Here is a 55,969-nt window from a genome sequence, read left to right as displayed (position 1 = left end):
GGAAGCAACGGGCGAAGGGATCATGGAGATTGCCGTACCCATGCTGTCGCGCATCGCCAATTTCGATGATTTTGATCCACTGGCCCATGAGCCCGGCGTCCGAGTGATCATGGTGCCGCCGGGCAAACCGATCCCCGCAACTGCATCGCTCATCATCATACCCGGCACCAAGGCGACGATTGCCGATCTGGGGTTCCTGCGCGCGCAGGGATGGGACATTGACATTGCCGCCCATGTTCGGCGCGGTGGGCGGGTGCTGGGTATCTGCGGCGGCTATCAGATGCTGGGCCGCAGCATTGCCGATCCCGGCGGGGTGGAAGGCGCGCCCGAAACAGTGCCAGGACTTGGCCTGCTGCCGGTCGATACAGTGATGCAGGCGAACAAGACCCTGCGTGAAGTGAGTGGCACGAGAATCGCCGACGGCGCGCCATTCCGTGGCTATGAAATCCACGCCGGAGCCACAACCGGCATCGCAGCCGACACATTCCGGCCACTGCTACGCATGGCCGATGGCCGTGATGAAGGCGCAATCAGCGCTGATGGGCGGATATCAGGCTGCTATATCCATGGCCTGTTCAATCTGGCCGCCCAGCGTCGCGGCTGGATTGATGGCGCATCGAACGGCGTCGATCAGGATGCTGCCGTCGATAGTGCGCTGGACGCGCTGGCCTCTTCGCTCGAGCAGCATGTCGCGGTGGACCGCCTGTTTGTCATTGCGCGGCAGGCAGCATGACCGGCCCCGTTTTTCCGCCCCAGTTCGCCGATCAACTCGGCTCGCTGCTGGCATGGCGGCGCGATGTGCGGCATTTTCAGAGACTGCCCTTGCCGGATGGCATGCTGGATCACCTGCTGGACATTGCCAGCCTTGCCCCTTCGGTCGGCAACAGCCAGCCGTGGCGTTTCGTACGGGTGGTGTCAGAGGAAAGACGCAGCGCGATCATCGCCCATGTGGAAGCAGAAGACCGGCAAGCCGCCGCAATCTATGACGATGATGCCCGCGCTGCCTATGATGGCCTGAAACTTCACGGCTTGCGCGAAGCGCCCGAACATCTTGCAGTGTTCTGTCAGACAGATCCTGAAGCAGGTCGCGGGCTCGGCCGCCAGACCATGCCGGAAACGCCCGTCTATTCCGTCATCATGTCGATTCACACGCTATGGCTCGCCGCGCGCGCCATGGGTGTTGGCATGGGCTGGGTATCGATTGTCGATCCGGCAGCGATGAACAGTCTTCTCGATGTGCCCGATGACTGGCGCTTCATCGCCTTGCTCTGCCTTGGTTATCCTGCGCAGGAAAGCGAAACCCCGGAACTGGTCCGCCGCCACTGGCAAGACCGCCTTCCGGCTGACCAGACGAGGTTCATCCGATGACGATCACGCCAGCCCTTGTGCAAAACCGCCTCGATAGCCTTGCCAAGCCGCCCGGCAGTCTGGGCAGACTGGAGGCCTTGGCGGTGGAGCTGGCAGTGGCCCAAGGCACATGCACGCCAGTCACCCGACCGCGTCGACTGGTGCTGTTCGCTGGCGATCATGGCGTCGTGGCGCAAGGGGTGACGCCCTGGCCGCAGGCAGTGACGACAGCGATGGTCGTCACGATCCTTTCGGGCCGCGCCAGCAGCACGGCGCTGGCCGCCGCGCATGGGGTGGACGTGCGCGTGGTCGATGCCGGTATCGCCCAGCCGCCCGCAGGCCCGTTCCCCCCGCATTACCGCGCCGCCCCGGTCGCACCAGGCACGGCTGATTTTGCCACTGGTCCGGCAATGACCCCCGCGCAGTTCGATTCCGCATGGGAGCTTGGCGCGGATGAAGCCATGAGCGCCGTGGCCGCTGGCTTCCGCCTGCTCATCGCCGGAGAAATGGGCATAGGCAACACCACGGCATCGGCCTGCATCACCCATGCCCTGACCGGCGTGGATGCCGATACCGCAACCGGCAGCGGCGCAGGCGCCGATGTGGCAATGCGCGAGCACAAGCGCGCTATCGTGCAGCAGGCCGTCGCCCGGCTGGGCAGCGCACGCGACAAGGCGGCACTGGCGGCGATCGCCGGGTTCGAGATTGTCGCCATGGCGGGCTTCTATGCTGCGGGAGCCGCAGAGGGTGCTGTGCTGTTGCTCGATGGCTATGTCACCACCGCCGCCGCGCTGATCGCCGAAAAGCTCGCACCCGGCACTGCCCGGGCCATGATCGCGGGCCACCGCTCGGCAGAGCCAGGGCATGGTGCCGCTCTGGCCCATCTTGGCCTCACTCCGATACTCGATTGGCAGATGCGGCTTGGGGAAGGCACCGGCGCGCTGACGGCACTGCCCCTGCTCGATAGCGCCGCCGCCCTGCTCTGCGATATCGCCACCCTGACAGAAGTTATGGGGGAATGAGCAGAACTATATTCCTGCCGCTGCTGCTGGCGATCCAGTTCCTGACCCGCTTGCCGGTCAGCGCCGCGATACCGCCACTGGACGCGGCGCAGCTGAAAGCCGGATTGCGTCGCTCTGTCCTGTGGTTTCCTCTCGTAGGCGGGATCGTCGGTTGCATCGGCGCGCTGGTGATGTGGGGCACCGGGATGTTCTGGCCGCGCATCGTTGCGGTGGCGCTGCTGCTGATGATCGAGGCCCGGCTGACCGGCGCTTTCCACGAAGATGCAGTGGCCGATTTCTGCGATGGCTTCGGCGGGGGCATGACTCCAACCCGCATCCGCGAGATCATGAAAGACAGCCGCATCGGCAGCTATGGCGCGCTGGGGTTGATGCTGGCAGTAGGGCTGCGGGCGGCCTTGCTGATCGCGCTTCCGGGGGCACTCCTGATCCCCGCGGCGATTGCTTCGGCTTCGTTTGGCCGCTGGGCGGCTGTCGTGGCGATGGTGATCGTGCCGCCACTCGAACAGGAAGGCAGTCTGGCCAAGGACATCGGTCAGCGCCCCGGGATAGCGACGCTGTGCGGCGCAACCCTGCTGACCTTGCCTTTCCTTGCGTCGCTAGCCCTGCTGGCACCTGTTGCAGTACTGGCAAGCATAGCGGCTGCCCTTGGCTTCCTGTTCTGGTTTCGTCGCTTGCTGATGCGCCACCTTGGTGGCGTGACAGGCGATTGCCTTGGCTTTGTCGTCTATGCGGGCCAGCTCATCCTGTTGCTTTGTGTAGTCGCGCGATGGCCTGCCGCCTGATCCTCGTGCGTCATCCGCCAGTCAACTTGGCCTGGCAAAAACGCTGCTACGGCCAGAGTGACCCTGGCCTGTCCCGCGCAGGACAGGCGATGATCGGGCCGCTGGTCAGTCAGATAGCTGCTCGGAAGCCTGCCGCGATCGTCCACAGCGATCTAGTGCGTACGAGAGCCATTGCCCTGCCGCTGGCGCGCAAGCTGGGGATTGCCGCAATTGCCGAGCCACTCTGGCGCGAACGCGACTTCGGAACGTGGGAAGGACGCTATTGGCAAGCCATCTACCGCCAGACAGGCAATGCCATGGACGGAATGATCGATGCGCCCGACAAATTCCGGCCGGGAGGCGGTGAAACCACGGCCGAATTTGCCAAGCGGATCGAGCAGGCGATGGCCGCGCTGCCCGATGTCCAGTCGATCGCCATCATCGCGCATGGCGGGTCGATAGCCTGCGTCCGGGCGCGGCACGGCGGCGCCCCGCTCAGTCAGCTTGGCGAGCTCATTCCGCCGGCGGGTTCGTACACCATCCTTTAGGCCTACGCTTAGCACTGGTCGACGACAGTTCGGTGAACGCGGGGTGTTAACGAAAGGCCGCAACCGACGCCCCATTCCAGCTGACGGGAGGCTGCTATGTCGGCGCACCTAGGCAGAGATCTACGAGTGTCGCCAACGGCGGGTATCAACCTAAGCTGACATTTCCGGCACCGCGCAGGAACGACCGGCATTGGTCGGTGCCTTCCAATCCAACCATCAAGCCGCGTGGCTGGTAGCTTCGGTGGACGCGTTGCACGCCCAAGATTATCCTTTACCGTCATGTTCCACCTCAAATGCACGAAGAAACTGCTAGATCGGATCAAACCCGAACTCGCTGAGGCCGGACAAAGCGACACTTCGCTGGGAAATTGGTACGCCACTGTCCTGTTCTGGAAGCCTCAAGTCGCTTTGCTGCTTTCTGAGCGCACGCTGCTTCCCGTGCTAATGCCGCTGGCTCCAGCGGCAACGCTTGCTCGACGCTTCCCGGCGCAGCTGGCGCTAGTCCTGAAAGAGCACGGTGCCCCAAGCGAATTCATTGCACAGGAAGTCTGGCGGATGGACAAGGTCCAGTACGCCAAGACGGCGAACCGGAGCGTCGTAGGCATCCTCAATGAGTTCGTTAAGCAGGCCGAATTCTGGCTGGCTGCCTATGCCTATGAGAAGGGTGATGATGACGACCTACTGGCGATATCCGCCAAGCTCGCAGAGACACCGTGTAGCCCGCTGTACAAGGGCCCCGTTTCGCCAGACAAAGCCCTTCATGAACTCGTGAAGGCTGGTGCGCGGGCATGAACGCTCTGGCCGCCAGCTGCGCTCGAAGATCCTACAGCACTCAGCCGGAAGCCCAACTCATGCCGTCAGACGGGATCGGGCGGCAAATCGACGATACGGAAAACAGCCCCTGTTCCAGCATCACGGACGAGGTCAACGCGCTGGCCATCCCAATGATAGTCGAGGTGCCGTCCCTGAAGGGGGTTTGACGCGCAGTCCGGGTAAAAAAGCGCGACGCATTCTCCATCTGGATGCCGGATACTCGGGTAGGCAATCCCGTCCGATCCTGCTGTCCTGAGGGACTGCGCGAACGCCTGAGATGCTGCATAGCTGTCGGGATCGAGCGCCGGAACCGGCTCCCCCGCCTGAGGCCGGAGATCATGCAGGTCTGCATCGACCGTCATGACGATCTCCCGGAACTGCGAGGTCCAACCAGGCGCCTCCTTGGTTCGTGCCATGAAGCGCGCATGGTGGTGGATCGTCTCGAACAGCGCGGTTTCAAAACGGTCCCCAACATAGAGCACGCCGTAACTGCCGCCGGTAAAACGGCTCGGCCGATTTGTGCTGACATGGGTGAATGGCGCCATGAGGTAGGAGGCGCCGTTGCCGCCGACGCGGCGGCCAACCGGAACGAGGTCGAGATTACCAATCGTCGCCATGATGCGAGGATTGGTCTTCTGCTCGGCCGAAATCAGCAGCGGCCAGTCCGCGGGATCGGCGATGTCCTCGAACAGGTCGCTCGGCGGAAAGGCGCTGCGGATGATCCTGACAGCGCCCTTCCACTCAACTCGAGAAACGGGGATTTCTGCTGCTTCGCTCACCAGCCACCGCGCTCAGCGTCGAGGTAGCGACGCACGCGCATGATGTCAGTGAGTTCACCTCCGAGCATCATATCGAGGGCGCTGGAGCCCCCGAACGCATCATTGGCCGCCCTAATCCAGGCATACCCGCGGGTCGCCTCCGAGAAGATGATACGGAGCGCCTTGTGGATCCCCATGAGGTTGGAGAGACGCGCGCGCCCATCGCGCGAAACGCGCCCGGGGCCTTCCGCCTTCCAGCGACGATAGGATCGAACCGGCATGTCGAGCAGGGTTGCCGCCTGCTCGTCGGTCAGTTCCCATTTGCCAAACAGATTGAGGACTGCCCGGAACATGGCAGATGCCTCGTCCTGGGTAATCGGATCGGGCCGGAAGGCGGTAACGGCAGTATCGACGGGTTGCAGAGCCAGCATGGCAGTTCTCCATATGGCATCATATACGGCGAATAATGCCATTTGGCAAGGAACTATGCCGATGATGCCAGTCTGGCAATCACGCTCGCCGCGCCCTCGATCGGCACGAAGAGCCGGGTCTGATAGCGGATGATCTCGGTAAAGCAGCCTTGGACCTTGTACCAGTCGAGCCGAGCAGCACTCCATCCCGTAAGCTCAAGTCGCTGTGAGCCATTGACCAGGTTGCGCTTGACCATAAGCAGCTCGCGGCCCGCGAACTCCATGGCCCTGCCCGTTGCCAGGACGGTCTGGACAATGTCGTCGGCGGAAAGAGTTTGCTCGCGTTCCAGACCCAGCGCTCGGCACAGTTCGGGCACACAATGGGCGGGAACCTCGCGGCCGAGGAGCGAACGGCCATCTGCTGCCGAGATGCGACTGACCCTCACGAAATCCGAAGGAAGCTTGTCCCAGACCGGCAGTAGGAGGCCCGTCGCAAGATAGAGGCGCTCGCGCTTATGGCTGGTCCGCGCTTCCTCAACCTCGGCTGTCCAGGCTTCGCGGAAAGCGTCGACGGAGATGCCCTCCCAGTTGCTCTCAGCCAGCTGATCCTCGGTGATGTAGCTGCGCTTCAGCGGGCGGAGCAATTCGAAGCGGGAAACGCGCGAGCCGTCATCGGCAAGAATGCTGCGGGCGGGCACGAGCAAGGCAACACGACCTGAGCGGGCGTTCCGAACAGGCCGCTGCCGTTGCCCAACGAGGCCGTGGAGCTCCTCGAGCCGCTTCAGGGTAAACGGCTTCACGGCGCGGGCAATTTCCAGTTCCAGCAGATGGGTCGTCGCGCCCGAGGATGGATCGGTGCGCAGTAGCGTGTCCGACAGGACCGTAAAGTCGTCGACCGCGATGGTCTCAAGGCCGAGATCGAGTGTGCCGGCCTGACGGGCGGCATCGATACGCGCCTCGACCAGCCCCATGAACTCGTCAAAGATCGGGTTCTGCAAGGCAATCGGCAACGCGAGGATGCGATTGAGCCAGTGCTGGATCGACGGCAGGTCATCCACCATCGACCCGTCAGGGGCTTCGATCCGGAGGCCTGTCAACTCCTGGAAGCGCCCGAGGCTGACCTCTTCGAGCTTGCCGGTGAACAACAGGCCGAACCAGCGATGGAGCGCCTCCTTGGCATAGATGCTTTCGAGATTGTCAGCCGGATCGAAAAGGTTTTGACCGCCGGTCTGGCGCTGCCCGCGCGTCAAGGCACCGAGGCTGTCCAGGCGCCGCGCAATCGTCGAGATGAACCGGCGTTCGCCGCGCACATCGGTCGTCACCGGTCTGAACAGTGGGGCCGACGCCTGGTTGGTGCGATTGGTCCGGCCAAGCCCCTGGATTGCGGCATCAGCGCGCCAGCCCGGTTCGAGCAGGAAGTGGACACGCCGAGCCTGGTTCTTGGCGGCCAGATCGGCATGGTAGCTGCGTCCGGTTCCTCCGGCGTCGGAAAAGACCAGAATGCGCTTGGCCCCGTCCATGAAGGCCTGGGTTTCAGCCACGTTGGCGCGCGGCGACCGGGATTGGAGTTTCTGACAACCATCGCGGCCGACGATGAGCCGGCGTGTCCGGCCGGTCACTTCCGCCACCTGATCCACGCCGAAGCGTTCGATGATGGCATCAAGCGCGGTCGCGATCGGCGGCAAAGCGCAGAGCTGCTCGATCATCCGGTCGCGCGCGGCGAGTGCTGATCGGCACAGTATCGGCGCACCCTGCTCGTCGCTCTTCGGCTCTGAGCGAGGATTGCCGTTTTCATCGGTGAAGACGGCCATGAGGCGGACAGGAAAGCTCTTGGCGAGATAGTCGATCACATATTCCCGGGGGGACAGATCGATCTCCAGTGCTTCGCGTTCTTCGTCCGAGAGGTCGGCAAGCCGACGATTGAGCATGGCTTCTGCGGTCGAGATCAGCTGGACGACTGCGGCGTTTTCATCGGCAACCACCGCGTCGATGGCTGGTAACAGGCTGGGCAGCTTCATCGACAGGAGCAGCTGCGAGAAGAAGCGCTGCTTGGTTCCTTCGAAGATTGACAGCGCTGCGAACTTGGCGCCCGAGTTGAGCGTCCCGCCAGTTTCGCTATCGACGATCCGCGTGGCCTCCAGCGCTTCGCGCAGGTTGGCGTGGATGATCGCCCAGGCTTCAGCGTAGGCATCATAGACCGCGATCTGATCCTCGCTCAGGCGATGCTCTAGGATCTCGTATTCGACGCCGGCGAAGGACAATGCGCGCGCGGTGTAGAGGCCGAGCGACTTGAGGTCCCGGGCGACCAGCTCCATCGCTGCGATTCCGCCGTCACGAATGTCGGCGACGAACGCCTCGCGACTGGCGAAGGCGGTCTCCGGCCCCCACAGCCCAAGGCGGGTCGCATAGGCCAAATTGTTGACGTCGGACGCGCCGGTTGCCGAAGCGTAAAGCACCCGCGCGCGGGGCAAGAGGTTCTGCAGGCGAACGCCAGCGATACCCTGCTCCGAGCCCTTGACCTTGCCCCGCGAGCCTTCTCCGCCAGCAGCATTGGCCATGGCGTGTGCCTCATCGAACACGATCACGCCGTCGAAGTTGTCGCCCGCCCATGCCAGGATCTGATTGAGGCGGGTTGCATCGTTTCGGCCCGAACGCAGGGTCGGGTAGGTCACGAAGAGAATGCCATCGCGCATGGCGATGGAGGTGCCAAGTTTCCAGGACGCCAGCGGCTGAATGTCGATCGGGAGACCGCCTAGGGCTGCCCAGTCGCGGCGCGCGTCTTCCAGCAGCGCCTCGTTCTTCGAAATCCAGATATGGTGGCGCTCGCCGCGTACCCAGCGATCGAGAATGACGCTCGCGACTTGGCGGCCCTTGCCAGCGCCGGTGCCATCCCCGAGGAAATAGCCTTGCCTGTAGACCTGACCTTCTGCTGACGCCTTGAGCGAACAGCCCTTGTCCTCGGGCTCGAACCGACCGGGAAGATCGCGGGCATGAGCGCTGGCGGCGTAGATCAGGGTCTCTGCTTGGGCAGCAGACAGCAACCCCTTGGCGATAAGCCCGTCGGGCAGCTGCGGCACCGCGTCCGGCTTGGGTGCCGAGATCGACCCCATGGCGACGGACTCGACGAGCGGCGTTGGATGCTCGGCCGCGCCATCGATCACGATCCGGCTGGGGCGATAGGGCAGATAGTGGCCGACCTGTGCCTCAAGCGGCGCAGTGGTTGCGAGCGCCTCGTAGGTCAGCGCGCCGATGGTCATTGACGCAGCTCGAGTGATCGTTCCCGGAGCCGGGATCGGTCTGCGTGACGCGGCTACCAGTCGGAACGGCGAACGAGTTGGAAGGCTCGATTGTTCGGTTGCGGCCTGCCTGCTGTCGCGAGCAGGCAAGGCATCGACAAAATCGACCAGCTGGCGGAAAGCGTTCGTGCGAATAGCGACGGGCTCGTTCACGCCTTCCACCTTGTCGAGAACCAGCAGTCGCGTGGTGATCCCGGTGCCATTCTTGATGAAGGCACGCTCGACCGCGGCATTGAGCCGCAGCGACGCCGGCCCCTTCACTCCGGCCAGAAACCGCGCGCAATCGAACCATTCGGGCATGATCGCGACAAGCCGGCCGCCGGGGGCAAGCCGGTTCCAGGCCGATCGCAGATGCCTCGCCCCGGTGCGGCCATCGTGGCCCCGCTCGATCCCGTGAGAATACGGCGGGTTCACCAGCACGACGCTCGGGATGATGGCCGGATCGAGCAATTCGTCGATCAGCTCGGCATCATGTCCGGTCACGCGGGCAGCCGGGAAAACAGCAGTCAGGCAGTCGCGGCGCAGCGGCGAGATTTCGTTCAAGGCAAGGCGCGTACCGGCTTTGGTCGCCCAGACTGCGAGCATTCCGGTACCGGCCGAAGGTTCGAGCACGAGCTCATCGGGTATCAACCCACAGGCCCGTGCGGCAAGCCAGGCGAGGCGCGGCGGCGTTGCGAATTGCTGCCATTCGATCTGCTCGTCGCTGCGATTGGTCTGGGTCGGAATTCGGTCATCGAGGCAGCAGAAGAACTGATCCGCCTCGTCGATCGGGGTTGAGAGCTGGATCTGATGGAACGCTTGCAGGTGTTGAACCTGTGCCAGCTCTAGAGCTGCGTGGGCGTCACGCACCGACCAACGCCCGAGAGCATCGCTGCCCCCGAAGTGCTGGCTCATGATACGCGTAACGTCGCTGCGTGACAGCGCGCGGCCTGCTGCGAGCTCTGAAGCCATGATCTGGGCCGCAGTCGCAACAGCGGGCGGTGATGGTTCATCGAACGCAAAGGCGAGAGAAGAATTGGACATCGGAACCTCCTGACGAGGTCCTGCGGCGGGCAGGCCTCAATCAGCCTATGGCCCCCTCCCCTCTGCCCAACGGATCAGGTTTACGGGCAAGCCGGGACTTCAGCTCATCATTCCAGTCAAAACCGGGCGAGGCCGGAGCTCGTGAGTGGATGACACGATGAGGCGCAGCGTAAGCCTTCAGCGCTCGCTGTTCCGCGAGAGCGCCTCCGGCATCATTGTCGATGAACAGATGGAGTTCACCCACGCTCTCCGGGATCGCAACAAGGCCGAAGCGCTCGTTCCCGAGCGTTGCCCAGCAAGGGATCCCGAACAGCTGCATTGCTGAGAGGGCGCTCTCGATACCTTCGGCAAGGCCCAGTCGCCCCTGCTGCGCCGGGACAAGCCTGACGGCTCCGCAGCCAAGACTGCCGAGTGCGCGCTTGGGCCGTCCGAAGCCTGCCAATCTGCCGCTCCGCACGTCGAGAAACGTTCGGTGTACCGCGATTATGCCAATGTCGGTTGTGACTGCGGCTAGCATCGCGGGGAGAAATTGGACAGCACCGCGCGGCCCGAGCGGCGTGCGCGTCAGGTAACGGAGTTGATCGGATGCGGGCAGAATACCGCGCTGCGCAAGGTATCGTGCGACCGGGCTGTCGGAGATCGCCGTCGCCGATTGCCACAAGCGCCGCGCATTTGGACTGAAGTCGCCATATCTCTGCCTTTCGATGGTCTCAGCGTCTGAAGCGTTGAAAAGGTCGCGGCTGCGAACGCCCTGGCGATCCAACGCCGCAATGACGTCCTCAGTCAGGCATCCCGCGAAGCAGTGAAACAGGATCGCCTTTCTTCCCAGTGTCACACTCAGTGAGGGAGTTCGGTCGTCATGCGCCGGACAGCAACACATGCCTTTGCCCCGACTCCATATACCCTGAAGGCTTTCGACGATGGTGCGGGCGCGGCGTTCGAGTTGATGAGCTTTGTCTAACGGGGGCATCGACCTACTCCGGTTGAGGTGCCCTCCCCGCGCAGCCTCCGCTCTGCACTCGCGCCAAACCAATTTCCTACATCGTTTGTTCTTTATATGTTCTAACTCGATTCGGCTAGACAAGGATCGAGAAATGACCATCAGAACTCTCTTGATCGCAGGCATCGCGATCACCTCTGCTATCCCCGCCAGTGCCCAGGACATAGCAGCGCCGGCCATGATCGAAGTCCCGGCCAGCCATTCCGAAGGCATCCGGATTGCTGAAACATCGAACGGCTTCCAGCTGGTCGAGCATGGGCTGTGGCGGTTCACCCGGGACGGCCCGGCGTCTGTTCTCACTGTGCCACATAATGGCCGTGTCAACCTGCCATACAAATACGAACCCAAGGCCAAACGTGGCCCGTCCGATTTCAGGCGAGCAAGCTACCTACCCCACATCTATGCGGCGGAAGCGAAGTACTCCTTGCCCGCGGGCCTGCTCGATGCGCTCGTATGGACAGAATCCCGATATAACCCCGTCGCGGTCAGCCCAGCAGGTGCAGCAGGTCTCGGACAGTTGATGCCAGCAACGGCAAAAGAACTCGGGGTCTTCAATCGCTTCGATCCTATGGCCAACATCTTCGGCGCTGCGCGGTATCTCCGGCAGATGCTCGACAGGTTTGGCGTGGTCCACCTGGCGGTAGCGGCCTACAATGCTGGGCCAGGGGCAGTCGAACGTGCAGGTGGCATTCCCCGCAATGGCGAGACGCCGGAATATGTTCGCAATGTGCTTCAAAGTTGGAAGTTCTAGCTTCCACGAAGCCTCTTGCGCGACAGAACTGGAAGCGGAAGCTTAGGTGATGAGATCGCAGCGCCGGTACACTTTCGGCGGAACGGTCAACTGGCGTCAGGCGGCTTTAGCGAGGTCATCGATGCGCGCTTCGCAGGTGCTCTTCACCAAAATCTGCAGCTCTTTCACACGCCCGGCGATCCATGTGAGTTCGTCGGCGGAGATCCGGTATGAAGGTGAATAGCGGGCTTTGACGTAAGCATCTCGCAGGAGGGCGTAGCAGCGCTTTTCGAAGCGCCCGGTACGCGGCCAGACGTCCTTTAGCGAGGGCTCAAGTTCCTCGGCCATGTCGCGCAGACGATTAAGATTGTGGGATTTCGGACTCCAGAGCGTCCGGGTGAGGAAAAGGCAATGGTAAAGTCTCTCGACCGCCTGATGGAAAAGGAACGCAGCTTCCTTCGGCATGCCACTGGCCTGAGCATTTGCGGCTAGATCTTTGAAGTTCGACGCGCTGCTGAACCAGTCATCGAAGTAGTCTCGTGTTTCCTTGAGAGCTTGCTCAGGCGACAACGGCATCGGCTCGACGAAGTGAAAGCCGGGCTCTTCGAACAGGACAATGCCATCCTTGAGAATGTCCATGAAGAAGTAGCGACCGAGCCGCAGCTTGTCGTTCACGTCTTCAAGGCTGTGGTAGATCAGGCTGACCGGTGTACGCAGGACGGTCCCAGCGGAAAGATCGGCAAGCAGCCTGTTCTCGGTCGCCTCCCAGAATTCGGCAATATCCGTGAGATCGTCGTGGTTCACCACGACGAGAAGATCGTAGTCGGAGAAATAGCGTCCCACCGGGTCCTCGACCCAATCACCACGGGCATAGGAGCCGAACAGGACTATCTTGAGCAACTTGCCTGCGCGGAAGCGTGGCTGCGTACGCGTGGAAATTGCTTCGGCAAAGCCCGTGCGCACGGTCTCGACCACATGTGCAAGTTCGCGCCGCTTGCTTTCGGGCAGGTGATCGAGGCCGGAGTTCATGGAATGCAGATTCGACGGTTTTGCTTCTCGTGCCAAGGGCAAAATGAACAAGGCATCAGGAAGGCTAAGATAAGTCACTCGTCGGTAGCAGCGCTACTCTCGGCTGGTAATCCAAGCCGAACAGACGGAGCCCCGGAGATGATCGATCCCAGCAATGACGTCGGGTTATCGCGGCCATCACCGGGCAACGGATAACAAACCTTTCGTCATATCGGGCGTATAGCGCGGCAAAGAATGTGTCGAAGTGCAGCCCGCTCTCATCGCTTGGAAAGCCCGGTACCAACCTTGTCCGGCATTCCTCTTCCATGGCAACCATGGCAAGTGCCGCCGCCTCGCATTGTCCGGCTTGATCCATGAGGTCACGGCGCCGCCCCAAAACCTGCAGGGCATCATGAAACCGCCGCACTGGCGACACCGGCGCCCCATCCTGCGCTAAAGCGGCATTGCCGCCACCTCGCCGCCAGTCCGGTGCGGCACTGTTGTGTGCTGCCGAGTTCTGGTCCGTAGCTCGGTTGCCGCGCAACAGCACCAGATGTCCGATAACCAGTGCCGGATGCACCATGTGGAGATTAGTGCATTCGCCGACAATTTCCTCGAGGCGGTTGCCGAGATTGCGAAAGGCCCCGGTGACGCCCTTGCACGACACCGAAAGCACAGGCCCGATCCGGGCAAGTGAAACCAGAACGTCGACATGCTTGGCTCTGATCCCTCCGAGAACAGTCCCTTCCCCACATCCGCCAAGGGTCGGATCGAAGTAGAGCAGTGGCGGCTTGCGTTTACGACGCTCCACACGAAATGGTGGCCGCGGAATGATATCGTCAGGATCGAAGCCACCTTCCACGACAAGCCGGCACGCCACATACCAGTGCAAGGGAAGTATGTGGCGTTCCGATTGAACGCGCCCGTCGAACTCGGCAAATGCCGCGAGCGCTGTTGCCATGCTGGTCCAGCGGCATGTGTGATCGCCCAATTCGGCCTGGGCGTAGCGCCGTAAAGCTACGGCACTTTGCCGAGCTGGCTTTCGAAACCCGTGAATCCGGCGAGGTCGAGTGCAAACCGGACGAGCGCTCATGTGCTTGTCTCGCTGCTAGCCGAGCTTGTGTATTGTCTGCAATCGAAGCAGCGCACCTTCCTGCAAGGCAAATAACCTTCTGACATATTGATCGAATTTGGCGGTTCACGGTATTGAAGCGGGACTGAACCATGATACAGGTTTGACAGTTTCAACCGGATCGCCTCCGATCCTGAGAAGTTGGATCGCGGTCCACAGGCAGGAGAAAGGGCGCCCTGCTGGAGTCCGGCAAGTAAAACTGCCGGTGGGCGCAATGGTACCTCATGGCGGCTCGGGCGCTTGGGGAACTTCTGGAAGAGATGTCTGACCGGGTGGGTTCGATTATCGAACTCGACGAACTGCTCGGCGAAATATCCAACAGACTTGGCTTCGACTACTATGCTCTCACCCATCATTGTCAGCTTGCGAGCAAGGATGATGGAGCGATCAGGCTGCACAATTACCCGCAGAGCTGGGCAGAAAGCTACGACTCCCATGCGCTGGGCATGGTTGATCCGGTGCATCGGGCCAGCCACGTAACGGCCAAGGGCTTCTCCTGGTCTGACATCGGTCGCCTCATTCCGCTCACGGCCCAAGACCACAGAATGCTTGCTCTTGGTGAAGAGCAGGGCTTGCGTAGTGGCTTTACAGTACCAGCGCATGTGCCGGGCGAAGCGCGCGGATCCTGCTCGTTTGCATGCCGCAATCCGCGAGAAGGTGCCTCGGTTCCGCTCATCGCCCATTGCGCTGGGACATTCGCCTTCGAAACCGCGCGGCGTCTCTGGCTGAAGAGAGGTCATAGCCTTGCCTTGCGCAAACCGGTTCTGACCGATCGCCAGCGCGACTGCGTGCTTCTCATGGCCCAGGGCAAGACTGATCCGGAAATCTCGACAATTCTGGGCATATCGCGCGAAACCGTGACCGAGCATGTTCGCACGGCGTGTCAGCGCTACGGGATATACAAGAGACAATTGCTGATCACCCTGACCCTGTATGACGGAACGCTCACGTTCGGGGATGTCCGGCCCTGGAGATACCCCCATTTCTGGGGGTAGCGAGGACGTCACCGTCGCCTGATCCTTGGCTGACCAGTTCGGTTGAGGAGCAATCCGTCATGTTGAAAGTCACCGCGCCCGGCACAGAGCCGGACGCTGCGCTGCTGCGCGCTATGTTTGCCGCACGAAAGGCAGTCTTCATCGATCTGCTTGGGTGGGACCTTCCGGTCCTTGCTGGGCAATACGAAATGGACCAGTTCGATGATGAGCACGCACGCTACCTGATCCTCAGTGACAACGGCGATCATCTCGCGTCTGCCAGGCTCCTGCCGACTACACGGCAAGGAATCCTGTCGGGCCTTTTCCCGATGCTCAGTGCCGGGCCCGTACCTTGCGCACCCGATACCTTCGAAATCACCCGATTCTGCCTCGACCGGTCACTCAATGCCCGTGAGCGGCGCGACGTCCGCAATGCGCTTGTCCACGCGCTAGCCACCTATGCAATCGACGCCGGGATTTCGCGGTACTGCGCAGTCGCAGGCCTTGGCTGGTTCAGGCAGATCGAACGGTTCGGCTGGAGCTGCCGGGCCCTGGGCGCGCCCATCCGGACAGGGGGGCAGGAGCTGGTCGGCCTTGAAATTGGCATCACTGCCGACACACAGCAGCTGCTCGAAGCGGCCGGGATCCATTGCGGCTACGGTGAAAATCTTGCGCGGGCCATACCCAGCTCCCTGCCCGCCGGGCACAAGGAGTGGCACTGATGGAACCGGCAAACCAGATCGGCATGGCCGTCCGTCAGTTGCAGACTGATGGCTACGCGATCCTGCATGAAGCCCTGCCCGTTTCCGTGATCGAGCAGCTCCATGAGGATCTCCAGGACGACTTTGCATTGACGCCATACGGAACTGGGATGTTCTACGGCGAGCGGACCAAGCGGTTCGGCAGGCTTCTTCGACGGTCCGCTGCCACGCAGTGCCTGGTCCTGCATCCGGTCATTCAGGATGTCGTGAGCCGGATTCTCGGGCCCTGGTGCGACCGCATCCAGCTCAACACGACCCAGGCCATCGCGGTCCATCCCGGCGCCCCTGCGCAGTTGCCCCATCGCGACCAGGACATGTGGCAGGCCGATTTCGGCAAACGCGAATACCTCGTCAATGTCATGTGGCCGCTCACTCCCTTTTCGGAAGAGAACGGAGGCACGCGGATCTGGCCGCAGAGCCATGGCAGCAACGCCCTGACGGCCGTGGCCCAGGACGATTTCATCGCGCCCGAGCTTGTCCCGGGATCAGCCCTGCTTTTCCTCGGCTCGACGCTTCATGGCGCGGGCGCCAACGCGAGTGCACAAGAGCGGCGCGGCATCGTGATCGGCTATTCGCTGGGCTGGCTCAAGCCCTACGAGAACCCGTGGCTCGCCTACCCCCCGGACATTGCCAGGACATTTCCCCCCGAGCTCGCGGCACTTGCAGGTTACGTGCAGCACCGACCGAACCTCGGGAACTTCGAAGGGCAATGTCCTTCGATTCTGCTCGAAGACTACAAGGGCGAGCCCCTGGGAGCGATCGATGCCTTGCGTCCCGACCAGGTGCAGCAGGCCCGTTCTTTTGCGCATGGGAGAAGCGGATGAGCGCCGGCCCCATAGCAGAACGCATCTATGACGCCTTGCGCGCCATGATCCTTTCCCGCGCATTCATGCCGGGTGACAGGCTCGATCCCGCAGTCATCGGCGAACAGCTCTGTGCAAGCGTCACGCCCGTGCGCGAGGCCCTGCATGTGCTGTGCGGCGAGCAGCTTGTCGTGACCCATCGCTCGGGCGGCTTCTTTCTCCCGACGCTCGACGAGCCAAGGCTCAAGGACATGTACGCTTTCAGCAACGAAGTGCTGGGTCTTGCGCTCCGCCTCTGGCGGCCATGGACGATCGTGGACTGGGACCGGATTGCCGAGCGTCGGACGGCTTATGCCGAACGCGTCGCCGATGCATTCGAGGGAGTGGCACGCGCTTCGGTCAACTCCGAGCATGGTCGGGTCATGGCCCTCTTCAACGCACGCCTCCATGCCGTTCGCATGATTGAACCGGCCGTGCTTGACGGCTCCATCGCAGAAGTGCGCGACATCGAATGCGCGCTGGACAGTGGCGACAAGGATCATCTGCGACGGTTGCTGGGCGCCTACCACCGCCGGCGCATTCGCAGCTCTGCCGAGATTCTGCACGCCCTGCACCGCCCGGCGAACCCGTCCGCGCCAACAATCGGCATATAGAATTCGTATAAATTTCAGATCAAACGGCGCCTTCCATAGTCTGATCCTGCCGCAATCACGCGGCGAGGTGAAAAGGAGAAGACCGATGGAACGCACGTTCGATCTCGTCGAGGACGTCGAAGACCTGGGCACCGCCAGCATCGAAACGCTCGGCCCTCCGGGAGACCGGATCGAGTTCGGTGTGCTCGCGCAGCTGCCGGGCCTTGATCGCGACTGATCCACTGGCAGGTGCGCAAGGCCTTACTGGCCCGGCGCACCTGCCTTGTGCTTGTGCGAGGCGGACATGACAGCGCCTGGGTCCTATCTTTCCTCATGCCGGATCGCAGCCGGGGTCGGTGTTGCGCGGATCGGCGACAAGGCAGTCGTGCTCGATGTCCGGCATGATCGCTACACGATGTGGAGCGGGTCTTGCGCATCAGCGTTGCTGGACCTGCGCTGTGGCAAGCCGTGTCCATTGTCTCCGGACGACTGCCGCACACTCGAAAGAAACGGCCTGCTGACGAAGGGAGAACGGGACGCAGGACCCTGGCTCACGGCAACAGATATCCGGACGCCGACTGCCAGCGCAGTGGAAGGTCCCGAAGCCGGTCGGTTACGGCCGCTGCATTTGGTAGCGAGCGTCTGGAGCTGCATCCGCGCCAGAATGGATTTGCGCGCGGCACCGCTCCACCAGGTCCTGATCGACATGCCTGCTGCGTCTCGTGGGCGTACGACACGTGACCTTGTGACCCACGCCCGTGCATTCGACCGGGCGCGACGCTGGGCGCCGGTTCGGCCAAGATGCCTCCCCGACGCGCTGGCCTATGTGCGCATGGCAAGGCGCGAGGGCTTTGCAGTCGATCTTGTCTTCGGGGTAAAACTCCATCCCTTCGAAGCCCATTGCTGGGTGCAATCGGGCAGCCTCGTCCTGACCGATCCGCTGGACAAGGTGCGCCGCTTCGAAGTGATACTGGCACTGTGACCGAAGGGTATCTCATCGCATGCGCCCTCGATGGGCAGCCGGATGAGCGACCAGATTCGCGATCGGCCGAAAATCGAGTTCACCGGCTGCCCGGTCCATGGCGCGCACGAAGGTTCGAAGAGCTGACCATTCATGTCTCGCCATCGACCGAACTGCGGCAAATCGGCAGGACTGTGATCATCGGACAGATCTTCGGCGATCTTGCGGTGTTGCAGCGCGCTGATCTTCATCCCGACCTGCTCGTGGCGCATTGCTGGGGCAACTACCTTGCTCTGCACATGTCCAAGAGCGGGCGTCCATCGTGGTTGCTGCGAGCGCCGCTTGGCCATCTCCCAGTCTACACGGCTGCTGTGGCCGGGAAACTGTGGATCTCCTCGCATGTCCCGGAGCTTGCGGCTGCACGCGCTGCAAGGCCCCAGATCGACTGGTCTTTTGTCGCGAACCATCTTGCTTTCCTGCACCTCAAGACCGCGCAGACCGGCCTTGTCGGCATCGAAGAACTTCTGGGCGGGCAATGTCTTGATCTTTCCGTGGAACCGGCGCGGCGGACAATGGCCTGGTCCCCGGGCATGTTCGTGCGGACAGATATCGAGATCGCGGACTTCGCTGACGCCAGCAGGCGCCTTGCCGACATCATAGACGAGGCTGTCCGGTGCCTGGCAGGCGATGGCGCGGTCCTGCTCGAACTCTCGGGTGGGCTTGATTCCTCGATCATCGCAGCAGCCCTGGCAAGGTGTGAGGGCCAGGGACAAGCGGTCAGCCTTTCGACGGGCTCGGCAGAGAGCGATGAGCGCATCTATGCGCAGGCCGCCGCCGATGCTGCAGGCATCGCACTCACATTGCGCGAAGTCGGAAAATCCAACCTGGTTGGCCCGGCCCGCAGCCGCGAAGCCCGTCCGGGCCTGCCAGCGATCCTCGGCGCTGCCGATGCAGTGCTGTCAGAGGAAGGCACGGCGCAAGCGATCACGGCATTCGTCAGCGGTGCGGGCGGTGATTGCGTTTTCGCAACGCCCAACGCTGCCGGGGCCGCAGCGGATGCCGCCAACAGGTCGGGTTGGGCGGCCAGGACCACCTGGCGCACCATCGAGGCGCTGGCCCGCTATCACAACGCCAGTGTCTGGTCGGTCGCTGGCAGGGCCTGGCAGCTGGCACGAGGCGCAAGCGATCCGGGCAGTTGGCCGCGCGCACGCGGATATCTCGCCGATACCGTGCCCCTCCCCGATGCACCGCCACACCCCTGGCTCGCGGAAACCTGCAGCATGTTGCCCGGAAAGCGGGACCATGTTCATGCCATCCTCGCCAGCCTCGCCCACGTCGACGGTTATCCTCGCCACACCATAGCCCCGACACGGTTTCCGCTGCTCAGCCAGCCCGTCGTCGAGACTGCCTTGCGCATACCAAGCTGGCTCTGGGTCGAGGGCGGGCAGGACCGGGCCGTAGCCCGTGCTGCGTTTGCAAACCGTCTGCCAGACCTGATCCGCGATCGACGCAGCAAAGGAGCACTCGATGGCTATGCCCTGGCTGCGATAGAGCAGCAGGCGGAAGCGCTTATGCCGTTTCTGCTCGATGGCCATCTCGCGCACCAGGGCCTGCTCGATCTGGCCAGAGTGGAGAGCGCGCTACGGGAGAAGGCAAGGCGCGCCGATCCTCGGGCACATCTTCTTGTGCCGCTGATCGACACCGAGGGCTGGCTTCGCGCATGGCTTGGCGACCCTTGAGTTGCTGACCGGCGCAATCGTTCAGCAATGGCGATGGCGGACCGATGAGCGTTCAGGGCTTCATATCCCGCCAGCGTTGCCAGGATGCCGGATCAGCAGGCTTGCTGCCCGCGTCTCCCAGCAGCCAGAACCTGAACCAGTCGAAGTTGCGCAAGTTGGCCGCCAGCTGGTGACGCGGTTGCCACTTGAGGTGCATTTCACCGGGAAAAGCCCAGAGTTCGACTGGTTTCCCGGCGTGCTGCAGCCGCGCAAGGAGCTCGACGTTGGCGCGATACTCCTGTTCGGGCAATTGCATCAGCAAGGGCACCGAGATGCGGTCGGCATTAAAGGAAGGGGATACGCGCCTCCACCCGGCCTGATCCGTATCGGGATCACCCAGGCCCCAGGCCGACTTGAGCATGGCGGGCACGTCGCGCCCCGCGACGGCATTGAACCAGTAGTAGGTTGGCGTCACCATGACGTTGGCTACGGCTGCGACCTTAAGCAACTTTGTGTGCATGGCGAGCCAGGCTGTGACTTCGCCGCCGAAGCTTACCCCGCCCATGCCGACGCGCGAGGCATCGATCCTGCCCTGCCCGGACAGTTCTCCGATGATCGCCGCGATGGCGCTGGCAGCGACCCTGTAGGCTTCGACGTTGTCCCCGCCGCCCGCCAGGCCGGGATCACGATTGATGCACAAGGCCGCGATCCCCGACGCCGCGAGATCGCGTAAGGGATACTCGTCCCCCGTCCCGCCGCGCAGATACCCCTCGCAGGAATAGTAGGTAATGAACAGCGGCACTGGTCCGGCATGGCCCGGCGGTAGAGCCAGATAGCCTGAGAACGTTCGCCCTGCGCCGTCTTGCCAGACCTGCCGGTCGAAGCGGATGACGGGGTTCTCGAGCGGCGCATTGGGCGCCCTGAGGACCTGCTCTCGGCGTGATGCCAGATCAATCGCCACCACGCGTGGTGGCGCGTTGGCCGAAGACGCTACACAGATGAGCCTCCGGGTCGAAGCTGCGCAGGCCTTGCCGTTGTCTCCGCCATTGCGTTCGCCCGAACTCTGGAACACCTCCTCGACCTGCCCACTGGCCGGGTCCCATCTTGCCAGTGTGCTGCCACCGTCGCGATTGCGGGTTTCGAAAATCAGGGCATTGTCCGTGCCAGCCCAGACGACTGAGCGCGCCCGGGCGGCTTTGCATTGCACGGCTTTGCAGCGCGCCAGTTCCTGCCCCTCGGCATTGATCACGGCCAAACGCCACGACAGGCCTTTGGACAGGACAACCGCAATGCCTCTGGCATCGCCCGAGGGCTGGCGCAGGGCGACGTACCAGTCCTGCAATCGTTCGAGCGAGCGCGGGCGGGAGGCGTAATTGCGAGCTTCTTCGGCTGTTGCATCGCGGATTGTCGCGAGGTCTTGTCCAAGCACCTTGAGCCTGGGCTTGCCCGCGGCGATGACGCCGCCTTGCTCGAACCAGGCACCCTGGAGACGTCCGCTGGCCCAGCGGCCATCGATGCGATCGCCACGATACAGCGGCCGTTGCGGGTCGACCGACGCATCGATCCGCGTTCCGCTATCGTACTCGGCCTGCTCGGCTGCCTCGATCGCGGCGCGCTCCGGGCCAAACCCGAGCAACCATGCGTTGCCACCTGCAAGCGAGATCATGTCCCTGACATTGCCAGCCTCGCTGGTAACTTGCGCAGCGCCTGAACCATCGGTCGCTGCCCTCCAGACCTGGACTTGCCCGCCTGCGATCTTGCGGAACAGCACGGTTCTGCCATCGCGCGTCCACTGCGCGCTTGAAGCCAGGGGAAAGCCGTTGAGCCATTCGATTTCGCCAGCATCGGCGATGCGTCTGGCAGGCACTGAACCGTCAGACGGCGCCACCAGCCATGCGACTTCATAGTCATTGCGGTCGACCGAGGCGCGGTACTCGCGCCAGAGGGCAAGCGTGCCATCCGGCGAAATGGACGGGCTGTCGATCCGCGTGATTTCTATGGCGGGCCGGATCCCGGCCCCGTCCGCAGCCTGCGCTGCGAACGGGACCAGGGCGGCCAGGGCAAGCGACAGCGGGGCTGGATGCCATCGCTTCACCATGACTTGGTCACCTGAACTGCGACAAACCGTCCGACCGCGCTTGCCTGCTCGGGATCGAAGCCGGCTGCGCTGAACGGGGTGCGATTGTTTACGTAAGGCGGGTCGCGATCGAACAGGTTGGTGATGCTCAAGGCGAAGCGCGTGCCCGCCATGGCCCCGGCTTCCTCTCCGAACCGTTTGGAAAGCGTAAGGTCGACAGTCGTCCAGCTTGCAACTGACTCGACCGGTGCCACTGCAGTATTGCGATAGCCCGCCATGTGATTGACGAAGGCTGTGGCCCCGAAACCGTCCTGTTCGAACCCGGCGCGCCCGCGCAAACGATAGCGCACCGGGTTGCCGATCGTCCCCAGGGCTTGCGTGCGCGGAGCAGCCGACGTCAACTGCTGCGTCAGGTGAAACAGCCAGCTCCCCGATGCACCAAGTGAAAGCGCACCTCTGGCCGTCTCGTGGCGATAATTGAGATCAAAATCGATCCCGTCGAGATGGTTGCGTGCGAGGTTGGCGTTGCGCGCATCGATCACGTAGCGGATCGAGCCTGCAGCAATGCCGAAGGGATTGCTGAAATCGGGGCTCGCATAGAAGCTTGCCACTTGCGCTGGCGACGGATTGACCGTGATCAGCGGCTCGTAACGCGACCGCTGGGCCAGGAATGTGAAAGCATCGACCGCGGGATTGAAGATGCGATCCTTGTAAGAAATGTCGAAGTACGTGGCGCTCATCGAAAGCCACGGGATCGCAGGCGGTTTGAAGTCAAAACCTGCCGTCCAGGTCCGCGCGCGTTCCGGTCCGATCCCCGGATCATTGCCGAACAAGGCAATGACATTGCTGCTGCCGGAGGGCGAACCGGGGTCTGTAACGGGTATCGGCACGACCTGGCTGAGCCCCGGGCCCTGGCGCACGTCGAAGAAGCCGGGTGCACGAAACGAGGTGCCATACGACCCTCGCAGCGCAAGGCCTTGCACGGGCTCCCACGTCAGTCCGACCTTGGGGTTGGTCGTCGTCCCGAAATCCGAGTAGTGCTCGATGCGTCCTGCCACCGACAGGTCGAACCGATGCACGCCTGCAATGCCCTGCCCAGGACCGACCAGCGGTGCACGAAGTTCGGCAAATCCCGCAATCACATTACGCGCAAGCGGATATCCATTGTCGCCACTCGCGACAGGTACGAGCGTCGTCTCATCCGCGAGGCTGCGCGAGCCGTAGCCCTCCTCGCGATACTCTCCCCCGAATGCCAGCGTCAGCGCTCCCCCTGGAAGCGTCAGGAGCGGCCCGTCGAACTTGAGACCGGCGGTCGTCTGGCGCGCTCGCGCACTTGTCCGCGATGATCCGCGCACATAGTCGATCGTGGCTGCGCTGGTGTAAGAGCCGTCACCGAACAGATTGAAGGCCTTGGCCGGATCGGGATCTGCGAGAGCCTGCGCGAGCCGGGCGCGATTGACGAGATTGTCCCGCAGCAACTCTTCATGCTGGACGCCATGATTGCCGTAAGCCTCGGCCCGCCATGCCCCGAAGCGTGCTTCCAGCGCACCCGCAACCGTCCAGTTGGTGACATGCGAACGATTGACCGTGGCCCCGAGGTCGTCCCGGAAATCATAACCGACGCGGATGGGCTGCCCCGTTCCGATTGGATCGACATAGAACGGGTTGCTCACGGGCACGGTAACCTGCGATCCGAAGACGATGTAACGCTGGTCCGAGCGGCGGTCGGCCGCAAAGCCCTGAAGCCGCATCGTCAGCCACGACGACAGGTCCTGTTCTAGCGCGATAAGCCCTGCGTGACGGCGTGTGCGTGGCAGGATGTCGGTCAGGCGCCGACCGTCGCCAAGATTGCGCACTCCGGCAAGCAGATCGCCTGGCGCAAGTGCCCTGCCATCCTGTCCGGTCGGTATGCCGAAGATAGCGCCGTTGGCTGCAGTTATCGTGCCGGGGTTGGCGAAGGCCTGACGATAGTCAGGGCCCCCAAAGCGGGTAAGGTCCTCTGTTGCGTAATCACGGTCCTGGGCCCCGAGGCGGTCGCGCCGGTAGAACTCGTAAGCCGCCATCAGGCTGCCGCTGTTCCAGCGCAGACCTGCCAGCTGACTTGCCTGGACCTCGCTGAAGCCGTCAGCCATGCCCACCCGAAACGATGTCTCGGCACCTTCATATCCGCGCCGCAAGCGTACGTTGACCACGCCTGCAACAGCATCGGAGCCGTAGATGGCTGACGCACCATCTGCGAGGACTTCGATGCGTTCGATGGCACTGGCCGGTATCAGTGAAATGTCGACGATGGAGCTCGCGGCTCCCAGCGCCAGCCGATTGCCATCGACGAGCGTCAGGGTCGAGGTCGTGCCAAGGCCGCGCAGGTTGATGCTGGCACCCGAACCGATATTGGCATTGGCATTGTTCCGCTGGGTAAAGCCGAGCGTGCCTTCATTGGGGCCTCCGCCGAAGTTCTGCGGAAGGACCGATACCAGGTCCTGCACTGTGGCCCTGCCGCTTTCCTCGATCGCCCTTCGGTCGATCGCGATCACGGCAGCGCCCGCCGGCGCCGAACCGCGAATGCGCGTGCCGGTTACCACGATATCGTCAGCCGTGCTGTCTGCGGATGCCCCACGCCTTGGCGTTGTCAATCCTGCCGAGCGGATCGCGTAGCCTTGGCTCGTCGCGATGCCCTGAAGTCCTGAGCCTTCGAGGATTTTGCCCAGCGCGCCAGCGAGCGTGTAGGTCCCCTGCACTGCAGGAGCGGTGCGGCCCGCCACAAGCTTGTCGTCTGCGACGATGGTTGCGCCGGCCTTGGCGGCAAGATCGTGCAGCGATCGCGCCATGGCCTGCGCCGGCAGGTCCAGCGAAAGGGTATTGGCCTCCTGCGCGCCCGCAGGTGCTGCCGCCACCAGAGGTGCTATCAGCATCGCGATGACCATGGCATGGGTTGATGTTTTGAACGTCATGATTGCCTCCCTCGCGTCCATCTCAGGGGACGCGCATCGGTTGGGACGACGTCGCGCGAAAACACCCGCCAGAATTCTTTTCGGCGGGCATCGTCGCGGACGGCCCGCAGCCGGTCAGCCGGTCACCCCGTGGTTGTGGAGATCATGCCGAGCCGTCAGCGCGCACCGATCCACCGCCTCCTATCCTCTGTCCGGGAAGCGAATGAGGTCTCTTGCATCCAGAAGATGCCGCTGGTCGGACGGCACGCGGATCATTCACTCGGTCCGCGAGGGAGGGCAGGAAGCTTCAGGCCGTGTCGATCACCAGCATGCCGGGGTGCTGCGTCACTTTGATTCCGCCCAGGGCCTCGAGAATGCTCGCAAAGCCTACCGGATCGTCGAGGCGGATGGCACCTGCCAGAGTCCTGTTGGCCAGTGCAGGACTTGCGAGGCGAAGCTGAACAGCATTGCGCGCGTTGAGCAGGCTGACCGCCTCTCCCAGGGATATGCGGTCACCGGTTGTCATTGGAGGTTGTGCAGAAGAGCTTCGCTCGGAGCGATGCTCGGTCCCGGATGGCCCGGCTTCGATCATGTGCGCCCCGCGACCAAGGGTGTGCCGAGCGCCATCGGTGTTCTGCACCTGCACTTGGCCATCTACGACCTCGACGCGCAGACCATTTGCGGCGAGCGCAATATCCACCGTGCCTGCAGCACTGTCGATCCTGGTGCCTGCACTCATGATCTGCATCGCATCCGTGCCGCGCCGGGCCACACGGATGCGAACGCGACCGGCATCAATCGTAACCAGGCGGTTAGCGGGAGTGATGTTGGTTCGTGCCTTGCTTGGCCCGTTGAGTGTCAGGGAGCTTCCATCGACAAGCTGCCATGTCCGTGTTTCACCTGTGGCCGTAGTGTATGTCCTGGCCTCAACGGTGGTTCCAACGCCGATTACCGGGTGGTCCCCTGAAAACCGCATTGTCAGCAATCCCATGCCAAGCAACAGGCACGCGCCGACGGCGCCGAGCTGCGTGCTGCGTTGCAGGTGCAATGGTGCACGGGTCAGCTTGCGCTGCTGGCCAAGGGGGCTCTGATCGAGCGCCAGGCTATCGCGCCACGCGCGCTCGACTTCGGCGTACGCGAGACGATGTCGCAGATCGCTGGCAAGCCAAGTCTGAAAGCCGGGCGCACGCGCTTGACCGGCGTTCTCGTTGCGCGCCAGCCACTCAGCCGCTTCATCGCGGATCTTGCCGGGAATGGGTTGCCTCGTCACCCGCGGTCAATCCTCGACGAGATGCCGCGCCAGGGCCTTGAGCGCCCTGCTCATCTGTTTCTCCACGCCCCGCACGCTCAACCCCGTCTGTTCTGCGATCTCGGCATAGCTATAGCCATCGAGCCGACGGGCAAGGAAGATGTTTCGCGTGAGCGGCTTGAGACGGAAAAGTGCCTGTTCTAGTCGGGCAAGGCGATCGCGCGCTTCGAGTTGTGCCTGCAGATCGCATCCTGGATGAATGTCCTCGAACGGCTCTTGGCTGTAACGGTGCTGGCGCAACTCCTGCCTGATCAGGTCCTTGCGCGCGTTGTCTGCCGCAATCCGCACATAGCCGGAGAGGTTCTCGATCTGACGCTGGCGGCTCGTCATCAGGCGCACGAACACCTGCTGGACGAGATCCTCCGCCAGAATCATTCCGGTCTTGCGAGCAAGCTTGCGCAGCAGCGAGGGGCGGGAGCGGCGGAACTCAGCCTCGATCGCTGCCAGGTCAGGTGGAAGCGCTTCAGCGGTGTTCTGGCCATGGCTGTCATCACCTGCCTGTGCTGCAAGAGGTTTCGTCAATCGCCAAGCCCCAGCTCGCGAGGCATTCCGGTGGTTGGCCGGATCCTGAGAACACGTCTGGAGACATGCGCCTTTGCCTTTGGCCCCGAAGGACTTGGACATGGACAAGGGCGATCCGGCCGTATGCGACGGCAGAAACGGGAAAGCTACCAGAGCAAGGTTCTCAGGCCTCGACGCAGCAAATCTTTGCTACGCCATTGAAAACTATGACAGTGCGGTTTCGATTGCAACGACAAAGCTTCTCTTGAGATGACATTGGATACGGTAGCGTTGCGCCCCACAGCGGTGTCGCCGTTGGACGAAATCGGCTGCAAACTCTTTTGGCAGGGTTAGTGACGGAAGTGCGTGGACGATGTTGTTGACGTTGCCGCAACAACAATCGCTAATTGTCGGAGGGCCGATAGCGTGACGCCCCTTTGTCTCAGCGGTCTTGGCGCAATCTCTCTAACCGAAACCAAGGCCAGATCAGTTGCGACTGTCCATCTGGCTCCTGCGTCTTACATTCCACGCCTAAGCCGGATAGATGCCCACAGAGCGTTCGATTGGTGCACGCGGACACTAGGGTTTGGTTTGCATGGACGTAGTGCGCAAGCGCCCACTCGCGCGCCGGGAGAGTACGGTGACACGACGGCTTAGAGCATCAGGAATTTTGCTAGAGAGTCGTCGTGGCTGGCTATTGAAGACGGACGACGATGCCATCTGGGTCCTAGATCACGAGCACGAACAGGACTTCGCAGCAAATCTTAGGGTGATCGTCGAAGGGCAGATCTTCGGTCTAGATCGCTTGCGCGTTGATTGGATCGGCCCGCAAGAAGAAGTTTCCTGACCTGCAGGCCTACGCGCTAAAAAAACAGCGCTTTAGACAATACGCACCAAACGCCATCCAGGTCGCACATTTGTCACCGAGATGGATATGCGAGCAACTTCGAAGGATGACAAAAATCGTTAATGAGCATTTCTGACCATGCTTCGGCAATCTCTCGTCGCCTGCTCAGATACCCGGCTCGGTTATAGACACTTTCGGAGCCGGACACACCGTCCGGCACATGAGCAAGCATGAGATCGATGACATGTCGATCGGCAGGCGTACCGTTCCTCTCTGCCCATTCGTTCATGATGGTCGAGAAGGATGCGCGCCATCCGTGCGGCACGTGGCGGCCTTGGTACCCGCAGCGATTGTAGAAGTAGCTGAGGGTGTTTTCACTCATAGGTTTACGGGTATTCCGGTTGGTCGGAAAAACCAGTGGTCCGTCACCCGAAACAGAATGAGCTGCCTGAAGGACCGCTACCGCTGCTTTTCCGAGAGGAACGATATGATCATATGCCATGTCCCCCTTTAGCTCGGTAACCAGCTTCATCCGTGCTGCCGGGACGCGCCAAATTGCGTCCGGGTGAACTGTCTCTGCATCGTACCAGTCAATGCCTTCAAGCTCGGACCAAGGCATGCTGCGGATCATGCCAGGTCTTTGCGCCGTGAGGGCAAGAAAGCGCGATGCAAGCTTCGTGAGCGCCGAGGCAGGCTCTACCTCTGTCTTCCGGATCATATCATGAAGCTCGGCGAGAGTTAAGAGAGCAGGCCGCTTCCGCGATCGTGGCACTGGCTTCAACGCTTTGGCAACAATCGCGGCCGGGTCGCGATTGGAGGCTCCCTCCGCAATCGAGTGAACGAAAACAGCGGACATGCGCTGCCTCACGCGATGTGCAGTCTCGATTGCGCCACGCTTTTCAATTTTTCGAAGTACTGCGAGTACAAGCGGTTCATCGATCTGCGTGACGGGTACATTGCCGAGCCACGGGAACACCTCCTTTTCAAGGCTGGTGATGACATCCTTGGCATGTACTGCTGTCCAGCGCTTCTCCTGCAACCCAAACCACGTTCGGGCCATCGCCTCAAATGTGTTCGCCGCTGCTGCCGCATTTCGAAGAGCTTGCTTTTTCGCTTCCAGACCCGGGTCTCTGCCTTCTCTGAGAAGCTTTCTAGCGTCAGCTTTGCGATCTCGCGCCTGGGCTAAAGTGACCTCTGGATAAGGGCCAAATACCAATCGCCGCTCTTTGCCCGCAAAACGATACTTCAAACGCCAACTTTTGTGGCCCGATTTCGATACGAAAAGGTAGAGCCCCTCCGAATCCGCAAGCTTGTAATCACGGTCTTTAGGCTTCGCGTTGCGAACTGCCATATCGTTGAGCATGGATGCCCCCAAATCTGATTTTCGCTGCCCCCAAAATGCCCCCATTTCTCTCTGGAGGCATACGGAAGCATTAGAACAAACAGGGAACTGTATAGCTCAAAAAGCGCCGAAAATCAACATTTTCTGAGGTTTAGCGGAAGCTTGTAGACAGGTGGCTGGCGGAGAGGGTGGGATTCGAACCCACGGTACGGTTGCCCGTACACCGCATTTCGAGTGCGGCGCATTCGACCACTCTGCCACCTCTCCATGGTGCCAATCAGGGTGCCGCAAGGGGCGTTCCCGGTCGAGGAAGCGCGCCGTTAGCGCATGCAAACCGGCTTGCCAAGTAGAAAGCGGAAAGCTTTTTCCACAGGCGGCCTTTGGGATGAACCTTTGTTGGCGAGCGGCTTGTTTGCACCGCGGCGAAACCCTATATCCTTGGGCATGGATCGTGCGAGTTTCTTTTCGCCACAAGCTGGACGCGATATTTCGGCCCCCCCCGTCTCATCGGCGCGCTTCTCGATTGGCGACGTTGTTCGCCATCGCATGTTCGGCTTCCGCGGCGTCGTCTTCGATATCGACCCGGTCTTCGCCAACAGCGAGGAATGGTACCAATCTATCCCCGAGGACATCCGTCCCCCGCGTGACCAGCCGTTCTATCACCTTCTCGCCGAGAACGACGAGAACAGCTATGTCGCCTATGTCAGCCAGCAGAACCTTCAGTCCGATGCCGAAGCAGGGCCGATAGATCATCCATCGCTTGACGAGATGTTCGAGGGCTTCCGCAATGGCCGCTATCGGCTGAGGCGCAGCCTGTCGCACTGACGCACAAGGGAGAACCGGCTCTCCCTTGTGGCGCGAATTGTGCTCGTCAGTTCTTGAGCTTCCAGCCGGACTTGAGCAGCCAATACAGCAACGCACCCAGAGCGACATTCACGACACCAAGGCCGATTGCGCCGTGCAGCACGGCCATGTTCGTGTCGCCGATGTCGCTTTGCCCGAGAAAGCCGAAGCGGAAGCCCGAGATCACGTAGAAGATCGGGTTCAGTCGACTCACTGCCTGAAACGCCGGAGCAAGATTGTCGATCACGTAGAACGTGCCCGACAGCATCGAGAGGGGCGTGATGACGAAGTTGGTGACGGCTGCGTTGTGATCGAACTTCTCGGCCCAGATCGACGTCAGCACACCGACGATGGCAAGCAGGATCGAACCCATCAGGCCAAACCAGACGACTGCCCAGAGATGGGTGATCTTCAGCGACACTCCCGGCCAAAGCAGCATTGCCCCTGCCACGGCAAGACCGACCAGAACCGCGCGCGTGACTGCCGCGCCCACCAATGCCGTCATCAGTTCGCCGGTGGAGATTGGCGGCATCAGGTAATCAACAATGGTCCCCTGGATTTTTCCGCCAAGAAGACTGAAACTGGAATTGGCAAAGGCATTGTTGATCATGCCCATCGCGATCAGGCCCGGCGCGACGAAGCTGGCAAAGTTCACGCCAAGAACCATGCGCCCACCATTGGCACCGCCGCCAAGCGCGAGCGTGAATATCATCAGATAAAGCAGCGTGGTGACGGCTGGAGCCCAGATCGTCTGGGTCTGGACCTTGAAGAAACGGCGGACCTCCTTCATATAGAGAGTCCACAGCCCCAGCCTGTTGAAGCCGCGAAACACCGGTTGTCCGGGCGGGGCAAAGGTTCCGGCGTTGCGGGTTGTCGCCCCTTCACGGGGTAGCGGTTGATTGGCCATGGCCATCGCGGTATCGCGCTGGCACGCCGATGGCAAGCACGTGTCGGAACTTGCCGACCGGGCAGATTTTAACGGCCGGAGCATTCCGGCACGGAAGGAAACGTGAAGGCATGAGCTGGACCGAAGAGCGGATCGAGAAGCTGACCAAGATGTGGGAGGGCGGGTCAACCGCCAGCCAGATCGCCGATGAACTCGGTGGCGTCAGCCGCAATGCGGTGATCGGCAAGGCGCACCGCCTTGGCCTCAAGGCGCGCCCTTCCCCGGTAAAGGCCAACGACAAGACGGATGCGTCGGTTTCTCCGGCAGCCCCCAAGGCTGCCAAACCCGCCACCCCGGCTCCAGAACCCAAGGTCGCCGCGCCGCGCCCGGTCGTGGCGGCGGCACCGCCAGCTCCAGCGCCGGCACCTCGCGTTGCTCCCGCACCAGCCCCCGAAGCAAAGCCTGCGAGCGACGCTGCACCCGCGGCACCCCAACCGCGAATCGTCTCGGTCGGGCCCGGCGGCTTTTTGCGTCAGGGTCCCGGCGACCAGCAGGCGCCCATCCCGCCGGCCCCGCCGCGCCGCCTCGTGCCCGCACGCCCAAGCCCGGAAATCGCCGACAAGACCAGCCTGCTCGATCTCAACGATCGCATCTGCCGCTGGCCGATGGGCCACCCCGGCGAGCCGGACTTCCATTTCTGCGGCGAGAAGGTGAATCCCGGCTTCCCCTACTGTGTGGAGCATTGCGGCCGCGCATATCAGGCGCAGCTCCCGCGCGGCCATCGTCGGCCTCCCCCGCCGATGCCTTTTGGCGGACCTCGCGTTCGCTGAGATCCACCTCAGGACGAACACGTATTCCCGGAATACTGCGGCGCCGCGTGGTTAATCTCACGCGGCGTTGGCCGTTCTGGCAGACATGACAAATGATCCTTCCTCGCGCGGGTCCCGGTCGCGCCTGCTCAGATGGCTCGGCCTTGCCGGAGAAGCGGAGTCCGGGGAGGAAACACTCGACATCATCGGCCTCATCCGTGACGTGACTGCGCGCGAAATCTGGCTACCGGCCAAGCGCCGGCTTCTCGCGAAAGTGGCGGACTTCCTGATCGATCATGATCTCGAGGTGATGCCGTGGACGCTCGAGATCGCTTACGACTGTGTCACCGGTGCCAAGCCGAAGCTAGCCCAGATGATTCTCGAACGTACTGAAGCGGGTCAGCCGATCACGATCGTCTGGCTCGAACAAGTCGTTCGCGAGGAGGAAGGTGAAACCTCATCCGAACTCCTCGCCGCCCTCATGTCACGCTTGGAAGACACGCTCGAGGAGTTCGTCAGCGCCACGACCCACGCGAGGTCGGCGACGACCGAATATGGCGCCGCGTTGCAGCAACACGTCGATGATCTCGAACAAGTTGGTCGTGCCGGGGCGGTAATCACAGAGCTAGCCGCCCTCGCCAAGGCAATGATGCATCGCACGCGCGAGATCGAACACAACCTCTGCGAGTCCGAGCGGCGCGCAATGGAACTCCAGAAAAGTCTCGACGAAGCGCGTCGGGTAGCCGACGAGGATCACCTCACGGGACTTCCCAACCGCCGCGCGTTCGAAACCCTGTTCGAAAAGGAATATGCCGCAGCAAAGGCTTCCGGCGAACCGCTCTGCGTGGCGTTTTGCGACATCGATCACTTCAAGCGCATCAATGACTGCCATGGCCACGCCGCAGGCGACCGGGTACTCAAAGTGGTTGCCGAGACCCTCAGCCAGATTTCAGACGCCCGCTGCCATGTAGCGCGGCACGGGGGCGAAGAGTTCGCCGTGCTGTTCCGCGCCCTCCCGCCCGAGAAGGCGTGGGACCGTCTAGATCAGGCGCGCGAAAGCATAGCGGAACGACGCCTCGTCAATCGCGCCACCGACATGCCGTTCGGCCGTGTCACGTTCTCCGGCGGGATCGCCGACGTCTTCGCCTACAAGACCCGCAGCGATGCACTGCGGGCGGCTGACGAAGCCCTCTATGCGGCAAAGCAGTCGGGTCGGAACTGTATCCTGGTGGCCGGACAGGAACCGCCACCCTTGCGCGACGCGGCCTAGCCGCCTCGAGGCCTGACCCTGTTCGCGATCAGCCGTACTGCGAGTTCTGGCTGCGTTGGAAGGCAAATCTCGGGACGCGTCCTTCGATCATGGTCGTCTTCAGCACGATCCGCATTTCGTCAGCGCCCTCCTCGCGCGTGCAGACAAGCCGCGTTCCACCCGAAGGCAGGACTTCGAGCGCGCTGATAGCGACGCCGGATTTCTCGCAAAGTGCTCGGACGCGGGCTTCGTTCAGTGTGGTATTCATGGCTCGGCTCATGCGAGGTACTCCGTTGCGAACACGTCTGCGATCGTGTTCTGTGTGCTCGGTCGCGCCCACCCTGCCGCTATAGGCGCGCGCTCGGATCTTCGACAGGTGGAGATGTTGCTGGCGCAGTCTTGCGCAAGCACAAGCTTGTTAGCGCGGTCCTGCACGCAAGCGCTGGCCACAGCGCCCATCACCAACCTCTGGTGCTTTCCATATTGTTGGTTGAGGTCCACGACAGACTCCCATTGCGTAAGCGGGAGCGCGACAGGTCTCTCAGCCGGTGATGCCTACAATGGTCATCTCACCGATGCCCCCGCTGTGGACCGTTGGCGCGGGAATAGCAAACTTAAAGCGTCTCAATCCTGCAGATCGAACACGATCCGGGGTGCAAACAAGACAAGCTTGCGCGCCCACTCTTCGGGAGTTTCACCGATTACCTCGCTGTCGAAAAGCCGCAGGCGCTCACCCTGCTGGTCGTAAAGGCTGATGAGATCGCTGCTATCATCGCCCCGACGGACGACGATGCGCGAAATGTCGGCAAGCGCGATGAAACCATGATTGCCCGGCCGTCGGCGCGTGCGCCCCTGCCACCACTCCAGCGTACCAGCCTCGAGATCCAGTCGGCTCCCCCGCCGGGTGTTGGCCACAAGTTGACCCGCCGCACCCACGAGGCCAAGCGCACCGACCGCGCCTGCAACGGGCACCAGCCAAGGCGCACACTCGCCACCTTCGCTGCAATTATCCTTGGGGTTTACCATCAGCGACGCCGACACGAAGGCGGCGCCCAGCACTCCCATCAGCCACCAGCGTGGATCGCGCCGCGCACTGCATTCGAAAACCACGATATTGTGTGACGGCTTTGCCATGTCTCCGTGTCTGCCAGCGAATGATGACCGTTTTGCAAATGAAAAAGGCCCCACCTTGCGGTGGAGCCCCTTTCTGTCTGGCCTGCTGGCCGTTCCTCAGTCGTCGGACTTGAGGAACGCCGGCATGTGATCCGGAGCCGGACCGTCTTCACGGTCACGGCGAGGACGATCACCGCCTTCACGGCCCCGATCGCCTCTGGGGCTACGGTCACCACGGCCACCACGATCATTGCCGCGCGGGCCACGACGGTCGCCGCGATCACCACGATCGCCGCGCGGTTCACGCGGTTCACGGGCGGGGCGGGTGTCCTCCAACTCCGCGCCAGTTTCCTGATCGACGACGCGCATCGACAGGCGAACCTTGCCGCGCTGGTCGATCTCGAGGACCTTGACGTAAACGTCCTGGCCTTCCTTCACCACGTCGGTCGGCTTTTCCACGCGCTCGTTCTTCATTTCGGAGACGTGGACGAGGCCGTCCTTGCCGCCCATGAAGTTCACGAAAGCGCCGAAGTCGACGATGTTGACGACCTTGCCCTTGTAGATCTTGCCGACCTCGGCTTCCTCGACGATGCCGAGGATCCAGTTCTTGGCGGCTTCGATCTGGGTCAGGTCCGAAGACGAGATCTTGATCAGGCCTTCGTCGTCGATGTCGACCTTTGCACCGGTGGTGGCCACGATCTCGCGGATCACCTTGCCGCCGGTGCCGATGACGTCGCGGATCTTCGACTTGTCGATCTGCAGCGTCTCGATGCGCGGCGCGTGCGCCGAAAGCTCGGTGCGTGCTTCGCCCAGCGCCTTGGTCATCTCGTTCAGGATGTGCGCGCGGCCTTCCGAAGCCTGCTTGAGGGCAACCTCAAAGATTTCGCGCGTGATGCCGGCGACCTTGATGTCCATCTGCATCGTGGTGATGCCTTCGGACGTGCCTGCCACCTTGAAGTCCATGTCGCCGAGGTGGTCCTCGTCGCCCAGGATGTCCGAGAGGACGGCGAACTCGCTGCCTTCAAGGATGAGGCCCATGGCGATGCCCGAAACCGGGCGCTTGATCGGCACGCCCGCGTCCATCATCGAAAGGCAGCCGCCGCAGACGGTGGCCATCGACGACGAGCCGTTCGACTCGGTCACGTCCGAAAGGACGCGGATGGTGTAGGGGAACTCGTCCTTGGTCGGCAGCACCGGGTGCAGTGCGCGCCATGCCAGCTTGCCATGGCCCACTTCACGACGGCCCGGCGCGCCGAAACGGCCAACTTCGCCAACCGAGTACGGCGGGAAGTTGTAGTGGAGCATGAAGTTTTCGTAGCGCAGGCCTTCAAGGCCATCGATCATCTGCTCGGCGTCCTTGGTGCCCAGCGTGGTGGTGCAGATGGTCTGCGTTTCACCGCGCGTGAACAGCGCCGAACCGTGGGTGCGCGGCAGGAAGCCGACCATCGATTCGATCGGGCGGACCTGCGTGACCGAACGACCGTCGATGCGGGTGCCGTCCTTGAGGATGGCGCCGCGCACGATGTCGGCCTCGACCTTCTTCATGGTCTTGATGGCGACCATCTGGGTCTGCGGCGTTTCACCGGCGAACGCTTCCTTGGCCTTGGCGCGGGCGGCGTTCAGCGCGTCGGAACGGGCCGACTTGTTGGTCAGCTTGTAGGCAGCGGCGATGTCCGCGCCGACGAGGTCCTTGAGCTTCTTCTTGATGTCGGCGGTGTTGTCCGACAGGTCGATTTCCCAGGGATCCTTCGCAGCCTTCTCGGCCAGTTCGATGATCGCACCGATGACCTTGCGGCACTCGTCATGCGCGAACAGCACGGCACCGAGCATTTCGTCTTCGCTCAGTTCCTTGGCTTCCGATTCCACCATCATCACGGCAGAGTCGGTCGCGGCGACCACGAGGTCGAGGCGGCCATCGGTCAGCGCGGCGTCCTGCTTCGGGTTCAGCACGTATTCGCCATCGACGAAGCCGACGCGCGCAGCGCCGATCGGGCCCATGAACGGAACGCCCGAGATGGTCAGCGCAGCCGAGGCCGCAATCATCGCGACGATATCGGGTTCGGTCTCGCCGTCATAGCTCAGAACCTGGGCGATGACGTTGATTTCGTTGTAGAAACCTTCGGGGAACAGCGGGCGAACCGGACGGTCGATCAGGCGGGAAACCAGCGTTTCCTTTTCCGTCGCGCCGCGCTCGCGCTTGAAGAAACCGCCCGGAATGCGGCCAGCTGCCGAATACTTTTCCTGGTAGTGGACGGTCAGCGGGAAGAAGTCCTGGCCTTCCTTGACCGACTTTGCCGCGGTGACCGCGCAAAGGACTACAGTTTCGCCGTAAGTGGCGAGGACCGCGCCGTCAGCCTGACGGGCAATGCGGCCGGTTTCGAGGGTGAGGGTCTTTCCGCCCCACTCCAGCGATACGGTTTTGACGTCGAACATTTTACATCCTTCAGCCCGCGCGCCCTATTGCGAACGGGGTTTGCTGCCGGGGAATGCCGTCCCGGTCCGGTGTGGGGCCGTTTGTCTTGCCCCGGAGGCACCTCGCCGAATTGCGAGGACGCCAGAAAGCAAAAGCGGCCCGCTTGGGGCCGCTCCGCTTGGTTACTTGCGAAGACCGAGCTTCTGGATCAGGTCGTTGTAACGACCCACGTCCTTCTTCTTCAGGTAGTCGAGCAGCGAACGACGCTTGTTGACCATCATCAGCAAGCCGCGACGCGAGTGGTTGTCCTTGTGGTTGGACTTGAAGTGCTCGGTCAGCGTCTGGATGCGGCTGGTCAGGATCGCGACCTGGACTTCCGGCGAACCGGTGTCGCCTTCGGCGCGAGCGTGAGCGGCAATGACTTCCTGCTTCTTTTCTGCGGTAATCGACATGTATTCTACTCCGCGACATCCTTCAGATTAAAGCCCCTCTGGACCTTCAGGCTTCCGCCCGAAAGCTCCACCAGCGCGACCGGAACAGATCCGGCCTTCGCCCAGTAAAGCCCGTCCTCGAAGGGCAATCCCGCCAGAACGCGGCCCTGACGGACCGCCCTTGCCTGCTCGGGATCGAGGGAGAGAGCCGGGATGTCGACCAGCCCTGCCTCCAGCGGCAAGAGTATGTGTTCAAGGGGCGCGCCTTTACCCACATCGTTCAATTTGTCCAGCGAAATCGCCTGGGCAATGTCGAACGGCCCGGCCTTCAGGCGGCGCAGCATGGTAACATGCCCCACGGTGCCGAGCGCGCGGGCAATGTCGCGCGCCAGGCTGCGGATGTACGTTCCTTTCGATACATGGGCAGTCAGGGTTAGTTCTTCAACCCGCGCCGGATCTGCAACAGGTTCGGCAACCAGCGAGCGGATCACCACATCACGCGATTTCAGCTCGAACGTCTCGCCCTTGCGCGCAAGGTCATAGGCACGTTCACCATCGACCATCAGTGCTGAATAGGCGGGCGGAACCTGCGAAATCGGGCCGGTAAAGCGCGGCAGCACTGCCTTGATCTCTTGCCAGGAAGGCCGGACGTCGCTTGTCGCCACGATCTTGCCCTCAAGGTCGAGCGTGTCCGATTCCTCACCGAAACCCACCGTGAAGGTATAGACCTTGCTCGCGTCGAGCATCCGGCCGCACAGCTTGGTCGCCTCGCCAATGGCGATCGGCAACACACCTGTTGCCAGCGGGTCAAGCGTGCCGCCATGGCCCACCTTGCATTTGCCGAAGCCCGCCGCCCGCAGGTTGCGCTTCACCGCCGCGACGCCCTGCGTCGAGCCGAGCTCGAGCGGCTTGTCGAGAATGATCCAGCCATCAACCATGGTCAGAGTGGCTCAGGCCCGGCAACCAGCGTCGCCAGTTTGGCAAGGTGCTGTCCGAACCATTCCACCGGCGGCCCGATCAGCCGCTGGACCAGATGCAGCTCCGGCCAGAAGTACGGCAGGATCACGAGGAACGCGAACACCACGAGCAAACCATAAGGCTCAATCTTGCCATAGACGCGTGCCAGTGGCGCAGGCAGCACGCCCATCACGATGCGCGACCCGTCGAACGGCGGAATCGGCAGCAGGTTGAACGCGCCGAGGAAAAGATTGACGATCAGGAAATTGCGCAGGTTGTCCGAAAAGAACAGCGCCCCCAGCCCCGGCTCGGCCATGCCGTCCGTTGCCCTCACCAGCAGACCCAGCCCGATGGCGGCAATCAAGGCCAGCACGAAATTGGTGAGCGGCCCCGCTGCCGCCACCAGCACCATGCCCCAGCGCGGATTGCGCAAGCGGCGAAAGTCCACAGGCACCGGCTTGGCCCAGCCGAATACCGGTGCCCCGCTCAGCTTCAGCAGCCCGGGCAAGATGATCGTCCCGAATGGATCGACATGGCGCAGCGGATTGAGGCTCAGCCGCTTCTGCTCCGCCGCCGTCGGATCGCCCAACGCCCGCGCCACCCAGCCATGGGCCACCTCGTGGAACACGATCGCCAGGATCATGGGAATTGCGATCGTGGCAATCTGCCAGACCAGACCTTCGGGGTTCATTTCTTGTTGCTCATCCAGTCGTCACGCAGGATCGAAAACAGCACGGTATCGCGGACACGGCCCGTCCACGTCCGACGCTCGTGCCGCATCACGCCTTCCTGCACTCCGCCAACCTTCCTGACCGCAGCCTGACTGCGCAGGTTCATCGTATCCACCTTGAACGCCACGCGCTCCAGCCCACAAGCAAAGGCGTGGTCAATCATCAGCCGCTTAAGCCGTCCGTTGAGGCCGGTGCCGCGAACCGACGGCACGATATAGCTGTTGCCGATCTCGATCGACCAACCCGGCGCGCCATGTTCGATCCACGCCGTCATGCCGACCAGCACCTCGCCCGAAAAGACAGCATAGGGCCGCCGCTGCGGCGCAGAGTTCAGCAGGCTATCGAATTGCGGATCGAAAGCATCGCCCCGATAGCTGAAAGGATAGACGTCCCAGATCTCGTCATCCTGAGCACAAGCCCGCCGCAGGCCCTCGCGATGATCCTCGCGCAGCGGCTCGAGCCGCAAGTCGCCATCGGCGAGCGGCACGTACAGTCCATCTCCGCTCATGCCCCCATCGCCTCCGAAAAGTGCTTGCGACACAGCGCAACATAGCGGTCGTTCCCGCCGATCTCCGTCTGCGCCCCTGCCCGCACCGCTGCACCGCTTTCGTCCACGCGCAGGTTCATTGTCGCCTTGCGCCCGCAGTGGCAGACCGCTTTCAATTCCACCAGCGAGTCCGCAATGCCGAGCAGCGCTGCCGCCCCTTCGAACAACTCGCCCTGAAAATCGGTGCGCAGGCCATAGCACAGCACCGGCACCCCTGCCTCGTCGGCAATCCGCGCCAGTTGCCAGACCTGTGCCTTGGACAGGAACTGCGCCTCGTCCACCAGCACGCAAGACAGCGGCTGTACCACATGGGCAGCTTTCACCGCTCCCCACAGGTCGGTAGCATGATCGAAACGATGGGCCTCGGCATGAAGGCCGATGCGGCTTTCGATGGCAAAGTCTTGCCCCTTGGCGCCGCCCCGGTCATCCAATGCCGCAGTCCACAGCATCGTGGCCATCCCTCGCTCGCGGTAGTTGAAGTCCGCCTGCAGAAGATTGGTCGATTTGCCGGCGTTCATGCTGGCGTAGTAGAAATAGAGCTTGGCCATCGCGCACAGCCATAAGCACCACGTTCTGGATTGCCAGAGGGATCGCCGACCAATGCGCAGGAAAACTCGACGGATCATCAGCGCACTGGCCAGCGCCGCCGCGACATTGGTGCTGCTCGGCAACGCCCCACCGCAGAAGCTGCGCTACCGCATCGACGCCCCACACAGCGAAGTCCACGCCCGCGTCGGCTTCTTCGGCATCGCCAGCAAGACCGCGCGTTTTCCCGTCATCACCGGCGGGATCGAACTGGACCCAGCGCATCTCGATAACGTGAAGCTCGATGTGACGCTCGATGCGACGGCGCTACAGGCCGGGGATTCCGTCACGCTTAAACGTCTGAAAGGGCCGGACTTCTTCGATGTCGAACAACACCCGCAGGTCCGTTTCATCGGCCGTTCGATGGCGATGACCGGGCCGGTCACGGCGGTCGTCAGTGGCGAGCTTACCGCAAAGGGCGTCACACGCCAAACCACGCTAAACGTGAGCTTTGCCGCACCACCGGCCAAGGCCACCGGGCGCGAGGCAATCCGCCTTTCGGGGCGGACCAGGATCGACCGCGCGGATTTCGGAATGAATGCCTATCGCCTGATCGTGTCGAAGTCCGTCACGATCACCATCAATGCGCAGATGGTCCCGGCCTGAAGCTCAATCCTCGGCGTCGAGATCGCGCCGCACTTTCGGGTCGCTCAGCAGCTGCTCGATCCGGCTTGCTTCGTCAAAACTCTCGTCAGGCAGGAACTTCAGTCGCGCCGCGTACTTTAGCCGCAGCCGCTGCGCCACTTCGCGCTGGAAGAACGCGGTATTGGTGCGCAGTGCCTTGAGGACGATCTCCTCGTCCTCACCCAGCAGCGCCTTGATGAACACCGTGGCATGGCGCAAGTCAGGCGACATGCGCACTTCGGTGACCGAAACGGTATGCGCCGAAAGAACGTCGTCATGCACTTCCTGCCGCGTCAGCAGCTCCGACAGGATATGGCGCACCTGCTCACCCACCTTCAGCAGGCGGACGGAACGGGTTTCTGGGGAGGTTTGAAACTTGGCCAATTCTAACTCATCTTCGAAAGGATGCGTGCAATCGATCGAACGTTGCGCGCGGTGCCCCGGCAACCAAGACGGCGCTCGATGAAGGCGCTCGTCAGCTTGCTTTCGGCCACGCTGCTTACGAAATCGATATAGATGCTGCGCTCGCCGATTGCCAGTTTCTCGAGACCGCGCATCGCCTGGTCGGCTGCCAGCTTGTCGAAAGCTGCCTGGTCGGGCTGACGTTCGAGGAACAGCGTGTGGACCAGATTGTCCTTGCCGATGCCGGTAAAGGGATTGCCCTCCACCGCTTGTGCGATTGCTGCCCGATCGCGCACCGCGACAAAGCTCTTGATGTCGAACCGCTCCAGCATGACGTGCGCGAACAGGTCTTCAAGGCCATCCAGCGGACGATCGTCATAGTCGAACAGCAGGTTGCCGCTGGCGACCACGGTCTCCAGCCCGGTCAGCCCTTCCCGCTCGAACGCCCAGCGCAGATCCGCCATCGTCACGCGATTGCCGCCGACGTTGATGGATCCGAACAGGGCGACATAGCGGGTCATGGCAGGGGGGCCGTTCTTGCAATTTAGAGCAAATGTGCTATCAGCAGCGGATCACTACGGTTGCTGATTTCACAATCACCATCCCGGAACCCGGACGCTGCTACGTCCGGGTTCTTTCTGTATTGGGGGTGCCGCTGCTACAGCACCCCCGCACTGGTTTTACTTGCGGCCAAGCTCGATGAGCTTGATCACCAGTCCGACGAGCCCCACGATCAACGTGGCCACGCCGAGAACCAGAATCACTACGGTATCCAATTTCAAAAACATCACCTCCCGTTCTGTCGCCGGTAGCGACCTCGGAAAGGCGTTTTTGGAACAAGACCTGTGTGACCCTAGTCTTGTGCTTTGAAGCTATTGACTAGTCAGACTGCCGCCAGAATGGCAGGATGCCCCGCCGCCCCTGAAGGCGGACGAAGCATTCCCTTACATCATCAGAGCGTACGATCGCGCATCTCGACTTCGAAGACTTCCAGCTGGTCGCCAGCCTTGATGTCGTTCGTGTCCTGCAACAGCACGCCGCATTCCAGGCCTGCGCGGACTTCCGGCACGTCGTCCTTGAAGCGGCGCAGCGAGGCGATGGTCGTGCGGCTGACAATGACGTCGCTGCGCGTGAGGCGTGCATGCAGACCCTTGCGGATGACGCCTTCGACCACGAGCAGACCGGCTGCCTTGTCCTTCTTGCCCGCCGGGAAGACTTCCTTGACCTCGGCGCGGCCGACGACCGTTTCGATCGCCTCCGGACCCAACTCGCCCGCCATTTCCGAACGAATGTCGTCGGTGAGCTGATAGATCACGTCGAAGTACTTCATCCGCACCTTGTTGCGCTCGATCAGCTCGCGCGCCTTGGCGTTCGGACGGACGTTGAAGCCCACGATCGGCGCGCCGCTGGCCTGCGCCAGGTTGACGTCGCCTTCGGTGATGGCGCCCACGCCGGACTGCAGGATGCGCACCTTGATCTCGTCGGTCGAGATCTTGTTCAGCGCGTTGACAATTGCTTCGACCGAACCCTGCACGTCGGCACGGACAACCAGCGGATACTCGATGACCGTGTTCTTCGCGGCCAGCGCAGAGAACATATTTTCGAGGCTGGCAGGCGCCTGCACGGTGCGCTTGGCGGTAGCGCGTTCCTGGCGGTACGCCGCCACTTCACGGGCACGGGCTTCGCTTTCGACCACGGTCAGCGTGTCACCGGCCATCGGCACGCCGCCGATGCCGAGCACTTCGACCGGCAGCGACGGGCCCGCCGCCTTCACCTGACGACCCTTGTCGTCCAGCATGGCGCGGACGCGGCCCGACTGGGTGCCGACCACGAGGATGTCCCCGACCTTGAGCGTGCCGCGATTGACCAGCACGGTCGCAAGCGGACCCTTGCCCTTGTCCAGCTTGGCCTCGATCACGGTGGCTTCCGCTGCGCGATCCGGGTTCGCCTTCAGTTCGAGCAGTTCTGCCTGCAGCAGGATCTTCTCGATCAGCTCGTCAAGGCCCGCGCCGGACTTGGCCGACACTTCCACGTCCTGCACGTCGCCCGACATCGCCTCGACGATGATCTCGTGCTCGAGCAGGCGCTCGCGGATCTTCTGCGGATTGAATTCGGGCTTGTCCGACTTGGTGATCGCCACAATCATCGGCACGCCGGCCGCCTTGGTGTGGTTGATCGCCTCGATCGTCTGCGGCATGAGCCCATCGTCACCAGCAACCACCAGAATGACGATGTCGGTGACATTGGCCCCGCGCATGCGCATTTCAGTGAAGGCCTCGTGGCCCGGGGTGTCGAGGAAGGTGATGAACTCACCGCCCTTGGTCTTGATCTGGTATGCACCGATGTGCTGCGTGATGCCGCCGGCTTCGCCGCGCACCACGTCGGTGCCGCGCAAGGCGTCGAGCAGCGAGGTCTTGCCGTGGTCGACGTGACCCATGATCGTCACCACCGGCGGACGCGCCTGCAGCGTGTCCTCGGCGTCAACGTCCGAGGACGTATCGATATCAGCATCGCTGTCGCTCACGCGCTGGATGTTGTGGCCGAATTCGGTGACGAGCAGTTCGGCGGTATCCTGGTCGATGGTCTGGTTGATGGTGACCATCATGCCCATCTTGAACAGCGCCTTGACGAGGTCCGCAGCCTTTTCGGCCATGCGGTTCGCCAGCTCCTGCACGGTGATCGCATCAGGCACGACCACGTCGCGAACCTGCTTTTCACGCGGCTGCGACTGGCCGGCGAAGTGCGCACGGCGTTCCTTTTCTCGGGCACGCTTCAGCGCAGCGAGCGAACGGGCGCGCGCGCCTTCGTCCTCGTTGAGCGCGCGCGTAACGGTCAGCTTGCCGCCACGACGGTCCTCGGTCTTGCGATCGCGCGGATTGGCGGCGGGCTTCTTCGCAGCAGGCTCGGGACGCTTGATCGGCGCGGGCGAGGCAACCGGGGTAAAGCGGCGCGGTGCCGGGATTACCGGCGCGGCTTCCTCTGCCTTCGGCTCGGCAGCCTTGGCTTCGACCGGAGCAGGCGCGGCTTCCGGCTGCTTGGCCACTTCAGGCGTCGCCACTGGCGTGGGCGCTGGAGCAGGCGCAGCTTCCGGTTCCGGGGTCGGCTCTGGCGCAGGTGCGGGTGCCGCTTCAGCCTTGGCCTTTTCCTCGGCGCGGCGACGCTCTTCCTCGATCGCCTTGAGCTTTTCTTCCTGCTCGCGACGGTTCGCCGCTTCGAGCGCAGCGAGGCGGGCTTCCTCGGCTTCGCGCAGCAGGCGAGCCTGCATTTCCTGGCGGGTTTCGCGGCTGGCCGATGGCGGCGGAGGCGGCGGGGGCGGCGGAGGCGGCGGGGCTACCGGCGCGGCAGCAGGTGCCGGTGCGGCAGGCGCAGCAACAGGAGCGGCCTCGCCGGGCCGGCCCATCAGCTTGCGCCGCTTCACTTCGACCACCACCTTGTTGGTGCGACCATGGCTGAAGGTCTGCTTGACCTCTCCCGCCTCCACCGAGGTCTTCAGACCCAGCGGCCTACGGCCCAGTGTCGGCTTCTTGTCGCTATCGCTCATCGAACTCATTCGCCCTTCGTATCAATATCGTCGTTCGCCACTGCACCCGTCTCGGATCCGGCGGCTTCAGTCTCGTTTCCGAGAAAATGTATCAGGCGCTGCAGCGGCGCTTGCAGCCTTGCGGCGGCAGCGGGGTCGGTCAGCGCGACGTGAACGACGTTGTCGCGGCCCAATGCCACAGACAGCGCCGCTCGGTCCAGCGGCAAGATGACACCTTTCATCCCCGAACCCTCGGCGCCTTCGCCCACGCGCCAGGCTTGCGCCAGTTTGTTGGGTCCATCGGTGCCAGCGTCCGAGGCATGGCCGAGGAACGTCACAGCCCCCGCCCGGCAGCCTTGCGCAATCTTCTCCGTGCCCAGCAGCACATTGCCCGCCCGCAGCTCGATGCCGAGCCGGTCGGTCACCAGGCGACGCAGCGCCTGTTCGATGCGTTCGGGAAGATCGGCCGGAATGGACAGCGCAGCACCCTTGAAGGCAGGCGCCAGCGCTCCCTTAAGTTTGCCATTGGCAATCGCTTTTTCAAGGGCTTGCCGGTCCACGCCGATCCAGGCCCCGCGCCCGGGGGCACGCGCCATCACGTCAGGCAGCACGTCACCGTCGGGCGAGATGGCAAGACGCGTCAGTTCGTCCCGCGCATCATGGCGCCCGGTCAGCACGCACTTGCGCTCCGGCGAGGCCTTCCCCGCCGGTGCAGTGCCGGAGATGTCGGAGCTTAGCGGCTCATTGTGAGGAATCCGCATCGGCGGCCTCCTCAGCTACTGGCTCGTCATCGAACCAGTGGGCACGCGCGGCCATGATGATCTCGTTGCCCTGTTCTTCGCTCAGGCCATACTCGCCCAGCACGCCACCCTTGTCCTCGACGCGCTCGGGGCGATCGCTCTTTTCGCGCGGGCCCTTGTCGTTGCGGCGGCGCTGTTCGGCGCGCTTCTTGGCGATCAGCTCGTCGGTGGCAAGGTCCGCCAGGTCGTCAAGCGTCTTGATACCGGCCTTGCCCAGCGTGACGAGCATCGCTTCGGTCAGGTGCGGCAGCTCGGCCAGCGCATCTTCGACGCCAAGGCCACGACGCTGTTCGCGCAGGGCTTCCTCGCGGCGCTCGATCGCTTCAGCGGCACGGCTCTGGAGTTCTTCGGCGAGCTCTTCGTCGAAGCCTTCGATCGTGGCCAGTTCGCTGGTCTCGATGTAGGCGACTTCTTCCAGCTCGGTGAAGCCTTCGGCCACCAGCAACTGCGAGAGCGTTTCGTCCACGTCGAGCTCTTCCTCGAACATCTTCGAACGCTCGGCGAATTCCTTCTGGCGCTTCTCCGAAGCTTCCGCCTCGGTCATGATGTCGATGGCAGAACCCGTCAGCGACGAGGCCAGACGCACGTTCTGGCCGCGACGACCGATGGCGAGCGACAGCTGGTCATCGGGCACGACGACTTCGATGCGGCTCTCTTCCTCGTCGATTACCACGCGGCTGACCGTGGCGGGCTGCAGCGCGTTGACCACGAAGGTCGCGGTGTCCTCGCTCCAGGGGATGATGTCGATCTTCTCGCCCTGCAGCTCCTGCACGACGGCCTGCACGCGGCTGCCCTTCATGCCGACGCAGGCGCCGACCGGGTCAATGCTGCTGTCGCGGCTGATCACGCCGATCTTGGCGCGCGAACCCGGATCGCGGGCAGCGGCCTTGATCTCGATGATGCCGTCGTAGATCTCGGGCACTTCCTGCGCGAAGAGCTTCTTCATGAACTCGGGGTGCGCGCGGCTGAGGAAGATCTGCGGCCCACGGTTCTGGCGCTCGACCTTCATGATCAGCGCACGGACGCGCTCGCCCACGCGCGGCACTTCGCGCGGGATCTGCTGGTCGCGGCGGATCACGCCCTCGGCGCGGCCGAGGTTGACGATCACGTGGCCGAATTCGACCGACTTGATCACGCCGGTGATGACTTCGCCCGCACGGTCCTTGAACTCGTCGTACTGGCGATCCCGCTCCGCATCGCGGACCTTCTGGAAGATCACCTGCTTGGCCGACTGCGCGTCGATGCGGCCCAGGTCCACCGGCGGCAGCGGATCGACGATGAAGTCGCCAACCTTGGCGCCCGGCTGCAGCTTTTCGGCAGCCTTGAGGTCAACCTGCTTGAAGTAGTCCTCGACCACTTCGACCACTTCCACGACGCGCCACAGGCGCAGGTCGCCGGTGCGCGGATCGAGCTTGGCGCGAATGTCGTTCTCGGCGCCATAACGGTTGCGCGCCGACTTCTGTATTGCCTCTTCCATCGCCTCGATGACGACCGACTTGTCGATCATCTTCTCGGTGGCAACCGCGTTGGCGATTGCAAGCAGTTCGGCGCGGTTGGCGGAAATCGCACTGGCCATGGGTCAGTCTTCCTGTTCTTCGAGAATTTCGTCCGCACCGCTGGTATCCAGCGGCCGGGAAGCGGCAATAAGCTTGTCCGTCAGGATCAGCTTGGCATTGGCAACGAGGGCGAACGGCACCTCGAACACGATACCATCGTCCTCGATCGAAATGGTCTGGGTTTCGGCATCGAAGCCGGCAAGATCGCCACGGAAACGCTTGCGCTCGCCCAGCAGCTCGGAAAGCTCGATGCGAGCCTCCTGCCCGACCCAGGCGGCAAAGTCCTTGGGTCGCGTCAGCGGACGGTCGATGCCGGGCGATGACACTTCAAGGCGATAGGCGTCTTCGAGCAGCACTTCGCCTGCTTCTTCCAGTTCGTCGAACCGGTCGGAAATGCGATTCGAAAGCGCGGCGCAGTCCTCGATCACTAGCTGGCCGGTCTCTGGCCGCTCGGCCATGACCTGAAGCGTATGCTCCTCGTCACCGATCTCGCCGCCCTTGAAATAGCGCACGCGCACGAGATCGAAGCCCAGGGCCTTGGCCTCCGGTTCGATAACTTCCGCGATCCGCGCGATATCCGCCATGCAATCTCCAATAAGCCGAATGGCAAAAGCGGGTCGCTGCCGGTGCCCGGTGGCACCAGCCTGACCTTGCTTTCACAATGTCGGGATGAGGCGCAGATAGGCCCGGTCGCGTAAAAAAGCAAGCTGCAAAGCGCGTCAGCAGCAGCGGTAAAGACAACGCCATGCACACGCTCGCCAATTAATGGGGAATTTCACCACTGTTCAGCAGCGGGAAAGATGCCGAGGTTTCGCCCGACCGCCGTGATCCGCAGAAATCCGCCATTTCGGCAGTTTGGCACGGCCCATGCAACGCTGGTCGCATAAGCCATAACGGCTCAAACAGTTACCGTGAGGACAAGATCATGACCGCCATCACCAACCGCATCGCCGCCGCAGCAACCGCTTTCGCCCTCAGCCTCGCGCTGATCGCCGGCACCGTTCACACCCCCGTCAACACCACTTCGGCGCCCGCCGCTATGCAGGAGATGATCTGATGAGCCAGCTTCGCTTCGACGACCCGGCCCCGCGCCCGATCGAGACCACTCGCGGTTTCCGCCTCGACAAGGTCAACGGCAAGGTAATGGGCGTCTGCTCAGGCATCGCCAACTACTTCAACATCGACGTAACCCTGGTCCGCGTCGCTTTCGCTCTCGGCACCCTGCTGGGCTTCGGCTCGGCCGTGCTCGTCTACCTGCTGATCGGCCTCATCGCCGACTGAGCCGCAACAGTCAGACCTTGCGGGCCGTCCAGCCCCCCGCAAGCCGCCCCGCCTCTCCCGCCCCCCCCCGGAGAGGCGGGGCCTTTGCATGAGCAAAGCTGGAGTCCCTTAACGACCCCGCTCTTGTGTCGTCATCCCGGCGAAGGCCGGGATCCATGACAAAAGTTGGCGAATGCAACAGCGCAAATTGGCCTCGGCGTGCGGCCTAAACCTACGGCGCCTTGGCAAACGGCGAAAAGTCGGTGTCCGTATCATAGACGTCCGCGCCTTCGCGCGCCTTCAGCCAGCCGACCACGGCATATGTCACCGGCGTCAGCACCGCCTCCCACACCACCTTCATCAGCCAGTTGGTCACCATCACGGTCAGCACCTGGCTCGTCGTCCAGATGCCGAGGAACGCGATGGGGTAAAACAGCAGGCTGTCCACCGCCTGCCCGAACACGGTCGAGCCGATCGTGCGCGTCCACAGCATCTTGCCCCCGGTCAGCAACTTCATCTTGGCCAGCACGAAGGAATTCACGAACTCGCCCGCCCAGAAGGCCGTCACCGATGCCAGCACGATCCGCCAGGTCGATCCGAACACGCTTTCGTAAGCCGCCTGCCCGTCCCAGCCCGGCGCGGGTGGCATTTTCACGACCACGAAGCTCATGAACGCCATGAACACCAGCGCGAAGAACCCCATCCACACGCAGCGCCGCGCATTGGCATAGCCATAGACCTCGGTCAGCACGTCGCCGATCACATAGGATACCGGGAAGAACAGGATGCCCGCGCCAAACGTGAACCCGCCAACCTGCGCCAGCTTGGCCGCCCCGATCAGGTTCGACAGCAACAGGATCGCCACGAACGAGGCCATCACATAATCAAAGTAGCGGAAATGCCGACGCGCGCTGGTGGAGCCGTCGATTCTCGAAATCTGGGGATCGCTCATGGAGTGTGGTGCTAACCCGGTTTGCACGATCCGCAAAGCGTGCTTATGGGAAGCCGGCGCGCGCCCGTAGCTCATCTGGATAGAGCGCGAGACTTCTAATCTTGAGGCAGCAGGTTCGAGTCCTGCCGGGCGCGCCATCAATACGATCAGGTGTGTTTCCCCACCTACCATAGTCGGGCTGTCTGCGTTGACAGTTGGGACCTCTGGTGCACTGCGCAATTCCTACCGCACAAGATCTCAATTCGGCCAAATCAATAACAAGTCTTCCCTCATATCGATTGGACAGAAGGAGCAGGCCTAGGCAAAGGTATGAGACCGGTTTCACATTGATGATCGCCGCTGCGAACAGGCGCGCCGGTCGATTGCAGCGTGAGAAAATACTTGCGAGGAGACGGATGCTGCCATGACAAAGCATCACATACCGAGTTTCATGACAGGGATCGCGCTGCTGCTGCCGATCACGCTCACCACGATGGCCGTCGTACTTCTTGCGCCTGTCGTACCCCAGATCATGGCAGAATTCGGTACAACCCCGGGACATGAATACCTTGTCCCAATGGTGTTGACCCTTCCGGCGCTGTGCGTGGCGCTGCTATGCCCGTTCGCTGGCATTCTCGGGGATTATTTCGGCCGCCGTAAGCTCTTGCTGGCCTCCTTCGTGATTTACGCGCTGGTCGGTCTGGCTCCAATCTTTCTGAAGGACCTGACTACCATTCTGGTGTCTCGCGTTGGCGTGGGAATTGCCGAGGCGCTGATCTACGTTCTCTCCACAACCATGATCGGCGACTATTTCAAGGGTGCCGAGCGCGACAAATGGCTTGCAGGCCAGACGGCGTTTGCCTCGATGTCCGCACTTCTGTTTTTCAATGTCGGTGGCATTCTCGGAGATTTCGGCTGGCGCACGCCGTTCTGGGTCTATTCGTCAGCTTTAGTGATGTTCGCACTTGTCTGGATCTTCACATGGGAGCCCGCAGGAGACGACGATGCGGATGAGGAAGCTGATGCCGCTCCTCACAAGCTCAGCTGGGCAGGTTTTCCGTGGGCCCGGATGGCAACGATTGTCGCCGTGACGATCTATGGCTCGGTATTCTTCTATACCGTGCAAATTCAGGCCGCGAGCGGTCTCACCGAACTCGGATTGACCAGCGCCGCCCGAATCGGCTTCCTGACGTCTGTTGCCAGCGTCGGTGTTCCCCTCGGCACCTTCCTGTACTCCCGGATCGCTCGCATCGGTGTGGGCAAGCTTCTTCTCATCGAACTCACGCTGCTGGCTATCGGATTCATGCTGATGGGCAAGGGTGGAAACGTGACGGGATTCCTTGCCGGATGTTTCATCAACCAACTCGGTGCCGGCATGCTCCTGCCAACCCTTCTCGTATGGGCAATGAGCATCCTGCCCTTTGAATTCCGGGGCCGCGGGACCGGCTTCTGGCAGTCAGCCTTCTCGCTGGGGCAATGGCTGAGCCCGCTCGTGGTGACGTTCGTTGCCCTTCGTGCCGGCGGACTTATGGGTAGCTTCCAGGTCCTGGCTCTGTTTGCCGGTGCCGGTGCGGCAATTGCTCTTGCGTCGCTGCAAATCAGCCGGAAGGCGCAATGATGCCTGGTCGTTTAGCCAACAAGATCGCCGTCGTTACCGGTGCCGGCAACGGCATCGGCAAGGGCTGCGCCAAGATGTTCGCTGCCGAGGGTGCCAACGTGATCGGTCTCGACCTGGGCGGTGCGGACACGACGTGCGACCTGCTCGACGAGGACGCGACACGGGCGACCTTTCAGCACATCGGCCAGAAGCATGGCCGCATCGACATTCTTGTCAATGCAGCCGCCTTCGCAGTCTTCAATTGGATCGAAACCATGTCCTATCACGAATGGAAGCGGACGCTTTCAGGGGAACTGGACATCGTCTTTCTCGCGACGCGGGCCGCATGGCCGTTTCTGAAGTCCAGCGGCAAGGCGAGCGTGATCAACTTCGCAAGCGCCAATGCGCGCCATGCTCTCGATGGTTCTCCGGCCATCGCGCATTGCGCAGGCAAGGGAGGCGTTCTTGCCATGACCAGGCAACTGGCCATGGAAGGCGCGCCGCACAACATCCGCGCCAACACGATCGCACCTGGCTTCATCCAGACCGAAGCCACGCGCCGTCATATGGAGATGGACCCAGGTCTTGAAGGGGCGGTCCTCAAGAAGAACATGCTCAAGCGTCTTGGTGACCCGGAGGACATCGCCTGGTGCGCCACATGGTTGGCCAGTGATGAGGCACGCTACGTGACCGGCGCCGACTTTGCCATCGATGCGGGAGCGACTGCCTGGTAATCATTCTTGCACGAAACCTGTGTCCCCGGACAGGATCCGCACAGGGCCAAAATCCGGGGACACAAACAGATTGCTATCAACCAGGCCCAAACGCCGCCTACGAAACCCCTGTTGTCAACCAAGGGGTGTCGCTCACCACGAGCGTCATCGCGGGGGAACCGTCAGTTCGCGGCCGGCGGACAGGGGATGGCCTCGCCCACCCCCTCGATAAGTGCGCTACGGACGCTGACCGTGAATCCCTTATCTGCGCTTAGTCGAAGGGGGGAGCCCACCGCGCCCAACTTCGCACCATGCTCCGCAAAGCATGTCAGTGGGATACGCAGGGTGGCAGCCTTGCCAAGAGCCCCAAGGCTCTTGCCGACGTCCAGCTTCACGCCCGCAAAGGCAACCGTCACCGGCCCCGACCCGCGCGCATCCAGCCGCCAGTCCAGCCGCAGCGCGAAGCCGCCGTTGAGGTGCCGTTGCATATCGACCACCGGCCCGTCGAGCGCGATGTCGCCCTTGCCGCTCCAGGTGAACTGCCGTGCGTCCTCCTGCGCTGCCACATCGACCGCGCGCATGGTGACTACGCTGTCCAGGCCGAGCCGCCACGGCTCGATCACTTTCCCAGCGCGGATGAACGTGGTTTCACTCAGCAGGCTGCCCACCTCGACGCGAGGGTCCTCGTTGACCCTTCCGACGCTCGCGGGCTTTGCGTAACTGAGGCCATGGCCCACCCGCCACAGCGGCTCCACCATCGGCGAGCGCGCATCGCGCGGCCAATCGAACGGCAGCGTGCCGGTGAAATCGCGCGGTGGCTTGCCGTCCTTGCGCGCGACCAGCACATCAGCCACGCCCTGCCCCTGGGAGCCCGGCTGCCACGCGGCGACGAAGGCATCGGCCACGTTCATCTCGGGTCCAACGAACATCGGACGGCCCGAAAGGAACACCGCAACCACCGGCACGCCTTGGGCCTTTAACTGCTTCATGAGTTCCAGTTCGCCCTCGAGCGACTGGAACAGAAGGTTCGGCACATCACCCTGAAACTCGGCATAGGGCTGTTCGCCAAACACCACGATGGCGACATCGGGCCTGACGCTGCCCTGAGCCTTGGCAATCTCGGCGGTACCGCCCGCTTCGGCCACAGCCTCGACGATCGCGCGACCGATGGTGCGGCCCTTGGGGAAGTCGGCGCCTGTCGTGTCGGTGCCCTGCCAGGTGATGGTCCAGCCGCCGGCCTGCATCGCCATGCTGTCGGCCCCCGGGCCGGTCACGAGCACCTTGGCGCCCGGCTTGATCGGCAGCACCGAACCTTCGTTCTTGAGCAGGACGAGCGACTTGGCGACCGCTTCGCGCGCCACATCAAGATGCGCCTGGGCGCCCACTGCTGCGGGATCGCCACGCTCGACCAGCTTCGGCCCCATCAGGCCGAGCTTGTACTTCACCCGCAGGATCCGCCGCACGGCATCGTCAAGCCGCGCCATGGGAATCTTGCCCTCGCGCACCTGGCGCAGGGTGTTATCGAACAGGCCCTTCCAGCTGTCGGGCGCCATGTAGAGATCGAGGCCGGCGTTGATCGAGGCGGCGCAGTCGGTCGGCGTGCAGCCCTCGACCTGCCCGTGCCCGTTCCAGTCGCCAACCACCAGGCCCTCGAAGCCCATTCGGTTCTTGAGCACGTCGGTGAGCAGCGACCGATTGCCGTGGTTCTTGACCCCGTTCCAGCTCGAGAAACTGGCCATGACAGTCAGCGCGCCCGCATCGATGGCGGGCGGATAGCCCTGCGCATGCAGACGGACGAGTTCGGGCTCGGCCAACTTGGCATCGCCCTGGTCCTTGCCCTGTTCGGTCCCGCCATCGGCAAGGAAGTGCTTGGCGCTGGCGGCCACCTTCTCGGCCGTCAGCGGCATTCCGGCGAGAAGCGGCCCCTGCAGCCCCTCGACCATCGCCTTCGAATAGCTGGCGATCACCGCCGGGTCGCTCGAATAGCCTTCATAGGCGCGCCCCCAGCGCAGGTCCTGCGGGGCGGCAAGTGTCGGGGCGAAGGTCCATTCGATGCCCGAGCCGGCAACCTCGGCTGCAGTCGCTGCACCGATCCGCTTGATCAGTTCGGCGTCATGCGCCGCCCCAAGTCCGACGTTGTGCGGAAAGATCGTTGCGCCCGGCAGGTTCGAATGCCCGTGGACAGCATCGACACCAAACAGGATCGGCACCCCCGCCCCCGCCTTGCGCGAGGCTGCGCGGAATTCGTTCACCAGCTTGAGCCACTTGGCCGCATCGGCACGCTCGTCGCCATAAGGCCCGCTGTTGCCCCCAGCGAGGATCGACCCGAGCGGATAGCGGGCGAGGTCCTCGGGCTTGATCGAACTGATATCGCCCTGGATCACCTGGCCGACCTTCTGTTCAACCGTCAGCTGGCGGAGCAGCCGGGTGATTGCCTGCTCGGTCCGGGCATCGGTGATGGTCGACGGGCTGTGAGCAGTCGGCCAGTTCGCGGGATTGGCCACCGGGCTTTCGTGCGCTGCTACCGGCGCAGCGGCCAGCAGGAATGATAGCGCCACCACACTTGCCATGGCAGGACGCAGGCTTCCCTTCGACATCGACTTCCCCAGATTCTGTGAACGTTCTCAATCAGACATCTCACACGTTTGCGAGTGGAAATCAACCCTTGACGAAACTGGTGTCAGGCAGTCCGTCGCAATCCGGCGAGAAGCAAGGTTGCGCAAAGGGCGAGCAACGCCAGAACCACGAAAAGCGCGCTGAAGCCGAGGCTTGGTACAAGAGCCAGCGTCAGCGCTGGCATCGCCAGCGACGGGATCGTGTTTGTCAGGTTGAACAGGCCCAGATCGCGCCCGCGCCGTGCACTGTCAGGCAAGACCCTCAGGGTGTGGGCGCTGTGCAAGGCCAGGAACGCCGAGGTCGAAAGGCCGAACAGAATGTACCCGGCAATCGCTCCGTCGCGTCCTTCGGCAAGCGCCATGATGATCAGCCCCAGCGCGGCCCCGATCGACGAGATCACCAGCGGTGAAACAGGCTGCCCGGTGCGATCCGCCCTGTCGCCCGCCACCAGCGCGACCAGCGCACCGATCACCATCGCCGTCAGCAGCACGCGGGCAATGGCGCCATCGGCAAGGCCCGGATCGACCGAGCGCAACCACAGGTAGAAGAACGCGAACAGCGAGGCTTCGGAAATCTGCACCAGCAGGCGGGCAAGCCACATGCGTGTTGCCATGCCCTTGAGAACTTTGCGTGCAACCTCGCTTCCCTCGGCCGGCCTTGCCCGGGTTTGCGCGAAGCCGTCGTCACCCAGAAGCACGAGCGGGAGGACGCACAGCGCCACGATCACGCCCACGACGGCAAAGCGCGTCTCCAGCGAGAAGGCATCGCCCAGAGTCGCCAGTGCTCCGGCAAGGGCACCCGAGGCCGGGGCGAAAGCCAGCAGGCCGCCGAGCAGCCCCTTGCGCCCATCGGGCACCTGATCCCCGGCCCAGGCAGACAGTGGCCCCAGCATCATGTTGAGCCCGACCTGCCACAGCGCGATCACGGCGGTCAGCGAAAGCAAGGTCCCGGTGCGCGGCGCAATCTGGAGCATGACACTCGAAAGGAGCAGCCCCGCCAGCACGAAGGGGCGGCGCCTGCCCACGAGGTCGCTCGCCCAGCCAAACGCGATGTTGCACAAGCTGGCAGCAATAGCGCCCAGAAATGTCGTTGCAGCGAGCCAGCGCACGGCCTCGCTTCCCGCCAGTTCGCGCACGTGCATCGGCAACAGCAGCGTCAGGAACGGGACATAGGCAATCGTCGATCCAGCCCACGCCAACGCATAGAGCGCCAGAAAGCGGTGTTCGCGGCTTTGTCCGCCGATCACGCCTCGTGGGCCGCCGCCGGGCCGGTAGAGCCGCGGACCTCGAAGCCCATCGGCAGGATCACCGCGCCAGCAACCTCTTCGCCCTTCTGCGCGGCGATCAGGCTGCGCACCGCGGTGGCCGTCGTCTCGGCAATCGGCTGATCCACGGCTGTAAGCGCGGGCCGGGTGAAGCGCACGAGCGGAGTGTTGTCAAAGCTGACCAGCGAGAGATCCGCCGGGATGGCGAGGCCCAGTTCGTCGGCGATTTCGACTGTGGCCAGCGCCATCTGGTCATTGCTGGCAATGATCGCGCTCGGCCGGTCGAGGCTGGCGAGCAAGGCGCGAGCGGCGCGCACGCCAGAGGCATAGGTGAAGTCCCCTGCCTCGAGCAGGCCCTCAGTGGGAAGACCCGCTGCATCCATCTCTGCTTTCCAACCGTCCACGCGCTTGGCCGAGAGGCGATATTCCGACGGCCCAGAGATGAAGCCGATGCGCTTGTGGCCAAGGCCGATCAGATGCCGGGTCGCCGTGCGTGCGCCGCCTTCGTCATCCATCGAGACCATGATGCCATCGGGCAACCCTTCCTTGTGCACTTGCGCGCCAATGCGGGCGAACGGCACGTTGTGGCGGGTCAGCGTCTCGAGAATCTGGGGATTGTCAGAGTGCGGCGGCGTGAGGATCGCGCCATCGGGCTGTAGTGCCGCAATCGCCGCGCCCAGTTCGCGCTCGACATGGTCGTTGTGGGTGTCGACCAGTTCGAAGATCAGGCGATAGCCATGTTCGGCGCATTCGAGCATGCCGCCCAGCAGCATCTGGTCGACCCAGTCGGTGCCCTGGCGCGCCCGCCAGTCGGCAATGGTGCGTTCGCGGTCGTTGAGGGCCAGGATAAGATAGGAACGCGATCCGCTCATCCGCTGTGCCGCGATCGAGGGCACATAGCCGAGCTTGTCGATCGAGGCCTGGACCTTCTCGCGCATTTCGGGCCGGACATTGGCCTCGTTGTTGATGACGCGGCTTACCGTCTGCAGCGAAACACCTGCATCAGCCGCCACGTGCTTGATGGTTACCGCCTGCCGCCTTCGCGCCATGGTAGCTCAGTTACCCCCGCTCTTCGTTCCGGCGCCCGCGTTAGCGGTTTCGCTGGGCTTTTGCCATACGCGGACCCAGTCAACCGCCATTGCCTTGGGAAAGCCTGAAGCGTTGACGCCCGTGGTGTTGCGCCCCTCTGGCAAGTGCCCGCCGATGGCGAGGTTGAGGATGAGGTGGAAAGGCTTGTCGAAGGGCGCACCGGGCTTGTCAGAGCCCAGCGTGTGCCATTCATGAGGCATGCGTCGCGCGTAGTCCTTGCCGTCAATGCGCCAGACCATGCCATCCTTGTCCCACTCGACCTCGTAAGTGTGGAAGGCGGTCGGATCGGGCAGCGGGGTTTCTTCCGAGATATAGCGGTTGCGCGGTGGT

Annotated in this window: 54 protein-coding genes and 2 tRNA genes (2 of these 56 running past the window's edge); 24 read left to right on the top strand and 32 right to left on the bottom strand. The window is 62.8% G+C overall.

Annotated features, from left to right (window positions below; genetic code table 11):
* From IM701_RS04420 to IM701_RS04395, 6 genes are all read left to right on the top strand, one after another.
* A protein-coding gene (locus IM701_RS04420) for a cobyric acid synthase (protein WP_193827899.1) crosses the window boundary here: on the top strand, positions 1-733 show its 3' portion. 728 nt of this gene lie to the left of the window's left edge; 733 of the gene's 1,461 nt are visible here — the last part of the coding sequence; its start codon lies beyond the left edge, outside the window; it ends in the stop codon at positions 731-733.
* The gene (bluB, locus tag IM701_RS04415) at positions 730-1,368 is read left to right on the top strand and encodes a 5,6-dimethylbenzimidazole synthase (RefSeq protein ID WP_193827898.1); all 639 of its coding nucleotides are present in this window, start codon (positions 730-732) and stop codon (positions 1,366-1,368) included. The genes IM701_RS04420 and bluB overlap by 4 nt, the downstream gene beginning before the upstream one ends.
* Positions 1,365-2,369: a nicotinate-nucleotide--dimethylbenzimidazole phosphoribosyltransferase gene (cobT, locus tag IM701_RS04410; RefSeq protein ID WP_193827897.1), complete on the top strand. Its 1,005-nt coding sequence runs from the start codon at positions 1,365-1,367 to the stop codon at positions 2,367-2,369. Before bluB ends, cobT begins: the two co-directional genes overlap by 4 nt.
* Positions 2,366-3,151, top strand: a complete 786-nt coding sequence (locus IM701_RS04405; RefSeq protein ID WP_193827896.1) for an adenosylcobinamide-GDP ribazoletransferase — start codon at positions 2,366-2,368, stop codon at positions 3,149-3,151. Before cobT ends, IM701_RS04405 begins: the two co-directional genes overlap by 4 nt.
* Positions 3,136-3,678 (top strand): histidine phosphatase family protein, encoded by a 543-nt coding sequence (locus IM701_RS04400; protein ID WP_193827895.1) that lies wholly within the window; start codon positions 3,136-3,138, stop codon positions 3,676-3,678. Before IM701_RS04405 ends, IM701_RS04400 begins: the two co-directional genes overlap by 16 nt.
* 279 nt (positions 3,679-3,957) lie before the next feature.
* Positions 3,958-4,470, top strand: coding sequence for a hypothetical protein (locus IM701_RS04395; protein ID WP_193827894.1), 513 nt, complete (start codon positions 3,958-3,960; stop codon positions 4,468-4,470).
* A 65-nt stretch (positions 4,471-4,535) separates the two neighbouring features.
* On the opposite strand, the gene IM701_RS04390 is transcribed toward IM701_RS04395, so the two are convergent.
* From IM701_RS04390 to IM701_RS04375, 4 genes are read right to left on the bottom strand one after another with little or no spacing between them, the layout of a single operon-like run.
* Positions 4,536-5,270 carry an RES family NAD+ phosphorylase gene (locus IM701_RS04390; RefSeq protein WP_193827893.1) on the bottom strand — a complete coding sequence of 245 codons (735 nt, stop codon included), beginning with the start codon at positions 5,268-5,270 and terminating at the stop codon, positions 4,536-4,538.
* Complete coding sequence (locus IM701_RS04385; protein ID WP_193827892.1) at positions 5,267-5,680, bottom strand: MbcA/ParS/Xre antitoxin family protein; 414 nt, start codon at positions 5,678-5,680, stop codon at positions 5,267-5,269. The genes IM701_RS04390 and IM701_RS04385 overlap by 4 nt, the downstream gene beginning before the upstream one ends.
* 53 nt (positions 5,681-5,733) lie before the next feature.
* Positions 5,734-9,978: a strawberry notch-like NTP hydrolase domain-containing protein gene (locus tag IM701_RS04380; RefSeq protein ID WP_193827891.1), complete on the bottom strand. Its 4,245-nt coding sequence runs from the start codon at positions 9,976-9,978 to the stop codon at positions 5,734-5,736.
* 40 nt (positions 9,979-10,018) lie between these two features.
* Entirely contained in the window at positions 10,019-10,948 is a 930-nt protein-coding gene (locus IM701_RS04375; RefSeq protein ID WP_193827890.1) for a toprim domain-containing protein, read from the bottom strand.
* 124 nt (positions 10,949-11,072) lie between these two features.
* Here IM701_RS04375 and IM701_RS04370 point away from each other — a divergent pair, with 124 nt between their 5' ends.
* Positions 11,073-11,729 (top strand): lytic transglycosylase domain-containing protein, encoded by a 657-nt coding sequence (locus tag IM701_RS04370; protein WP_193827889.1) that lies wholly within the window; start codon positions 11,073-11,075, stop codon positions 11,727-11,729.
* A gap of 96 nt (positions 11,730-11,825) precedes the next feature.
* On the opposite strand, the gene IM701_RS04365 is transcribed toward IM701_RS04370, so the two are convergent.
* Together IM701_RS04365 and IM701_RS04360 are read right to left on the bottom strand one after the other, a co-directional pair.
* A complete protein-coding gene (locus IM701_RS04365; RefSeq protein ID WP_193827888.1) occupies positions 11,826-12,737 on the bottom strand; it encodes a HEPN domain-containing protein in 912 nt (303 codons plus the stop codon).
* Between the two features lie 64 nt (positions 12,738-12,801).
* Entirely contained in the window at positions 12,802-13,677 is an 876-nt protein-coding gene (locus tag IM701_RS04360; protein ID WP_082013504.1) for a hypothetical protein, read from the bottom strand.
* Positions 13,678-14,120: 443 nt separating this feature from the next.
* Between IM701_RS04360 and IM701_RS04355 the strand changes: the two genes are divergently transcribed.
* The 7 genes from IM701_RS04355 (at position 14,121) to IM701_RS04325 (ending at position 19,718) form a co-directional block, all read left to right on the top strand.
* Positions 14,121-14,843, top strand: a complete 723-nt coding sequence (locus IM701_RS04355; RefSeq protein ID WP_193827887.1) for a LuxR family transcriptional regulator — start codon at positions 14,121-14,123, stop codon at positions 14,841-14,843.
* Between the two features lie 59 nt (positions 14,844-14,902).
* Positions 14,903-15,544, top strand: coding sequence for an acyl-homoserine-lactone synthase (locus tag IM701_RS04350; protein ID WP_193827886.1), 642 nt, complete (start codon positions 14,903-14,905; stop codon positions 15,542-15,544).
* A complete protein-coding gene (locus IM701_RS04345) occupies positions 15,544-16,407 on the top strand; it encodes a phytanoyl-CoA dioxygenase family protein (protein ID WP_193827885.1) in 864 nt (287 codons plus the stop codon). Before IM701_RS04350 ends, IM701_RS04345 begins: the two co-directional genes overlap by 1 nt.
* Positions 16,404-17,039, top strand: coding sequence for a GntR family transcriptional regulator (locus IM701_RS04340; protein ID WP_193827884.1), 636 nt, complete (start codon positions 16,404-16,406; stop codon positions 17,037-17,039). Before IM701_RS04345 ends, IM701_RS04340 begins: the two co-directional genes overlap by 4 nt.
* A gap of 85 nt (positions 17,040-17,124) precedes the next feature.
* Positions 17,125-17,256 (top strand): benenodin family lasso peptide, encoded by a 132-nt coding sequence (locus IM701_RS04335; RefSeq protein ID WP_118074434.1) that lies wholly within the window; start codon positions 17,125-17,127, stop codon positions 17,254-17,256.
* 66 nt (positions 17,257-17,322) lie between these two features.
* A complete protein-coding gene (locus IM701_RS04330; RefSeq protein ID WP_193827883.1) occupies positions 17,323-18,000 on the top strand; it encodes a lasso peptide biosynthesis B2 protein in 678 nt (225 codons plus the stop codon).
* A 173-nt stretch (positions 18,001-18,173) separates the two neighbouring features.
* Positions 18,174-19,718 (top strand): asparagine synthetase B family protein, encoded by a 1,545-nt coding sequence (locus IM701_RS04325; RefSeq protein WP_193827882.1) that lies wholly within the window; start codon positions 18,174-18,176, stop codon positions 19,716-19,718.
* A 52-nt stretch (positions 19,719-19,770) separates the two neighbouring features.
* Here IM701_RS04325 and IM701_RS04320 read toward each other — a convergent pair whose 3' ends face one another.
* The 4 genes from IM701_RS04320 to IM701_RS04305 all read right to left on the bottom strand — a co-directional run bounded on the left by IM701_RS04320 (position 19,771) and on the right by IM701_RS04305 (position 26,535).
* Positions 19,771-21,795, bottom strand: a complete 2,025-nt coding sequence (locus IM701_RS04320) for an Atxe2 family lasso peptide isopeptidase (RefSeq protein WP_193827881.1) — start codon at positions 21,793-21,795, stop codon at positions 19,771-19,773.
* Positions 21,789-24,725 carry a TonB-dependent receptor gene (locus IM701_RS04315; protein ID WP_193827880.1) on the bottom strand — a complete coding sequence of 979 codons (2,937 nt, stop codon included), beginning with the start codon at positions 24,723-24,725 and terminating at the stop codon, positions 21,789-21,791. The genes IM701_RS04320 and IM701_RS04315 overlap by 7 nt, the downstream gene beginning before the upstream one ends.
* A 286-nt stretch (positions 24,726-25,011) precedes the next feature.
* Positions 25,012-25,974 (bottom strand): FecR domain-containing protein, encoded by a 963-nt coding sequence (locus IM701_RS04310; RefSeq protein ID WP_193827879.1) that lies wholly within the window; start codon positions 25,972-25,974, stop codon positions 25,012-25,014.
* Positions 25,975-25,980: 6 nt separating this feature from the next.
* The gene (locus IM701_RS04305) at positions 25,981-26,535 is read right to left on the bottom strand and encodes an RNA polymerase sigma factor (RefSeq protein WP_230487791.1); all 555 of its coding nucleotides are present in this window, start codon (positions 26,533-26,535) and stop codon (positions 25,981-25,983) included.
* A gap of 574 nt (positions 26,536-27,109) precedes the next feature.
* On the opposite strand from IM701_RS04305, the gene IM701_RS04300 reads away from it, so the two are divergent.
* Positions 27,110-27,361: a DUF5818 domain-containing protein gene (locus tag IM701_RS04300; protein ID WP_125955252.1), complete on the top strand. Its 252-nt coding sequence runs from the start codon at positions 27,110-27,112 to the stop codon at positions 27,359-27,361.
* Between the two features lie 73 nt (positions 27,362-27,434).
* Here the strand turns inward: IM701_RS04300 and IM701_RS04295 are convergent, their stop codons facing one another.
* Together IM701_RS04295 and IM701_RS04290 are read right to left on the bottom strand one after the other, a co-directional pair.
* Positions 27,435-28,724: an integrase arm-type DNA-binding domain-containing protein gene (locus tag IM701_RS04295; protein WP_084280390.1), complete on the bottom strand. Its 1,290-nt coding sequence runs from the start codon at positions 28,722-28,724 to the stop codon at positions 27,435-27,437.
* A 156-nt stretch (positions 28,725-28,880) separates the two neighbouring features.
* Positions 28,881-28,970: transfer RNA gene (locus tag IM701_RS04290), tRNA-Ser, on the bottom strand.
* Positions 28,971-29,147: 177 nt separating this feature from the next.
* Here IM701_RS04290 and hspQ point away from each other — a divergent pair.
* Positions 29,148-29,528 (top strand): heat shock protein HspQ, encoded by a 381-nt coding sequence (hspQ, locus tag IM701_RS04285; protein WP_168902636.1) that lies wholly within the window; start codon positions 29,148-29,150, stop codon positions 29,526-29,528.
* A gap of 46 nt (positions 29,529-29,574) precedes the next feature.
* Here hspQ and IM701_RS04280 read toward each other — a convergent pair whose 3' ends face one another.
* Positions 29,575-30,453, bottom strand: a complete 879-nt coding sequence (locus IM701_RS04280) for an ABC transporter permease (protein WP_193828337.1) — start codon at positions 30,451-30,453, stop codon at positions 29,575-29,577.
* A gap of 110 nt (positions 30,454-30,563) precedes the next feature.
* Here IM701_RS04280 and IM701_RS04275 point away from each other — a divergent pair, with 110 nt between their 5' ends.
* A complete protein-coding gene (locus tag IM701_RS04275; protein ID WP_193827877.1) occupies positions 30,564-31,262 on the top strand; it encodes a GcrA family cell cycle regulator in 699 nt (232 codons plus the stop codon).
* A gap of 85 nt (positions 31,263-31,347) precedes the next feature.
* The gene (locus IM701_RS04270) at positions 31,348-32,511 is read left to right on the top strand and encodes a diguanylate cyclase (RefSeq protein WP_193827876.1); all 1,164 of its coding nucleotides are present in this window, start codon (positions 31,348-31,350) and stop codon (positions 32,509-32,511) included.
* Positions 32,512-32,539: 28 nt separating this feature from the next.
* Here the strand turns inward: IM701_RS04270 and IM701_RS04265 are convergent, their stop codons facing one another.
* The 8 genes from IM701_RS04265 to IM701_RS04230 all read right to left on the bottom strand — a co-directional run bounded on the left by IM701_RS04265 (position 32,540) and on the right by IM701_RS04230 (position 39,230).
* The gene (locus IM701_RS04265; protein ID WP_322788221.1) at positions 32,540-32,758 is read right to left on the bottom strand and encodes a hypothetical protein; all 219 of its coding nucleotides are present in this window, start codon (positions 32,756-32,758) and stop codon (positions 32,540-32,542) included.
* 356 nt (positions 32,759-33,114) lie between these two features.
* Complete coding sequence (locus tag IM701_RS04260) at positions 33,115-33,624, bottom strand: hypothetical protein (protein WP_193827875.1); 510 nt, start codon at positions 33,622-33,624, stop codon at positions 33,115-33,117.
* Positions 33,625-33,720: 96 nt separating this feature from the next.
* Positions 33,721-36,036, bottom strand: a complete 2,316-nt coding sequence (pnp, locus tag IM701_RS04255) for a polyribonucleotide nucleotidyltransferase (RefSeq protein WP_039337766.1) — start codon at positions 36,034-36,036, stop codon at positions 33,721-33,723.
* Between the two features lie 162 nt (positions 36,037-36,198).
* A complete protein-coding gene (gene rpsO, locus IM701_RS04250) occupies positions 36,199-36,468 on the bottom strand; it encodes a 30S ribosomal protein S15 (RefSeq protein ID WP_039337765.1) in 270 nt (89 codons plus the stop codon).
* Between the two features lie 5 nt (positions 36,469-36,473).
* Positions 36,474-37,385: a tRNA pseudouridine(55) synthase TruB gene (gene truB, locus IM701_RS04245; protein ID WP_193827874.1), complete on the bottom strand. Its 912-nt coding sequence runs from the start codon at positions 37,383-37,385 to the stop codon at positions 36,474-36,476.
* 2 nt (positions 37,386-37,387) lie between these two features.
* Positions 37,388-38,095: a site-2 protease family protein gene (locus IM701_RS04240; RefSeq protein WP_193827873.1), complete on the bottom strand. Its 708-nt coding sequence runs from the start codon at positions 38,093-38,095 to the stop codon at positions 37,388-37,390.
* Positions 38,092-38,643: a GNAT family N-acetyltransferase gene (locus tag IM701_RS04235; RefSeq protein WP_193827872.1), complete on the bottom strand. Its 552-nt coding sequence runs from the start codon at positions 38,641-38,643 to the stop codon at positions 38,092-38,094. The genes IM701_RS04240 and IM701_RS04235 overlap by 4 nt, the downstream gene beginning before the upstream one ends.
* A complete protein-coding gene (locus IM701_RS04230; protein ID WP_039337761.1) occupies positions 38,640-39,230 on the bottom strand; it encodes a thymidine kinase in 591 nt (196 codons plus the stop codon). The genes IM701_RS04235 and IM701_RS04230 overlap by 4 nt, the downstream gene beginning before the upstream one ends.
* A gap of 52 nt (positions 39,231-39,282) precedes the next feature.
* On the opposite strand from IM701_RS04230, the gene IM701_RS04225 reads away from it, so the two are divergent.
* Entirely contained in the window at positions 39,283-39,873 is a 591-nt protein-coding gene (locus tag IM701_RS04225; RefSeq protein WP_193827871.1) for a YceI family protein, read from the top strand.
* Between the two features lie 3 nt (positions 39,874-39,876).
* Here IM701_RS04225 and rbfA read toward each other — a convergent pair whose 3' ends face one another.
* The 6 genes from rbfA to rimP form a co-directional block, all read right to left on the bottom strand.
* Positions 39,877-40,275 carry a 30S ribosome-binding factor RbfA gene (rbfA, locus tag IM701_RS04220; RefSeq protein ID WP_039337760.1) on the bottom strand — a complete coding sequence of 133 codons (399 nt, stop codon included), beginning with the start codon at positions 40,273-40,275 and terminating at the stop codon, positions 39,877-39,879.
* A 2-nt stretch (positions 40,276-40,277) separates the two neighbouring features.
* Positions 40,278-40,814, bottom strand: coding sequence for a DUF1697 domain-containing protein (locus tag IM701_RS04215; RefSeq protein WP_039337759.1), 537 nt, complete (start codon positions 40,812-40,814; stop codon positions 40,278-40,280).
* A gap of 431 nt (positions 40,815-41,245) precedes the next feature.
* The gene (infB, locus tag IM701_RS04210) at positions 41,246-43,834 is read right to left on the bottom strand and encodes a translation initiation factor IF-2 (RefSeq protein WP_193827870.1); all 2,589 of its coding nucleotides are present in this window, start codon (positions 43,832-43,834) and stop codon (positions 41,246-41,248) included.
* Between the two features lie 5 nt (positions 43,835-43,839).
* Positions 43,840-44,574, bottom strand: coding sequence for a DUF448 domain-containing protein (locus IM701_RS04205; protein ID WP_193827869.1), 735 nt, complete (start codon positions 44,572-44,574; stop codon positions 43,840-43,842).
* The gene (nusA, locus tag IM701_RS04200) at positions 44,555-46,189 is read right to left on the bottom strand and encodes a transcription termination factor NusA (RefSeq protein WP_039338736.1); all 1,635 of its coding nucleotides are present in this window, start codon (positions 46,187-46,189) and stop codon (positions 44,555-44,557) included. The genes IM701_RS04205 and nusA overlap by 20 nt, the downstream gene beginning before the upstream one ends.
* A 3-nt stretch (positions 46,190-46,192) precedes the next feature.
* The gene (gene rimP, locus IM701_RS04195; RefSeq protein WP_062341715.1) at positions 46,193-46,753 is read right to left on the bottom strand and encodes a ribosome maturation protein RimP; all 561 of its coding nucleotides are present in this window, start codon (positions 46,751-46,753) and stop codon (positions 46,193-46,195) included.
* Positions 46,754-47,094: 341 nt separating this feature from the next.
* Between rimP and IM701_RS22095 the strand changes: the two genes are divergently transcribed.
* Both IM701_RS22095 and IM701_RS04190 read left to right on the top strand, forming a co-directional pair.
* Complete coding sequence (locus IM701_RS22095; protein ID WP_255355009.1) at positions 47,095-47,226, top strand: hypothetical protein; 132 nt, start codon at positions 47,095-47,097, stop codon at positions 47,224-47,226.
* Positions 47,226-47,450, top strand: coding sequence for a PspC domain-containing protein (locus IM701_RS04190; protein ID WP_193827868.1), 225 nt, complete (start codon positions 47,226-47,228; stop codon positions 47,448-47,450). Before IM701_RS22095 ends, IM701_RS04190 begins: the two co-directional genes overlap by 1 nt.
* A 211-nt stretch (positions 47,451-47,661) precedes the next feature.
* On the opposite strand, the gene IM701_RS04185 is transcribed toward IM701_RS04190, so the two are convergent.
* Positions 47,662-48,381: a queuosine precursor transporter gene (locus tag IM701_RS04185; protein ID WP_193827867.1), complete on the bottom strand. Its 720-nt coding sequence runs from the start codon at positions 48,379-48,381 to the stop codon at positions 47,662-47,664.
* Between the two features lie 60 nt (positions 48,382-48,441).
* On the opposite strand from IM701_RS04185, the gene IM701_RS04180 reads away from it, so the two are divergent.
* The 3 genes from IM701_RS04180 (at position 48,442) to IM701_RS04170 (ending at position 50,691) form a co-directional block, all read left to right on the top strand.
* Positions 48,442-48,518, top strand: a tRNA-Arg gene (locus IM701_RS04180).
* A 266-nt stretch (positions 48,519-48,784) separates the two neighbouring features.
* The gene (locus tag IM701_RS04175) at positions 48,785-49,978 is read left to right on the top strand and encodes an MFS transporter (protein WP_082013440.1); all 1,194 of its coding nucleotides are present in this window, start codon (positions 48,785-48,787) and stop codon (positions 49,976-49,978) included.
* Positions 49,978-50,691: an SDR family NAD(P)-dependent oxidoreductase gene (locus IM701_RS04170; RefSeq protein ID WP_039336696.1), complete on the top strand. Its 714-nt coding sequence runs from the start codon at positions 49,978-49,980 to the stop codon at positions 50,689-50,691. Before IM701_RS04175 ends, IM701_RS04170 begins: the two co-directional genes overlap by 1 nt.
* A gap of 161 nt (positions 50,692-50,852) precedes the next feature.
* Here the strand turns inward: IM701_RS04170 and IM701_RS04165 are convergent, their stop codons facing one another.
* From IM701_RS04165 to IM701_RS04150, 4 genes are all read right to left on the bottom strand, one after another.
* Positions 50,853-53,267: a glycoside hydrolase family 3 protein gene (locus IM701_RS04165; RefSeq protein ID WP_193827866.1), complete on the bottom strand. Its 2,415-nt coding sequence runs from the start codon at positions 53,265-53,267 to the stop codon at positions 50,853-50,855.
* An 83-nt stretch (positions 53,268-53,350) separates the two neighbouring features.
* Positions 53,351-54,532, bottom strand: coding sequence for an MFS transporter (locus tag IM701_RS04160; RefSeq protein ID WP_230487790.1), 1,182 nt, complete (start codon positions 54,530-54,532; stop codon positions 53,351-53,353).
* A complete protein-coding gene (locus IM701_RS04155) occupies positions 54,529-55,599 on the bottom strand; it encodes a LacI family DNA-binding transcriptional regulator (RefSeq protein WP_193827865.1) in 1,071 nt (356 codons plus the stop codon). Before IM701_RS04155 ends, IM701_RS04160 begins: the two co-directional genes overlap by 4 nt.
* Positions 55,600-55,605: 6 nt before the next feature.
* Positions 55,606-55,969: the final stretch of a family 16 glycosylhydrolase gene (locus IM701_RS04150; RefSeq protein WP_193827864.1), read on the bottom strand. 542 nt of this gene lie beyond the right edge of the window; the window shows 364 of its 906 coding nt (coding positions 543-906); its start codon lies off the right edge, out of view; the stop codon is at positions 55,606-55,608.

Origin of the sequence: Novosphingobium sp. ES2-1 (genome assembly GCF_015169775.1) — a bacterium.
Taxonomy (GTDB): domain Bacteria; phylum Pseudomonadota; class Alphaproteobacteria; order Sphingomonadales; family Sphingomonadaceae; genus Novosphingobium; species Novosphingobium subterraneum.
This window is presented reverse-complemented; position numbering and strand designations above follow the sequence as displayed.

Excerpts from the sequence above, each read along its gene's own strand:
- IM701_RS04155 (WP_193827865.1), bottom strand. The coding sequence starts at position 55,599 with ATGGCGCGAAGGCGGCAGGCGGTAACCATCAAGCACGTGGCGGCTGAT.
- IM701_RS04375 (WP_193827890.1), bottom strand. The coding sequence starts at position 10,948 with ATGCCCCCGTTAGACAAAGCTCATCAACTCGAACGCCGCGCCCGCACC.
- IM701_RS04315 (WP_193827880.1), bottom strand. The coding sequence starts at position 24,725 with ATGACGTTCAAAACATCAACCCATGCCATGGTCATCGCGATGCTGATA.
- IM701_RS04395 (WP_193827894.1), top strand. The coding sequence starts at position 3,958 with ATGTTCCACCTCAAATGCACGAAGAAACTGCTAGATCGGATCAAACCC.
- IM701_RS04170 (WP_039336696.1), top strand. The coding sequence starts at position 49,978 with ATGCCTGGTCGTTTAGCCAACAAGATCGCCGTCGTTACCGGTGCCGGC.
- IM701_RS04190 (WP_193827868.1), top strand. The coding sequence starts at position 47,226 with ATGAGCCAGCTTCGCTTCGACGACCCGGCCCCGCGCCCGATCGAGACC.
- bluB (WP_193827898.1), top strand. The coding sequence starts at position 730 with ATGACCGGCCCCGTTTTTCCGCCCCAGTTCGCCGATCAACTCGGCTCG.
- IM701_RS04295 (WP_084280390.1), bottom strand. The coding sequence starts at position 28,724 with ATGCTCAACGATATGGCAGTTCGCAACGCGAAGCCTAAAGACCGTGAT.
- rimP (WP_062341715.1), bottom strand. The coding sequence starts at position 46,753 with ATGGCGGATATCGCGCGGATCGCGGAAGTTATCGAACCGGAGGCCAAG.
- IM701_RS04265 (WP_322788221.1), bottom strand. The coding sequence starts at position 32,758 with ATGAATACCACACTGAACGAAGCCCGCGTCCGAGCACTTTGCGAGAAA.
- IM701_RS04385 (WP_193827892.1), bottom strand. The coding sequence starts at position 5,680 with ATGCTGGCTCTGCAACCCGTCGATACTGCCGTTACCGCCTTCCGGCCC.
- IM701_RS04360 (WP_082013504.1), bottom strand. The coding sequence starts at position 13,677 with ATGGCAACAGCGCTCGCGGCATTTGCCGAGTTCGACGGGCGCGTTCAA.
- IM701_RS04205 (WP_193827869.1), bottom strand. The coding sequence starts at position 44,574 with ATGCGGATTCCTCACAATGAGCCGCTAAGCTCCGACATCTCCGGCACT.
- IM701_RS04350 (WP_193827886.1), top strand. The coding sequence starts at position 14,903 with ATGTTGAAAGTCACCGCGCCCGGCACAGAGCCGGACGCTGCGCTGCTG.
- IM701_RS04280 (WP_193828337.1), bottom strand. The coding sequence starts at position 30,453 with ATGGCCAATCAACCGCTACCCCGTGAAGGGGCGACAACCCGCAACGCC.
- IM701_RS22095 (WP_255355009.1), top strand. The coding sequence starts at position 47,095 with ATGACCGCCATCACCAACCGCATCGCCGCCGCAGCAACCGCTTTCGCC.
- IM701_RS04345 (WP_193827885.1), top strand. The coding sequence starts at position 15,544 with ATGGAACCGGCAAACCAGATCGGCATGGCCGTCCGTCAGTTGCAGACT.
- IM701_RS04335 (WP_118074434.1), top strand. The coding sequence starts at position 17,125 with ATGGAACGCACGTTCGATCTCGTCGAGGACGTCGAAGACCTGGGCACC.
- IM701_RS04340 (WP_193827884.1), top strand. The coding sequence starts at position 16,404 with ATGAGCGCCGGCCCCATAGCAGAACGCATCTATGACGCCTTGCGCGCC.
- pnp (WP_039337766.1), bottom strand. The coding sequence starts at position 36,036 with ATGTTCGACGTCAAAACCGTATCGCTGGAGTGGGGCGGAAAGACCCTC.
- IM701_RS04400 (WP_193827895.1), top strand. The coding sequence starts at position 3,136 with ATGGCCTGCCGCCTGATCCTCGTGCGTCATCCGCCAGTCAACTTGGCC.
- IM701_RS04380 (WP_193827891.1), bottom strand. The coding sequence starts at position 9,978 with ATGTCCAATTCTTCTCTCGCCTTTGCGTTCGATGAACCATCACCGCCC.
- IM701_RS04165 (WP_193827866.1), bottom strand. The coding sequence starts at position 53,267 with ATGTCGAAGGGAAGCCTGCGTCCTGCCATGGCAAGTGTGGTGGCGCTA.
- IM701_RS04270 (WP_193827876.1), top strand. The coding sequence starts at position 31,348 with ATGACAAATGATCCTTCCTCGCGCGGGTCCCGGTCGCGCCTGCTCAGA.
- IM701_RS04175 (WP_082013440.1), top strand. The coding sequence starts at position 48,785 with ATGACAAAGCATCACATACCGAGTTTCATGACAGGGATCGCGCTGCTG.
- IM701_RS04405 (WP_193827896.1), top strand. The coding sequence starts at position 2,366 with ATGAGCAGAACTATATTCCTGCCGCTGCTGCTGGCGATCCAGTTCCTG.
- IM701_RS04230 (WP_039337761.1), bottom strand. The coding sequence starts at position 39,230 with ATGGCCAAGCTCTATTTCTACTACGCCAGCATGAACGCCGGCAAATCG.
- IM701_RS04330 (WP_193827883.1), top strand. The coding sequence starts at position 17,323 with ATGACAGCGCCTGGGTCCTATCTTTCCTCATGCCGGATCGCAGCCGGG.
- IM701_RS04300 (WP_125955252.1), top strand. The coding sequence starts at position 27,110 with ATGGACGTAGTGCGCAAGCGCCCACTCGCGCGCCGGGAGAGTACGGTG.
- IM701_RS04370 (WP_193827889.1), top strand. The coding sequence starts at position 11,073 with ATGACCATCAGAACTCTCTTGATCGCAGGCATCGCGATCACCTCTGCT.
- IM701_RS04225 (WP_193827871.1), top strand. The coding sequence starts at position 39,283 with ATGCGCAGGAAAACTCGACGGATCATCAGCGCACTGGCCAGCGCCGCC.
- hspQ (WP_168902636.1), top strand. The coding sequence starts at position 29,148 with ATGGATCGTGCGAGTTTCTTTTCGCCACAAGCTGGACGCGATATTTCG.
- infB (WP_193827870.1), bottom strand. The coding sequence starts at position 43,834 with ATGAGCGATAGCGACAAGAAGCCGACACTGGGCCGTAGGCCGCTGGGT.
- IM701_RS04215 (WP_039337759.1), bottom strand. The coding sequence starts at position 40,814 with ATGACCCGCTATGTCGCCCTGTTCGGATCCATCAACGTCGGCGGCAAT.
- cobT (WP_193827897.1), top strand. The coding sequence starts at position 1,365 with ATGACGATCACGCCAGCCCTTGTGCAAAACCGCCTCGATAGCCTTGCC.
- rpsO (WP_039337765.1), bottom strand. The coding sequence starts at position 36,468 with ATGTCGATTACCGCAGAAAAGAAGCAGGAAGTCATTGCCGCTCACGCT.
- IM701_RS04275 (WP_193827877.1), top strand. The coding sequence starts at position 30,564 with ATGAGCTGGACCGAAGAGCGGATCGAGAAGCTGACCAAGATGTGGGAG.
- IM701_RS04240 (WP_193827873.1), bottom strand. The coding sequence starts at position 38,095 with ATGAACCCCGAAGGTCTGGTCTGGCAGATTGCCACGATCGCAATTCCC.
- truB (WP_193827874.1), bottom strand. The coding sequence starts at position 37,385 with ATGGTTGATGGCTGGATCATTCTCGACAAGCCGCTCGAGCTCGGCTCG.
- IM701_RS04260 (WP_193827875.1), bottom strand. The coding sequence starts at position 33,624 with ATGGCAAAGCCGTCACACAATATCGTGGTTTTCGAATGCAGTGCGCGG.
- nusA (WP_039338736.1), bottom strand. The coding sequence starts at position 46,189 with ATGGCCAGTGCGATTTCCGCCAACCGCGCCGAACTGCTTGCAATCGCC.
- IM701_RS04365 (WP_193827888.1), bottom strand. The coding sequence starts at position 12,737 with ATGAACTCCGGCCTCGATCACCTGCCCGAAAGCAAGCGGCGCGAACTT.
- IM701_RS04235 (WP_193827872.1), bottom strand. The coding sequence starts at position 38,643 with ATGAGCGGAGATGGACTGTACGTGCCGCTCGCCGATGGCGACTTGCGG.
- IM701_RS04185 (WP_193827867.1), bottom strand. The coding sequence starts at position 48,381 with ATGAGCGATCCCCAGATTTCGAGAATCGACGGCTCCACCAGCGCGCGT.
- IM701_RS04320 (WP_193827881.1), bottom strand. The coding sequence starts at position 21,795 with ATGGTGAAGCGATGGCATCCAGCCCCGCTGTCGCTTGCCCTGGCCGCC.